The sequence below is a fragment of the Streptosporangium sp. NPDC002544 genome (assembly GCF_040295965.1).
GTDB lineage: Bacteria > Actinomycetota > Actinomycetes > Streptosporangiales > Streptosporangiaceae > Streptosporangium.
Genome location: NZ_JBEOWJ010000055.1, coordinates 1 through 46,563, shown reverse-complemented (window position 1 = coordinate 46,563; position 46,563 = coordinate 1). Strand labels below are relative to the sequence as shown.

General features: G+C 69.0%; 42 protein-coding genes, 2 pseudogenes and 2 riboswitches. Of the genes and pseudogenes, 27 read left to right on the top strand and 17 right to left on the bottom strand.

Annotated elements, in window-relative coordinates; translation table 11 throughout:
- Positions 1–143: 143 nt before the first annotated feature.
- From ABT061_RS45810 to ABT061_RS45800, 3 genes are all read right to left on the bottom strand, one after another.
- On the bottom strand, positions 144–2,039 hold the full coding sequence (locus ABT061_RS45810) for an ABC transporter ATP-binding protein (protein ID WP_350929986.1): 1,896 nt from the start codon (positions 2,037–2,039) through the stop codon (positions 144–146).
- Positions 2,036–3,748, bottom strand: a complete 1,713-nt coding sequence (locus tag ABT061_RS45805) for an ABC transporter ATP-binding protein (protein WP_350929985.1) — start codon at positions 3,746–3,748, stop codon at positions 2,036–2,038. Before ABT061_RS45805 ends, ABT061_RS45810 begins: the two co-directional genes overlap by 4 nt.
- A 445-nt stretch (positions 3,749–4,193) precedes the next feature.
- On the bottom strand, positions 4,194–5,156 hold the full coding sequence (locus ABT061_RS45800) for an endonuclease/exonuclease/phosphatase family protein (RefSeq protein ID WP_350929984.1): 963 nt from the start codon (positions 5,154–5,156) through the stop codon (positions 4,194–4,196).
- A gap of 159 nt (positions 5,157–5,315) precedes the next feature.
- On the opposite strand from ABT061_RS45800, the gene ABT061_RS45795 reads away from it, so the two are divergent.
- The 11 genes from ABT061_RS45795 to ABT061_RS45745 all read left to right on the top strand — a co-directional run bounded on the left by ABT061_RS45795 (position 5,316) and on the right by ABT061_RS45745 (position 17,133).
- Positions 5,316–6,566: an ATP-grasp domain-containing protein gene (locus ABT061_RS45795; RefSeq protein WP_350929983.1), complete on the top strand. Its 1,251-nt coding sequence runs from the start codon at positions 5,316–5,318 to the stop codon at positions 6,564–6,566.
- The gene (locus ABT061_RS45790) at positions 6,563–7,375 is read left to right on the top strand and encodes a Rossmann-like domain-containing protein (RefSeq protein ID WP_350929982.1); all 813 of its coding nucleotides are present in this window, start codon (positions 6,563–6,565) and stop codon (positions 7,373–7,375) included. The genes ABT061_RS45795 and ABT061_RS45790 overlap by 4 nt, the downstream gene beginning before the upstream one ends.
- On the top strand, positions 7,372–8,427 hold the full coding sequence (locus ABT061_RS45785; RefSeq protein ID WP_350929981.1) for a PLP-dependent cysteine synthase family protein: 1,056 nt from the start codon (positions 7,372–7,374) through the stop codon (positions 8,425–8,427). Before ABT061_RS45790 ends, ABT061_RS45785 begins: the two co-directional genes overlap by 4 nt.
- Entirely contained in the window at positions 8,424–9,431 is a 1,008-nt protein-coding gene (locus tag ABT061_RS45780; RefSeq protein ID WP_350929980.1) for an enolase C-terminal domain-like protein, read from the top strand. The genes ABT061_RS45785 and ABT061_RS45780 overlap by 4 nt, the downstream gene beginning before the upstream one ends.
- Entirely contained in the window at positions 9,428–10,594 is a 1,167-nt protein-coding gene (locus ABT061_RS45775) for an MFS transporter (RefSeq protein ID WP_350929979.1), read from the top strand. Before ABT061_RS45780 ends, ABT061_RS45775 begins: the two co-directional genes overlap by 4 nt.
- A complete protein-coding gene (locus ABT061_RS45770; protein WP_350929978.1) occupies positions 10,591–11,412 on the top strand; it encodes a class I SAM-dependent methyltransferase in 822 nt (273 codons plus the stop codon). Before ABT061_RS45775 ends, ABT061_RS45770 begins: the two co-directional genes overlap by 4 nt.
- The gene (locus ABT061_RS45765; RefSeq protein ID WP_350929977.1) at positions 11,400–12,938 is read left to right on the top strand and encodes an ABC transporter substrate-binding protein; all 1,539 of its coding nucleotides are present in this window, start codon (positions 11,400–11,402) and stop codon (positions 12,936–12,938) included. The genes ABT061_RS45770 and ABT061_RS45765 overlap by 13 nt, the downstream gene beginning before the upstream one ends.
- 174 nt (positions 12,939–13,112) lie before the next feature.
- Positions 13,113–14,063, top strand: a complete 951-nt coding sequence (locus ABT061_RS45760) for an ABC transporter permease (protein ID WP_350929976.1) — start codon at positions 13,113–13,115, stop codon at positions 14,061–14,063.
- Entirely contained in the window at positions 14,060–14,866 is an 807-nt protein-coding gene (locus ABT061_RS45755) for an ABC transporter permease (protein ID WP_350929975.1), read from the top strand. Before ABT061_RS45760 ends, ABT061_RS45755 begins: the two co-directional genes overlap by 4 nt.
- Positions 14,863–16,437, top strand: a complete 1,575-nt coding sequence (locus ABT061_RS45750) for an ABC transporter ATP-binding protein (protein ID WP_350929974.1) — start codon at positions 14,863–14,865, stop codon at positions 16,435–16,437. Before ABT061_RS45755 ends, ABT061_RS45750 begins: the two co-directional genes overlap by 4 nt.
- Positions 16,438–16,671: 234 nt before the next feature.
- A complete protein-coding gene (locus ABT061_RS45745) occupies positions 16,672–17,133 on the top strand; it encodes a cupin domain-containing protein (protein ID WP_350929973.1) in 462 nt (153 codons plus the stop codon).
- Positions 17,134–17,163: 30 nt separating this feature from the next.
- On the opposite strand, the gene ABT061_RS45740 is transcribed toward ABT061_RS45745, so the two are convergent.
- Positions 17,164–17,814, bottom strand: coding sequence for a class I SAM-dependent methyltransferase (locus ABT061_RS45740; RefSeq protein ID WP_350929972.1), 651 nt, complete (start codon positions 17,812–17,814; stop codon positions 17,164–17,166).
- Positions 17,815–18,008: 194 nt separating this feature from the next.
- Here ABT061_RS45740 and ABT061_RS45735 point away from each other — a divergent pair, with 194 nt between their 5' ends.
- The 4 genes from ABT061_RS45735 to ABT061_RS45720 all read left to right on the top strand — a co-directional run bounded on the left by ABT061_RS45735 (position 18,009) and on the right by ABT061_RS45720 (position 25,188).
- A complete protein-coding gene (locus tag ABT061_RS45735) occupies positions 18,009–18,401 on the top strand; it encodes an RNA-binding protein (protein ID WP_350929971.1) in 393 nt (130 codons plus the stop codon).
- A 257-nt stretch (positions 18,402–18,658) separates the two neighbouring features.
- A complete protein-coding gene (locus ABT061_RS45730; RefSeq protein ID WP_350929970.1) occupies positions 18,659–21,184 on the top strand; it encodes a glutamate--cysteine ligase in 2,526 nt (841 codons plus the stop codon).
- 54 nt (positions 21,185–21,238) lie between these two features.
- Complete coding sequence (locus ABT061_RS45725) at positions 21,239–23,026, top strand: N-acetylglutaminylglutamine amidotransferase (protein ID WP_350929969.1); 1,788 nt, start codon at positions 21,239–21,241, stop codon at positions 23,024–23,026.
- On the top strand, positions 23,026–25,188 hold the full coding sequence (locus ABT061_RS45720; RefSeq protein WP_350929968.1) for a S9 family peptidase: 2,163 nt from the start codon (positions 23,026–23,028) through the stop codon (positions 25,186–25,188). The genes ABT061_RS45725 and ABT061_RS45720 overlap by 1 nt, the downstream gene beginning before the upstream one ends.
- A 127-nt stretch (positions 25,189–25,315) precedes the next feature.
- Here ABT061_RS45720 and ABT061_RS45715 read toward each other — a convergent pair.
- Positions 25,316–25,537 (bottom strand): annotated as a pseudogene (locus tag ABT061_RS45715) (IS701 family transposase); the annotation flags it as partial.
- Positions 25,538–25,881: 344 nt separating this feature from the next.
- On the opposite strand from ABT061_RS45715, the gene ABT061_RS45710 reads away from it, so the two are divergent.
- From ABT061_RS45710 to ABT061_RS45700, 3 genes are all read left to right on the top strand, one after another.
- The gene (locus tag ABT061_RS45710) at positions 25,882–26,277 is read left to right on the top strand and encodes a hypothetical protein (protein ID WP_350929966.1); all 396 of its coding nucleotides are present in this window, start codon (positions 25,882–25,884) and stop codon (positions 26,275–26,277) included.
- A 71-nt stretch (positions 26,278–26,348) separates the two neighbouring features.
- The gene (locus ABT061_RS45705) at positions 26,349–27,905 is read left to right on the top strand and encodes a multicopper oxidase family protein (RefSeq protein WP_350929965.1); all 1,557 of its coding nucleotides are present in this window, start codon (positions 26,349–26,351) and stop codon (positions 27,903–27,905) included.
- A 557-nt stretch (positions 27,906–28,462) separates the two neighbouring features.
- On the top strand, positions 28,463–29,299 hold the full coding sequence (locus ABT061_RS45700; protein WP_350929964.1) for a D-alanyl-D-alanine carboxypeptidase family protein: 837 nt from the start codon (positions 28,463–28,465) through the stop codon (positions 29,297–29,299).
- A gap of 43 nt (positions 29,300–29,342) precedes the next feature.
- On the opposite strand, the gene ABT061_RS45695 is transcribed toward ABT061_RS45700, so the two are convergent.
- A complete protein-coding gene (locus ABT061_RS45695) occupies positions 29,343–30,083 on the bottom strand; it encodes an RNA-guided endonuclease InsQ/TnpB family protein (protein ID WP_350929988.1) in 741 nt (246 codons plus the stop codon).
- Between the two features lie 116 nt (positions 30,084–30,199).
- On the opposite strand from ABT061_RS45695, the gene ABT061_RS45690 reads away from it, so the two are divergent.
- The 3 genes from ABT061_RS45690 (at position 30,200) to ABT061_RS45680 (ending at position 32,550) form a co-directional block, all read left to right on the top strand.
- Positions 30,200–30,400 carry a hypothetical protein gene (locus ABT061_RS45690; RefSeq protein ID WP_350929963.1) on the top strand — a complete coding sequence of 67 codons (201 nt, stop codon included), beginning with the start codon at positions 30,200–30,202 and terminating at the stop codon, positions 30,398–30,400.
- 75 nt (positions 30,401–30,475) lie between these two features.
- The gene (locus tag ABT061_RS45685; RefSeq protein WP_350929987.1) at positions 30,476–31,072 is read left to right on the top strand and encodes a transposase; all 597 of its coding nucleotides are present in this window, start codon (positions 30,476–30,478) and stop codon (positions 31,070–31,072) included.
- Between the two features lie 650 nt (positions 31,073–31,722).
- Positions 31,723–31,872, top strand: a riboswitch (cyclic di-AMP (ydaO/yuaA leader).
- 12 nt (positions 31,873–31,884) lie between these two features.
- Positions 31,885–32,550, top strand: coding sequence for a CHAP domain-containing protein (locus ABT061_RS45680; RefSeq protein WP_350929962.1), 666 nt, complete (start codon positions 31,885–31,887; stop codon positions 32,548–32,550).
- Between the two features lie 254 nt (positions 32,551–32,804).
- On the opposite strand, the pseudogene ABT061_RS48510 reads toward ABT061_RS45680, so the two are convergent.
- A pseudogene (locus tag ABT061_RS48510) lies at positions 32,805–33,459 on the bottom strand (HAD-IC family P-type ATPase); the annotation flags it as partial.
- Here ABT061_RS48510 and ABT061_RS45665 point away from each other — a divergent pair.
- Complete coding sequence (locus tag ABT061_RS45665) at positions 33,374–33,568, top strand: four-helix bundle copper-binding protein (RefSeq protein WP_502991628.1); 195 nt, start codon at positions 33,374–33,376, stop codon at positions 33,566–33,568. The pseudogene ABT061_RS48510 and the gene ABT061_RS45665 sit on opposite strands and share 86 nt — an antisense overlap.
- Positions 33,569–33,619: 51 nt before the next feature.
- On the opposite strand, the gene ABT061_RS45660 is transcribed toward ABT061_RS45665, so the two are convergent.
- On the bottom strand, positions 33,620–34,573 hold the full coding sequence (locus ABT061_RS45660; protein ID WP_350929959.1) for a coiled-coil domain-containing protein: 954 nt from the start codon (positions 34,571–34,573) through the stop codon (positions 33,620–33,622).
- A 282-nt stretch (positions 34,574–34,855) separates the two neighbouring features.
- Positions 34,856–35,004, top strand: a riboswitch (cyclic di-AMP (ydaO/yuaA leader).
- A 12-nt stretch (positions 35,005–35,016) separates the two neighbouring features.
- Between ABT061_RS45660 and ABT061_RS45655 the strand changes: the two genes are divergently transcribed.
- The 4 genes from ABT061_RS45655 (at position 35,017) to ABT061_RS45640 (ending at position 38,699) form a co-directional block, all read left to right on the top strand.
- On the top strand, positions 35,017–35,538 hold the full coding sequence (locus ABT061_RS45655; protein WP_350929958.1) for a CHAP domain-containing protein: 522 nt from the start codon (positions 35,017–35,019) through the stop codon (positions 35,536–35,538).
- A gap of 714 nt (positions 35,539–36,252) precedes the next feature.
- Complete coding sequence (locus tag ABT061_RS45650; protein WP_350929957.1) at positions 36,253–36,699, top strand: hypothetical protein; 447 nt, start codon at positions 36,253–36,255, stop codon at positions 36,697–36,699.
- 85 nt (positions 36,700–36,784) lie between these two features.
- On the top strand, positions 36,785–37,411 hold the full coding sequence (locus ABT061_RS45645; protein WP_350929956.1) for a DUF305 domain-containing protein: 627 nt from the start codon (positions 36,785–36,787) through the stop codon (positions 37,409–37,411).
- A 439-nt stretch (positions 37,412–37,850) separates the two neighbouring features.
- Positions 37,851–38,699, top strand: coding sequence for an alpha/beta fold hydrolase (locus ABT061_RS45640; protein WP_350929955.1), 849 nt, complete (start codon positions 37,851–37,853; stop codon positions 38,697–38,699).
- Between the two features lie 350 nt (positions 38,700–39,049).
- On the opposite strand, the gene ABT061_RS45635 is transcribed toward ABT061_RS45640, so the two are convergent.
- From ABT061_RS45635 to ABT061_RS45615, 5 genes are all read right to left on the bottom strand, one after another.
- On the bottom strand, positions 39,050–39,547 hold the full coding sequence (locus ABT061_RS45635) for a hypothetical protein (protein WP_350929954.1): 498 nt from the start codon (positions 39,545–39,547) through the stop codon (positions 39,050–39,052).
- Between the two features lie 46 nt (positions 39,548–39,593).
- A complete protein-coding gene (locus tag ABT061_RS45630; RefSeq protein WP_350929953.1) occupies positions 39,594–40,544 on the bottom strand; it encodes a M56 family metallopeptidase in 951 nt (316 codons plus the stop codon).
- Positions 40,541–40,912: a BlaI/MecI/CopY family transcriptional regulator gene (locus ABT061_RS45625; protein ID WP_350929952.1), complete on the bottom strand. Its 372-nt coding sequence runs from the start codon at positions 40,910–40,912 to the stop codon at positions 40,541–40,543. Before ABT061_RS45625 ends, ABT061_RS45630 begins: the two co-directional genes overlap by 4 nt.
- A 230-nt stretch (positions 40,913–41,142) precedes the next feature.
- Positions 41,143–42,318 carry a DegT/DnrJ/EryC1/StrS family aminotransferase gene (locus ABT061_RS45620; RefSeq protein WP_350929951.1) on the bottom strand — a complete coding sequence of 392 codons (1,176 nt, stop codon included), beginning with the start codon at positions 42,316–42,318 and terminating at the stop codon, positions 41,143–41,145.
- A gap of 4 nt (positions 42,319–42,322) precedes the next feature.
- Positions 42,323–43,447 (bottom strand): GNAT family N-acetyltransferase, encoded by a 1,125-nt coding sequence (locus ABT061_RS45615; protein WP_350929950.1) that lies wholly within the window; start codon positions 43,445–43,447, stop codon positions 42,323–42,325.
- Positions 43,448–43,616: 169 nt separating this feature from the next.
- Here ABT061_RS45615 and ABT061_RS45610 point away from each other — a divergent pair, with 169 nt between their 5' ends.
- The gene (locus tag ABT061_RS45610; RefSeq protein ID WP_350929949.1) at positions 43,617–43,841 is read left to right on the top strand and encodes a hypothetical protein; all 225 of its coding nucleotides are present in this window, start codon (positions 43,617–43,619) and stop codon (positions 43,839–43,841) included.
- Here ABT061_RS45610 and ABT061_RS45605 read toward each other — a convergent pair.
- From ABT061_RS45605 to ABT061_RS45590, 4 genes are all read right to left on the bottom strand, one after another.
- The gene (locus ABT061_RS45605) at positions 43,811–44,416 is read right to left on the bottom strand and encodes a M56 family metallopeptidase (protein WP_350929948.1); all 606 of its coding nucleotides are present in this window, start codon (positions 44,414–44,416) and stop codon (positions 43,811–43,813) included. The genes ABT061_RS45610 and ABT061_RS45605 overlap by 31 nt on opposite strands.
- Before the next feature lie 110 nt (positions 44,417–44,526).
- On the bottom strand, positions 44,527–44,838 hold the full coding sequence (locus tag ABT061_RS45600; protein ID WP_502991627.1) for a lipid II flippase MurJ: 312 nt from the start codon (positions 44,836–44,838) through the stop codon (positions 44,527–44,529).
- A gap of 483 nt (positions 44,839–45,321) precedes the next feature.
- Positions 45,322–46,209, bottom strand: coding sequence for a F510_1955 family glycosylhydrolase (locus tag ABT061_RS45595; RefSeq protein ID WP_350929947.1), 888 nt, complete (start codon positions 46,207–46,209; stop codon positions 45,322–45,324).
- 49 nt (positions 46,210–46,258) lie between these two features.
- Positions 46,259–46,563 (bottom strand): M48 family metalloprotease (locus tag ABT061_RS45590; protein WP_350929946.1); only part of this gene is annotated, 305 nt, incomplete at its 5' end.

Here is a 46,563-nt window from a genome sequence, read left to right as displayed (position 1 = left end):
TCACTGCGGCGGGCAGGGTTCGGTTTCTTGGCGGTGGACATGCCGCTGAGGATAGCAGATGGACAAGACGAGACGGTCCGTCTTGACATGGCGGCCCGATATCGGGCCACCGCACCACCGGTCTCCCGGCATGGGCGGACGGGTCAGTCGGGAAGGTCCCGGCGGTCGGAGATGCTGTCGAGCCAGGCGCGGTGCAGGCCGGCGTAGCGGCCCGCCCGCCCGGCGAGCTCGCCCGGTGGGCCGTCCTCGACGATCCTGCCGCCGTCCATCACCAGCACCCGGTCGGCGATCTCGACGGTCGACAGGCGGTGCGCGATGATCAGGGCGGTCCGGTCCGCCAGAATCGTCTGCATCGCCCGCTGCACCAGCCGCTCGCCGGCGACGTCCAGGCTGGACGTCGCCTCGTCGAGGATCAGCACCGCGGGGTCGGCCAGAAACGCCCTGGCGAACGCCACCAACTGCCGCTGCCCGGCCGACAGCCGGCCCCCCTGCTTGCCGACCTGGGTGTCGTACCCCTCGGGAAGCGCCGAGACGAACGCGTCGGCGCCGACCGACCGGGCCGCGGCCACCACGTCGGTCATGCTCGCGCCCGGACGGCCGAACCTGATGTTGTCCGCCACCGAACCGCTGAACAGGAAGTTCTCCTGTGTCACCAGGACGATCGCGGCGTGCCGTGGCTCCTCGCCGAGGTCGCGCAGGTCGATCCCGTCCAGCAGCACCCGCCCCGCCACCGGGTCGTAGAACCTGGCGACCAGTTTCGCCAGCGTGGTCTTGCCCGCCCCGGTGGTGCCGACCAGCGCCACGGTCTGCCCGGCGGGGACCACCAGGTCCAGCCGGGGCAGTACCGGGGTGCCGTCCAGGTAGGAGAACTCCACGTGCTGGAACTCGATCCGGCCGCGCGGGCGCTCCAGGATCACCGGGTCGCCGGGCTCGGCCACCGAGGGGCGCTCCTGCAGTACGCCGGAGAGCTTCTCCAGCGCCGCCCCCGCCGACTGGAACGTGTTATAGAATTGCGAAATCTCCTGCATGGGCTCGTAGAACTGGCGCAGGTAGAGCAGGAACGCGGCCAGCACGCCCACCGTGACCCCGCCCTGGATCGCCAGCATGCCGCCGTAGAGCAGGACCGCCGCGACCGTCACGTTCCCGATCAGCTTGACGCCCGGCGAGAAGACCGCGATCAGCTGCGAGCCCCGCAGGTTGGCGGCCCGGTAGTCGGCGTTCAGCTGGGCGAAGATCGTCTGGTTGCGAGGCTCCCTGCGGAACGCCTGGACCGCGCGCATGCCGGCCATCGACTCCACGAAATGGACGATCACCAGGGCCACGGCCTCCCGGGTCCTGCGGTAGACGATGCTCGACTGCCGCCGGAACCAGTTGGTGAACAGTGCCAGGACCGGCAGCGGCAGCAGCGCGACCACGCCGAGGTGGACGTCCAGGACGAGCAGCAGGACCGCCGTGCCGACCAGCGTCAGCACGGCGGTGACGAGATCGTCGAAGCCCGACTGGAGCATCTCGGAGATGGCGTCGATGTCGGAGGTGAGGCGGGAGACGACCCGGCCCGAGGTGTAGTCGTCGTGAAACGACAGCGACAGCCTCTGGAAGTGGCGGAAGACCCGTCGCCGCAGCTCCAGCAGGATGCTCTGGCCGATGCGTCCGGCCATCCTGAGGAACACCTGCCGGGTCACCAGCTGGATGACCGCCGCGGCCAGGATCGCCGAGACGACGGTCACCAGCGTCCCCGGCCCCGCGCCCGCGACCATCGGCGGGATGCCCGCGTCGATGCCCACCTTGACCAGGTAGGGGATGGCGAGCGAGGCGACGTTGCAGGTCACGATGATCGCGACAAGCAGGGCGATCTTCCTGCGGTACGGGCGCAGCAGCTCACCCAGCAGCCGTCTGGACCTGCTGCGCAGCAGGAACGACACCCGTTCCGACAACTCGTCCTGGTTCTCGGCGGCGACCCCGCGCCACTCCCGGGAGCCGTTCCCGGTCTCTGCCGGGATCTTCGCGGAGGTCTCCGCCGGGGGAGTCGTGCCGCTCACAGCCGCGCCTCCTCCGCGTCGGGGTCGGCGGACAGCAGCGCGCGGTATTCGGGCACGCTCGCCATGAGCTCGTGGTGCCGGCCGACGTGCGCGATCGTGCCGTCCAGCAGCAGGGCCACCCGGTCGGCGAGCAGCACCGTGGAGGCCCGGTGGGCGACGACTATGCCGGTCGCCTCGCGCAGTACGTGCCGCAGCGCCTGCTCGACCAAGGCCTCGGTCTCGACGTCCAGGGCCGACAGGGTGTCGTCCAGCACGAGGATCCTGGGGCGGCTGAGAACCGCCCTGGCCAGTGCGAGCCGCTGGCGCTGGCCGCCGGACAGGGACATGCCCTGCTCGCCGATCCTGGTCTCCAGGCCCCACGGCAGCTCGTACGCGAATCCGGCCTGGGCGATCCGCAGCGCGGCCGCGATCTCCTCCTCGGTCGCGTCGTGCCGCCCCAGCGTGAGGTTCTCCCTGACGCTCATCGAGAACAGCGTCGGCTCCTCGAAGGCGGTGGCGACCAGCGAGCGCAGCTCGGGCAGCGGCAGGTCGCGGACGTCGACGCCGTCGATCGTGATCCGGCCCGTGCTCACGTCGTACAGTCGCGGTACCAGGGAGGTCAGGGTGGTCTTGCCCGACCCCGTCGCGCCCACGACCGCCACCGTCTCCCCCGGTCGCACCTCCAGCCAGACATCGTGAAGCACCGGCTCGGCGGCGCCGGGGAAGCGGAACCCCGTGCCCTCGAAACGCAGGTGTCCGCGGGGCCGCTCGATCACGCGGGTGCCCCCGACGATCTCCGGTTCGGTGTCGAGCACCTCCATCACCCGGTCCGCCGCGGTCATCGCCTCCTGGCCCGTGGTCAGAATGAAGCCGAGCGCCGAGATGGGCCAGACCAGTTGCAGCATCAGGGTGGCGAAGGCCACCAGCGTGCCCAGCGTCAGGGTGCCGGAGCCGACCGCCAGGGCGCCGAGCAGCAGCACGAGCGCGAGGGTGATGTTCGGGATCACCTCAAGAAAGGTGAAGAACCTCGCGGACAGGCGGACCTTCTCCATCGAGGTCCCGTAGATCTTCACCGCTCCCTCCTCGAAGATCCCCGAGACGTGCCGGCCGCGGCCGAACGCCTTGATCGTCCGGATGCCGGCCGCCGACTCCTCGACGACGGTGGCGAGGTCGCCCTGCTCGTCCTGGACCCGGCGGGAGATGAGGATGTACCTGCGCTCGAAGTGCAGCGAGGTGAGCACGATCGGCACCGCGGAGACGACGACCAGCAGCCCGAGCGGCCAGTACATACGGAGCAGCAGCCCGGTCACCGTCACGATCTGGACGGTGACCAGGACGAGGAAGAGCAGGCCGAAGCCGAGAAAACGCCGGATGGCCGACAGGTCGGTCGTCGCCCGGGACAGCAGCTGGCCCGACTGCCAGGAGGCGTGAAAACCCATCGGCAGCCGCTGCAGGTGGCTGTAGAAATCGTCGCGGATGCTGGTCTCCAGGCCCAGGACCGCGTCGGCCAGCAGCCACCGCCGCAGGAAGACGAGCAGCGCCTCGGCCATGCCCAGCCCCAGGGCGAGCAGTGCGAGGGGGAGCAGTGCCTCGCTGTCACCCCGGGCGACGGGGCCGTCGATGATCTCTCTGCCGATCAGCGGGATGGCGATGCCGATCCCGACCGCGGCGAAGGCCGGCACCCAGATGACGAGCAGGCGGGTGGCGTAGGGGCGCAGGTAGGACTTCAACCGCCACAGGGAGCGGGCCCCGCGGAGGCGGGGAAGGGGTGGGGACTGTTGGGTTCGGGACTCTGTGTCCGAAGTATCAGGGGGCATCAACAGGCGGCACGCTCCTCACGGTGCTCACGCCAGGTGATCGCCGCTCGAGGGCATGGCGAACCGGAGGCCCATCCCCGCTCAACCGTTCTCCCGCACCACCGTTCCAGGTGGACGCCCCGTCGGATCACCCTCACCCGCACGGCGCGGGCGACCATTCAGTTTCCGTGCCCGAGTACGGGGTCGGCAATTGATGCGACGGCTCCCATCCTGTAACCGCCAGGTCAGTGAGGCCGATGACCCTGGGCCCTTCCCCGGAGCGCGGCCCGGATCCTGCGGGAGGGCACGAACCGGTATTGACCCTGAACCAGAGGCCGGTCCGCCGCGCTGCCGCGGACCGTGATGGGCCCGGCCCGGCTCAGTGACCCGGGAACCGGGGCAGGCCGAGTTCGGCGAAGACCGGGCGGTGGTCGGTGTCCGGCAGGGGGTGGACGCCGAAGCTGTTGACCGCCATGCGCGAGTCGGCGAGCACATGGTCGATCGTCACACCGGGCAGAGGCTCCCAGCCCTGCTGCGGCCAAGTGGGGATCAGGCCGTTCCCGGTGACGTCGGCCGCGTCGCGGTAGCCGCTGCCGAGCAGGTCGCGTACCAGCCCGTGGTCGAGGGTGGCGTTGAAGTCGCCGGCCAGTACCCGCAGCTGCCCGCCCGCTCTGGGCAGTGCCCGCAGCCCCTCGTCCCAGCACCAGACCTTGTAGTCGTACCTGGGCGCGCAGGGGTGGACCGAGACGACCTCGATCTCGTGGCCGCTCGGATGCCTGATCACCCCCCGTGCCTGCCGGAACCTGCCCAGCGCGATCAGGGGTTTCTCGGTGATGGGATGCCTGGAGTAGATGCCGGAGCCGTGTACCCCGTCGACCGCGCGATCCACCACATGAGGCATGCGCTTGCGCAGGCCGGCCGCCTCCAGGCGCTCGCGTGCGGCGGGGGTGAGCTCCTGGAGGGCCAGCACGTCCGGATCGAGGGAGCGCACGAGATCCATCAGGGCGTCGGTGTCTCCCGCGCCGACGGCCAGGTTCGCGGCGAGCACCCGGAGCCGCTCGTCCGAGGCGGGCTGGTCGCCGTCGGCGAAGTAGCGGGGGAGCACGGCCGTCGCCAGCACCGCGCCGGTGACCAGGGCGAGGGCCGCGGCCGCCCAGCGGCGCAGCCCCAGGGCCAGGAGCAGCGGGATCACCGAGGCCACCGCCGCGTACGGGGTGAAGGCCACCAGGGGGACCCACTGCCACACCGGGGTCCACCCACCGGTCCTGAGCACCGCCCACACCGCGAACGGCAGCACCATCGGCCAGACCAGCAGCAGGCCCACCCATCTCGATCTGATCATGAACCGGGAGCGTAACGGTCTTCTGTGCAGATTCGGTGGAGATCGGAGGCTTTATCCGCGCAGATGCGAGAGGCCGGACCGGCGGTGCCCCATGAGGTTGCAAAGAAAATGAAAGTCATTATCATTCTCTTTTGTCCGGCCTATGGCTAAGGAGGCGTTTTGGGACATCTGCTGATGGTCGAGAGCTGGGTGGGGGCGATGAGCTCCCTTCTTCCCCGGGCGATCCGGGAGGCGGGCCACCGGTTCACCTTCCTCACCCGCGATCTGCACCACTACCTGCGCGCCCCGTCCGGGTTCTTCGCGCACCCCCTGCTCGCGGCCGACAACGTGGTGACCGCGGAGACCAACGACGTCCCGGCTCTGCTGAGTCACGTCGAGCGGCTGCACGAGGTCTTCGGCTTCGACGGAGTGATCTCCTCATGCGACTACTACCTTGCGACGGCCGCCCGGCTCGCCTCCCGCCTGGGGCTGCCCGGAGCCGGGCCGGAAGCCGTGGAACGCGCCTGCCGCAAGGACCTCACCCGGGAGGCGCTGAGGAAGGCCGGGCTGCCGGGACCGGCCTTCGCCGTCACGAGCGGATGGCCGGAGACGGCCTCGCGCGCCGGAGAGATGGGCTATCCGCTGGTGATCAAACCGGTCGACCTGTGCGCCGGGATGTACGTGCGCAGGGTGGACGATCGGGAGCAGCTCCGGGAGGCCTACCTGGCGCTGGAGGGCTTCCCCGTCAACGCGCGCCGGCAGCCGCGGCTGCCCGTCGTCCTGCTTGAGGAGGTCCTGACCGGCCCTGAGATCAGCGTCGAGTCGGTCGCCTTCGAAGGTGAGACCTCCATCGTCGGGATCACCGACAAGAGCCTCACCGGCGAGCCGTGGTTCGTGGAGAGCGGCCACATGTTCCCCGCCGCGCTCGACCCCGACACGGTGCGGTCCGCCGGGGAGGCGGCGCTCGCCGCGCTGGCCGCGGTCGGTCTGGGCCACGGCGTGGCCCACACCGAGCTGAAGCTGACCCCGGACGGCCCGCGGGTGGTCGAGATCAACCCCCGGCCCGCGGGAAACCAGATCACCGAGCTGGTCCGGAGGGTGACAGGTGTCGACATACCGACGGCCTACGCCCAGCTCGCACTGGGCGAGCGACCCCGGCTGGCCCCCGCCGACACCGGGGTACGCAGCGCGGCCATCGCCTTCCTGCTCCCTCCGGGGCCGGGGACGCTCTCCGCGGTTCACGGCATCCGGCGGCTGGCCGAGGCCGGTGACGTCGTCGAATGGCAGGTCAAGGCCCCTGGATTCCTCGCGGGCGAGCCGACGAGCAACAACGGCTACCTCGGCCATGTGATGGTCGCGGACACCGCGGGACTGGGCGCCCGCTCCCGGGCCGAGCGTCTCGTGGCCGGCCTGACCGTGGAATACGCGTGAAACCGGCGGCGGTGAGCGGTCTGGACGAGCTGGTGGCGGACGTGCTGGCGGGCGGCGCGGGCTCCGATCCCGCCCGGCGGCGGATCAGCGCCGGCCTCGTCACCAAGCAGGGGACGCACCACGCCACCCGGGACCGCGGCTACCGCAACCACGTGATCAGCCTCCGGCTGGGCGGGGCGGTGGGGTCCTGCGCGGTGGAGCCGGACGAGATACCCGACGACGCGGTGTACGACTGCGTGGGCCGCGACGTGGCCACGCTGCTGTCGCACCCGCTGGCCGCGGTGCGCGTGGCCGCCCTGGACGCCTACCTGACGCACGAGCACCCCCACGACCCCGCCGACGCCGTGACCGTGCCCGCGGGCTCCTCCCTGGACAAGTCGCTGGCCAGGGCGGCCGCGGTGGTGGACCTCCTCCCCACACCCCCCAGGCGGGTACTGGTGGTCGGCGTGGTCAACTCCCTCCTGCACCGCCTGCGGGAACGCGGCATCCGTTACGTGCCGTGCGACCTCAAGGGCGGCGAGACCGAATGGGGCGAGCCGCACGTGACCGAGGCCGAGGCGGCGCTGGACGGCTGCGACGCCGTGCTGGCCTCGGGCATGACGCTGGGCAACGGGACCTTCGACTCACTGCTGCGCCACGCGCGCGGCACCGGCAAGCCCCTGGTGCTTTTCGCACAGACCGGCAGCGCCGTGCTCCGGCGGTTCGTCGGTGCCGGGGTCACCGCCGTCTCGGCGGAGCCGTACCCGTTCTTCTGGCTGGACGGCGGTCCGACCGTCATCTACCGCTACCGGACGGAGGGGACGAGGTGAACTCCGCACCCGACCTGCTCGCCCTGCTGGGCAACACCCCCGTCACCCGGATCAGAACCCCGCTGCCCCACCCCCACCCAGGTTTCTGGGCGAAGCTCGAAGGGCTCGGCGCGGGCGGCATGAAGGCCAGGGCCGCGGTCTCCATGCTGCTCGGGGCGCGGGCCAGGAACGAGCTCGGGCCGGGGGCGCCGGTGGTGGAGTCCACCAGCGGAACCCTCGGCGTCGGGCTGGCCTTCGCGGGACAGGCCCTCGGCCATCCGGTGGTGCTCGTCGTCGACGCCGAGCTGGAGCCGAGCATGCGGGCCCTGTTGGTCGCGTACGGCGCCCGCCTGGAGACCGTCGACCGGCCACACCCGGTGGGCGGGTGGCAGCAGGCCCGGCTGGACCGGCTCGCTCGGGTCGTGGGCCGGATGCCCGGGGCGTACTGGCCGAACCAATATCACAATCTCGACAACCGCGCCGGATACGCCTCTCTGGCGCGAGAGCTGGTCGGCCAGCTGGGCGTGGCCGACGTACTCGTTTGCAGCGTCGGGACCGGCGGGCACAGCGCGGGCGTGATCTCCGAGCTCCGCCGCCACTGGCCCGGAGTACGGCTCATCGGGGTCGACGCGGTCGGCTCGACGATCTTCGGGCAGCCCGCGCGTCCCCGCCTCATGCGCGGGCTCGGCAGCAGCATCCACCCGCGCAACGTCGCCTACGAGGAGTTCGACGAGGTGCATTGGGTCGGGCCCGCGGAGGCCGCCGACGCCTGTCGCCGCCTCGCCAGGCACGCCTTCGTCACCGGGGGCTGGAGCACGGGGGCGGTCGCGCTCGTCGCGGCCTGGGCCGCGAGGGTGGAGGCGGGCGCCCGCGTGGTGACCGTGTTCCCCGACGGGCCGCACCGCTACCTCGACTCGATCTTCAACGACGACTACCGCCGCGCTCGCGGACTGGCCGGGCACCTGGCGACCCGCCCCCTGGAGATCGCCACCCCGGGGGCCGCCGAGGTGGCGGGCTGGGCGCGCTGCCGTCAGGTCGCCGACCCGCTGTGCGCGGTGGAGGTTCCGGGATGAGACTCGACTGGGAGATCGTCCCGTTGCGGTTGGGCGAGCCCTTCCGGATCGCCCGCTCGGTGATGTCCGCGCGCGACGCCGTCAGGATCGCACTCCACCACGACGGGACGACCGGGTACGGCGAGATCGTGACCAGCGCCTACCTGAGCCTGGACACGCCCCGCGTGGTGGCCGCACTGGAGGGACTGCACACCTGGCCGGACCCGGAGACGCTGCTCGCGGAGCTGCCGGGCCTGTCATGCCCGCCGGGGGTGCTCGCCGGCCTCGACGCCGCCGTGCTGGACCTGGTGGGCAAGCGCGACGGGCTGCCCGTCCACCGGCTCGCAGGGTGTCCCGGCTGGCGGCCGGTGCCCACGGCGTACACGATCGGGATCTGCGAACCGGAGCGGGCGGCCGCGGCCGCGCGCCGCCTGCACGCCCGTGGGTTCACCGTGCTGAAGATCAAGGCCGGGTCGCCCGACCCGGACGACGATGTCGCGCGGGTCGCCGCGGTCAGGGCCGCCGCCCCCGGCGCGCGCCTGCTACTCGACCCGAACGGCGCCTGGAGTGCCGAGCGTGCCGTCGGGCTGCTGGAGCGGATGCCCTACGTGAACGCCGTCGAGCAGCCCATTCCGCCGGGCCGTCCAGACCTGCTCGCCTGGGTTTCCAGGCGATCCCCGATGCCGGTCATCGCCGACGAGGACGCCGGGGGAGTGGCTGAGGTCGAGCGGCTGGCGGGAGCCGTCCAAGGGGTCAACGTCAAGCTCGCCAGGTGCGGCGGCGTGCTGGCCGCGCTCGGCGTCATCGACGCGGCGCGGCGCCACGGTATGGACGTCATGCTGGGCTGCCTGGTGTCCAGCTCGCTCGGCATCGCCCCGGCCGTGCACCTGGCAGGGCACGCCCGCTGGGTCGACCTCGACGGGCACCTGCTGCTGGCCCGAGACCCCTGGACCGGCATCGGCGGTGAGAACGGCGTGCTGAGGCTCTCCGGCCGCCGGGGCCTCGGCGTCAGGCCGGTGACATGAAGGCGTTCCGCTCCTTCCCGCTCTCCGTGCGACTCCTCCTGGTCAACCAGATGGGCGTCAACACTGGTTTCTACCTGCTGGTTCCCTATCTCGCCGGCTACCTCGGCGGAGGCCTCGGGCTGTCGGCCACGGTCGTGGGAGTGGTGCTCGGTGCGCGCAATCTCAGCCAGCAGGGCCTGTTCCTGATCGGCGGGACGGCCTCCGACAGGTTCGGCGCGCGGACGGTCATCATCGCGGGGTGCGCCCTGCGCGCCGCCGGCTTCGGCCTCTTCGCTATCGACGGCTCGCTACCCGTGCTGCTCGGAGCCTCGGTCCTGTCCGGCCTGGCCGGAGCGCTGTTCAACCCGGCCGTACGCTCCTACCTCGCCACCGAGGCGGGCGACCGCCGCGCGGAGGTGTTCTCCCTGTTCAACGTGTTCGCCAACACCGGGGCGCTGCTGGGCCCGTTGCTGGGCGGCGCGCTGCTGCTGGTCGACTTTCGGGTGGCGGCCGTCACCGCCGCGTTGATCTTCGCCGGGCTGACGGTGGCGCAGGCGCTGACTCTCCCGCCGCGAACCGTCCCGCCCGCCGAGGGGTCGGTTCTCGGCGACTGGCGGGAGTGCCTGGCCAACCGCCGGTTCATCGCCTTCACGCTGGCGCTGAGCGGGATGTTCGCGCTGCAGAACCAGCTCTACCTGATCCTGCCGATGCGCGCGGCGGACGTCACCGGCTCCGCCGCCTCCGTGGCGGGGCTGTTCCTGGTGTCCACCGTTGCCACCCTTCTGCTGCAGGTGCGCGTCACCCGGTGGCTGCAGGACCGCCTCAGCCGGAGCGCCGTCATCGCGCTCGGCATGGCGGTGATGGGCGTGGCCTTCCTGGCCCCGCTCCTGCCCGGCCTGATCCCGGTGCTGCTCGCCGCGTTCGGGCTGGCTCTGGGAGTGATGATCGCACAGCCGTTCGTGCTGGAGCTGATCCCCGCCTTTGGCAGGGAGGGCGTCACCGGCACCTACTTCGGGATGTTCTACCTCGCCTCAGGCCTGGTCGCCGCGGCGGGCAACGTCGTCGTCGGCTGGGCGGGCGACACGGCGGGGTGGCTCGCCTGGCCGTTTTGCGCGGCGCTCGGGCTGGGGTCCGCGATCGCGGTACGCCGCGTCGGCGTACCGGAGAGGACGGCGCGGCCGTGAACTTCCTGACCGACAATCCCGAGCTGTACGAGCTGCGGTTCCCTGACCCCGGCCACCTCGCCGCCCGTTTCGCCGACGACCTCGCCCGCCGCTTCGGCGGCGGGACCCGGCTGCTGGACATCGGCTGCGGTACCGGCCGCGACGCGGGCCACCTAGCCCGCAACGGCTACACCGTCACGGGCCTGGACGTCTCCGAGCCGATGCTGGCCCACGCGCGCGGCCGGCACCCGGGAGTGGAGTTCGTCAACGCCGACATGAGGTCGTTCGACCTCGGCCGCCGGTTCGACGTGATCGTCTGCCTGGACAGCGCGCTGCTCTACTGCCACGAGAACGCCGACCTGGCCGCGTTCCTGTCCTGCTGCCGCGCGCACCTGGTGCCGGGCGGGCTGCTCGTCGCCGAGATGCGCAACGGCGCCTTCTTCCTCGGCGACACCGAGTCGCTGGAGGGAAGCACAACCCGGTCGGTTCTCTGGGACGGCGTGCGGTACACCTCTCGGACCAGGTTGTGGATCGACCACGCCGCCCAGCTGCTCCGCCGCCATCGCACCTGGGAGTGGCCGGGACGCTCCGGGCCCCTGCACCAGCGCTCGGCCTGGCGGCTGCTCTTCCCGCGCGAGCTGGAGTACTTCCTCGACGTCGCCGGGTTCGAGGTGCAGGCCATGTTCGACGGGCCGGGGCCGCGCACGGAGCCCCCCTGGACGCCCGGCGCGAAACCCTCGGCCGCGCTGTCCGGCGACCGGCTCCACGTCGTGGCACGGCTGCGAGGCCCGTGCGACCACTCGACCGATGAAAGGACCTTTCCACCATGCACTCCCTGAACCGCCGCGGTTTCCTCGGCACCACCGCCGGGCTGTCCGCGGCCCTGCTCACCGGATGCGGCACCGGCCCCACGCCCGAGGCCGCCGCGGGCGAGCCACGCAAGGGAGGCCGGCTGCGTGTCGCGTTCGCCGGGGGCGGTGCCCAGGAGACTCTGGACCCGCACCTGTCCAACCTGTTCGTCGAGGCCTCGCGCTCCAAGGCGCTGTTCGACAAGCTCGCCGACTACGGCCCCGACCTGTCCATCCGGCCCCGCCTCGCCGAGCGCTGGGAGCCCTCCGCCGACCTCACCAGGTGGCGGGTCACCCTGCGTCAGGCGACCTTCCACAACGGCAGGCCGGTACGCGCCGCCGACGTCCTGTACAGCTACGCCAGGATCGCCGACCCCGCACGTGCCTTCCGCGCCAAGGCCACCCTGGCGGTGATCGACCTGGCCGCCAGCAGGGCCGTCGGCGACCGCACCGTCGAGTTCGCGCTAAGGCAGCCGTTCGCCGAGTTTCCCAACGTGCTGGCCGCCTTCGGCGTGTTCGTCGTCCCGGAGGACACCGAGGACTTCACCGAACCGATCGGATCCGGCCCGTTCACCTTCCGCTCCTTCGAACCGGGCCGCTCCCTGCTGCTGCGGCGCAACGCCGACTACTGGGAGGGCGCGCCGCACGTCGACGAGCTGCGGTACCTGATCGCCAACGAGGAGTCGGCCCGCGTCAACGCCCTGCTCGGCGGGCAGGCCGACTACGCCCACGACATCACCGCGACCACCGCGCGGACCTACCAGGGCGATGACCGCCTGGCCGTGACCCGGCTCGGCAACAGCGGCATGCAGGCCTTCGCCATGAAGCTGGACCGCCCGCCCTTCGACGACCGGGACCTGCGCGAGGCCATGTTCCTGCTGGCCGACAGGGAGCAGCTGGTCCAGACCGTGCTGGCCGGAGCGGGGCAGGTCGGCAACGACCTGTTCGGCAAGGGCTACCAGCACTACGCCGAGGAGATCCCGCAGCGCGCCCGAGACCTGGACAGGGCAAAGTGGCTGGTGGAGAAGGCCGGCGCGAAGGGACTGAAGGTGCGGCTCGACACCTCCGCGGCGGCCGGCGGATTCGTGGAGTCCTCAAGCGTCTTCGCCGACCAGATGCGCCAGGCCGGGCTCGACGTCGAGATCGCCATGGGCGACAAGGACACCTACTGGAGGGACGTCCTCGACGGGGGCACCCTGTGCTGCTTCCGCTCCGGCGCGATGCCCATCGAGTCCCATTTCGCGCAGCGCCTGCTCAGCACGTCCACGACCAACATCACCAAGTGGAGGCGCCCGGAGTTCGACGCGCTCTACGCCAAAGCCGTCTCGCTCGCCGACGAGAAGGCCCGCCGCGACGTCTACGCCGAGATGCAGCGCGCGCAGCACGCCGAGGGCGGCTACCTCGTCTGGGGCTTCGCCGACTGGCTGGTCGCGACCGCGCCGGGGGTGGGCGGTGTCGTCGACGCCCCGGCCAACACCCTCGACTGGGCGCGCTTCGACAAGGTCTGGCTGGCCTGACGTGTCATCCGACGATGCGAAGGCCGTCCGGGTCCGTCACTTCGAGGTTCCCGGACAGGGCGGCCTCGAAGCTCCCACACCTCGCCGCGCCGCCCGCGCGGAAAGCGGATCCCAGGTGCCCCGCCCGGCCGTTGAAAGGCGCCCCGGCGCTTTCCCGTTCCCAAAGGACGCCGGGTGAGCCTGTCGAGGTACGCCGTACGGCGTCTGCTGCTGGGCCTGGCGCAGGTGGTGGCGGTCACCGCGCTGGTGTTCGCCCTCACCGAGGCGCTGCCGGGGGACGCCGCCGTGGTGCTGGCCGGTGACGCGCCCGATCCGGCGCGGATCGAGTGGATCCGCAGGGAGCTGGGGCTCGACCGGCCCGCGCCGGTGCGCTACGCCGACTGGCTGCTCGCTCTTCTCCACGGCGATCTCGGGTCGTCGCTGACGGCCGGGCGTCCGGTCATCGGGTTCCTCGCCGACGCCGCCGGGCCGACCGTCCAGCTCGCGGCCGTCACCCTGCTGCTCCTGGTGCCGCTGGCGGTGGCCGCCGGCGTCGTCGCCGCGATCCGCGAGGGCCGCCCTCTCGACCGGATCCTGACCTCGGCCGGCATCGCCCTGTACTCGGTGCCGGAGTTCGCCCTCGCCGTGGTGTTGGTCGCGCTGTTCGGACTGCGGCTCGGCTGGTTCCCGCCCACCGCGGTGGGCGTCGGCCCGAACCTGTTCGCGCAGCCGGCCGTGCTGGTGCTGCCCCTCCTGATCTTGCTCGCCCGGCCGATCTGCTCGATCAGCAGGCTGGTCAGGGCCGGGATGATCGACGCCCTGCGCTCGGAATACGTCCGCCACGCCCGCAGGCTCGGGCTCTCCCCCCGGAGGGTGACACTGGCGCACGCCCTGCCCAACGCGGTGGCACCGGCCGTGCAGCAACTCGCCAGGACCACCGACTGGCTGTTCGGCGGCGTGATCACCGTCGAGGCCGTCTTCGTCATCCCCGGCCTCGGCACCTCGTTGGTGAGCGCGGTCTCCGCGCGCGACATCCCGGTGATCCAGGGGCTCGCCCTGGTCTTCGCGGTCACCACCGTGGCCGTGAACCTCGTCGCCGACCTCGTCGCGTTCCGCCTCGCACCGCGTGCCGCGAGTGCGACATGAGGCACGGACCCGGAACGAAGCCGGTGCTGAGGTGGGGACTGGGCGGGGTGTTGCTGGGTGTTCCACTGGTGATCGCCCTGGCCGGCCCGTGGCTCGCGGGCGAGCCGGGCCCGCGCGGTGTCCCGTTCGGCTCCGGTTCCCTCCTGGGCAGGGACTTCGTCGGGCGCGACGTGTGGGAGCAGGTGCTCGTCGGGGGCCGGACGGTCGTGGTGGTCGCGCTGGCCGCCACCGTCCTGGCCTACCTGGTGGGCACGCCGCTGGGCGTGCTGACCGCGATGACCCGGCGCCGGTGGCTCGACGAGCTGCTGATGCGGCCCTTGGACCTGATGCTGGCGATCCCCTCGCTGCTGCTGCTCATCCTGCTGGCCGCCGCCGCGCCGCCCGGACCGGTGACCCTGATCAGCATCGTCGCCGTGATCGGTTTGCCGGAGGTGGCCAGGATCTCCCGCGCGGCGGCCCTGGAGATCGCCGCCAGGCCCGCCATGGAGGCGATGCGGCTCCAAGGAGAGAGCTGGTGGCACCGCGCGATCGGGTACGTGGGCCGGTCGATGCTCCGCACGCTCCTGGCCGACCTCGGCGTCCGTGTCGTCGGCGCGCTCTACCTCGTCGCGACGGCGAGTTTCCTGGGCGTCGGCGTCCCCCCGGACGCCGGCGACTGGGCGGTGATGGTCGATCGCAACCGCACCGGCATGTTTCTCCAGCCCTGGGCGGTGGTCGCCCCGGCGCTGCTCGTCGTCAGCCTGTCCGTCGGGCTGAACCTGCTCTTCGACGGGGCGCAGGGGGACCGCGAGGAGGTCACGTGATCCGCGTCGTGGGGCTGCGCGCCGAGGCCGGCGGCCGCGCGCTGGTCGACGAGATCTCCTTCGAGCTCGCTCCGGGCCGGGTGCTCGCCCTGGTCGGGGCCTCGGGCAGCGGCAAGACCACGATCGGGCGGGCGCTGCTCGGCGAGCACGCGCCCGGTGTGCTCCTGTCGGGGACGATCGAGGTGGCCGGAAAGGTCGGCTACCTGCCGCAGCATCCCGCGTCGGTGCTCAATCCGGTCCGCCGCGTCGGCGCGGTGCTGCGCGAGATCGCCCGGCGGCACGCGCGGCAGGAGGCCGTGTACGGGCAGGGAGGGACCCCATGCCGGGTCGCCCGGCGGCGCGCTTCCGGGGAGAGCGAGGCGGACCGGATCTCGTCCGCGCTCCGCCGCGTCGAGCTGCCCGCCGGTGAGGACCTGTTGCGCCGCTACCCGCACCAGCTCTCCGGAGGCCAGCGGCAACGCCTGGTGATCGCCCAGACGCTCCTGACGGCCCCGTCGGTGATCGTGGCGGACGAGCCCACCACCGGACAGGACGCCATCACCAAGCGAGAGGTCGTCGGCGAGCTGAAGGACCTTGCGCGCCAGGGCATCGCCGTGGTCCTGCTCAGCCACGACCTGGACGTGGTAGGCGCGCTCGCCGATCACGTCGTCGTCCTGCGCGGCGGCCGGGTGATGGAGAGCGGCCGGGCCGAGGACGTGCTCACCCGGCCTCGGAACGGCTACACCCGGCGGCTGCTGGCCGCCCGGCTCCCGCCGAGCCCGCCTCCCGGCCTGGTGGGCACGCCTCCTCACGGGGAGGTCCCGCCGATGCCGGTCCGGCTCCGAGTCGACGGCCTGACGGTGAGGCACCGCTCGGTAACGGTGCTTCAGGACGTGTCGCTGGGGGTGGCCGCCGGGCGATGCCTGGCGCTGGTCGGGCGTTCGGGAAGCGGGAAGACCACCCTCGCGCGCTGTGTCGCGGGGCTGCACGAGCCCACGCGGGGAACCGTGCTGCTCGACGGGCGGCCACTGGCACGGTCGCTGTCGCGTCGGCCGCGCGAGGACGTGGCCCGAGTGCAGTACGTCTTCCAGGACGCGCACGCCTCCTTCGATCCGAACCGGGCGGTGGTCGACCAGGTGAGCCGTACCGCCGTACGGCTGCGGGGCATGAGCGCCGGCGAGGCCCGGGACGCGGCGCTGGACATGTTCGAACGCGTCGGGCTCGGCCCCGCCTCGGTGGCCCGCCGGGCCGCCGGGCTGTCCGGCGGGGAGCTCCAGCGCGCGGCACTCGCCCGCGCGCTGCTCGCCTCCCCTGAGGTTCTCGTCTGTGACGAGATCACCTCAGGCCTGGACATGATCACCCAGGCCGGCGTTCTCGACCTGCTCGACGAGCTCCGCCGCACGTTCGGGCTGACCCTCGTGCTGATCAGCCATGACATGGGTGTCGTCGCACGGCTGGCGGACCACGTCGTGATCCTCTCGCGGGGGAGGATCACGGAGCAGGGCTCCGTCGCCCGTGTTCTCGACCGGCCCAGGCACCCGTTGACCCGCGACCTGCTCGACGTGCACGTCCGCCGGGACAGCCGGGCATGAATCCGTACGCCGTCCTGTGCGACCGCTTCGCCGGGGCGATGATCACACCGGCCACCCTGATGGGCGGCCCCCACGACCGCGCGAGCTGTCAGCACGGTGACCGCGGACCCCGGCCGGATCCGCGGGCCGGTCCAGGCCGGGGCGGATCTGGGAGGTGAAATCCTCGCTGTCGTACCACGATGAGACTGCGGCGCGCCCGTGCCGCATCCCGCCGACTCGGACCAGGAGTGCCCGATGCCGATAGTTCTTCCCGAGGATCCGTTCCACCGCCGCCTGCACCACATCACCCCGGGCGGGCTCACCTCGGAGACCGCGCAGACCGGCGGCATGCACCGCCGGGCGGCCATCAGCGGAGCCACCACCGGCTCCAGCCGCCTGTGGATGGGCCAGACCCACGTGGCACCGGCCACTGTCTCGGCCAACCACCACCATGGCGACTCCGAGACCGCCATCTATGTGGTCAGCGGCACCCCCTCGTTCGTCTTCGTCGACATCGAGGGGGAGGAGCCCGTCGAGGTGCGCATCGACACCACACCGGGCGACTACATCTTCGTGCCGCCCTTCGTCCCGCACCGGGAGGAGAACCCCGACCCCGACCTGGAGGCGATCGTGGTCATCGCCCGCAGCACCCAGGATGCCATCGTGGTCAACCTGGACGATCTCGTCTGGACGGGACCCGTTCTGACCTCAAGGTGACGACGGGCACGGGAGCCGCCGGGTGGGCGGTCAGCCCTCGTCCGGCCCGCCGGAGACGTCTTCCGTCGGCCGCTCACCCGCCCGGACGCCGGTGTACACCAGGGCGGGTGGCACGTTGAGCCAGATCGGGCCCAGGGTTTCGACGGGGGTGAACATGTCCTCCATGAGGCCGCGGAAGTGCCGGAAACGCCGGAGTGGCAGCACGGTCAGCGTGCTGATGGTGCTGAAGGTGCCGCCGGGGACGAGCGAGGCCGAGATCTCCTCCAGGATGCGCCTCTGCCGCGCCTCCTCGAACAGCGTCCAGGGAAGGGAGGAGACGATCGCGTCGGCGTGGGACAGACCGGCCTGCCTCAGCAGCTTGCCCAGGTCCCCCGCGTCAGCGGCGATCACCTCAAGCCAGGGCCTGCTGCGTCGCAGATGGCTCACCATGCTCTCGTTGACCTCCACGGCGAGCTGTCGCCCTCCGGGCGGCAGACGGTCGCGGATCGCGTCGCTGATCACCCCACCGCCGGCGCCGAGTTCGACGACCACAGCTCCGGGAGTGGCCGGGACCACCGACGCGGCCAGGCGGGCGACGGCCTTCGAGCTGGGTGCGATCGCACCCAGCTGCTGGGGGTTACGCATGATCGCGCCGAGGAAGGTGAGCGTGTCCCCGCCGGCGGGACGAGTTTGAGAGAGCACCGACAGCTCATTCCCCCAGCTGAGGGGGTTATGCCAGTTTAGCGGGCTTTGATGATCGAGCTTCCGCCGCCGTACCGGGGATGGGATGGCCCGGGAGCCGTCCGCGAGGCTTCCGCGGCCGACCCGCCTCTGCCCGGTGGCGGCGGAGCGAGGTACCGTCGTCTTATCGGATCCCGGTCAGGAGGGGAGCCGCCATGCCAGACGATTCCGATCACGTGCTCGATTCCATCGACGGGGCTGTCGACGAATGGCTCGCCATGAGTGACGACTCGATGCGCTGGACGCCGCCGGAGAAGGCTCACTCCAAGTCCCAGCTGGGCCTGCCGGTGCCGCCGCTGCCGCAGGTGCTGGAAGATCTTCTCCAGGAGGTCGGCAGCCGCCTTGGCCCGCCCGCCCAGGCGGTGGTCGACGCGTTCCGCCCGCTGGGGGAGGGGGTGGTCGAGGCCGTCTCCACATTCCTCGACAGGCCGCCGGTGAGGCACCTCCTCGATCCGTCCGGCACACCGGACGATCCGGAGACGCTCGGAGACCGAGCCTTTCCCGACACCTTCGGCCCGTCGCCCGAGGACCCACCCGAGACTCGGTGAGGTTTTCCGGCCGTTCCCCCGGCCTTCGTCGAGGGGGCCTCGCCGGATGTCCCCGTGCTCCCCGCCGATGACCGGTGATGCCCGGCCCCGCGGGGCGGGGTGGGACCTCCTGGTCGTAGGAGAGAGGGCCTCGTCTGGTCACAGGGAGTGAGTTCACGGTTCCGTTTCCCTCAGGAGCGGCCCATGAAGTGCGGAACTGCTTTTTTCGGGCAAGGGACAAAAACCCCGGTGAGTCGGCGTACTTCAGGAGTGATGAAATGGCGGGTCTGGCGGGGCCGATCGCGGTCGGTGTCGAAGAGGAGTTCCACGTCGTCGACGTCGACACCCGGCACCTCGTCCCACGGGCAGGTGTTCTGCTGGAGCAGTTACCGGCGGAGCGGTTCACCCACGAGCTGCAGCGTTCGGTGGTGGAGGCCAACAGCAGGCCCTTCATGCATCTGGAGGACCTCGGGCACGACCTGACCGCGCTGCGCCGCACGGTGATCCAGGCGGCGGACTGTCTCGGGCTCGGGATCGTGGCGGCGGGGAGCGTGCCGCTGGTGGACCTGGCGGCGCTGAAGATCTCTCCGGACGCCCGCTACGAGCAGATGCTCGCCGACTATCAGCTGCTCACCCGCGAGCAGCTGATCTGCGGCACGCAGTTCCACGCCGACGTCGAGGATCGCGACCTGGCGGTGGCCGTCGCCCACCGCCTGGCCCCCTGGCTGCCCCCGCTGCTCGCCCTGAGCTCCAGCTCGCCGTACTGGCTGGGGGCCGATACCGGATACGCCAGTTACCGCCCGCTGCTCTGGCAGCGCTGGCCCACCGCGGGGCCCGTGGCCAGGTTCGAGTCGGCCGCCGAGTACGACCAGGTGGTGCGGGAGCTCGTGAGCTCCGGTGTGATCACCGACCCCGGCATGATCTATTTCGACATCCGGCCCTCGGCCCACCTGCCCACCATCGAGCTGAGGGTGTGCGACGCCTGCCCCAGGGTGGGCGACATCGTGCTGATCGCCGGCCTGTTCCGGGCGCTGGTGGCCAGGGAGCTGGACGCGGTGCAGCACGGCCCCGAGCGCTCGGTCCGGCTGGAGATGGTCCGCGCCGCGACGTGGCGGGCGGCGCGCTCAGGGCTGGAGGGCGAGCTCGTCGACCCGGTCGAGGGCACCCCGGGCCCGGCCGCCGAGGTGATCTGGAGGATGGTGGACGGCCTGCGGCCACAGCTGGAGGAGTCCGGCGACATCGAGCTCGTCACGTCCCTGGTCCGGGAGTCGCTGGCGCGGGGAAGCTCCTCGGCCCGCCAGCGCGAGGCGTTCGCCCGCGACGGCCGGCTGGCCGACGTGGTCGACCTCGTCATCGCCGAGACGCGGTCCGAGGAGTGGGAGACCGCCTTCGGCGGGCCGACGCCGAGGATGCACACCAGCCTCCTCGACGGCTACGACGCCCCCGGCGACGAGGCGATCATCGAGGGCACGGTACGCGAGTCCTACCAGCCGGTGCTGCGGGTCCTGGACCGCCTGGGCGCCCGCGGCCTGCGTGGCAGGGCGCGGCTCCGCGACGGCTACCAGCGTCGCAACGGCATGACCTTCCACGTGGCGGGCGGGAGCGAGAGCCGGATCTTCCCGTTCGACCTGGTCCCGAGGCCGGTCCCGCCCGGCGAGTGGGCCGAGATCCAGCGGGCACTGCCGCAGCGGGTGCGGGCGCTGGAGGCGTTCCTGCACGACGTGTACGGCGAGCGCGAGATCATCGGGGACGGCGTGCTCCCCGCCTGGGTGGTCGACGAGTCCCCCGGCTACCGCGAGCACGGGCGGAGGGTGCCGCCCGGCACCGTGCGCTGCGCCGTGGCCGGGCTGGACCTGGTCCGCGACCACGTCGGCCGCTGGGCGGTGCTCGAGGACAACCTGCGGGTGCCCTCCGGCCTCGGATACGCGGTGACCAACAGGCACCTGATGGCCGAGTTGCTGCCGGAACTCGTCCCCGGCGAGGGGATCGCCGATCCGCGGCAGAGCCTGCGGACGCTGCGGGAGGCACTGCTCGCGGCGGGCACGGTCGACTCGCCGGCCATCGCCGTGGTCTCGGCGGGACCGGACGACTCCGCCTACTACGAGCACCAGATGCTCGCCGAGGAGATGGGGGCGATCCTGGTGGTCCCGGCCGACCTGGAGATCAGGAACGGTCATCTGGAGGCCGCGGGGCGCAGGATCGACGTGCTCTACCGCCGGGTCGACGAGAACGAGCTGCTCGAAGGCCCCCTGGGGGCGGAGATCATGGACGCCGTCGAACGCTCCGCGCTCGTCCTGGCCAACGCGCCGGGCAACGGCGTCGCCGACGACAAGTGCCTGTACCGGTACGTGCCCCGCCTCATCGAGTACTACCTGGGCGAGGAGCCGCTCATCGACAACATCACCACCTACCTGTGCCGCGACGCCGCGGACCGCGAGCAGGTGCTCGACCGGCTGGCCGAGCTGGTCGTCAAGCCGGTGGACGGATTCGGCGGCCAGGGCGTGGTCGTCGGTCCCGAGGCGTCCGCCGAGGAGCTCGGCAGGATCAGGGAGAAGATCCTCGCCGCGCCCCAAGGGTGGGTCGCCCAGGAGACGGTCCGGCTGTCGACGCATCCGACCTTCGACGGGGAGCGGCTGAGCCCGCGCGTGGTCGACCTGCGGGCCTTTGTCTGCCTCGGGGAGACGGCGACGGTCCCGCCGGCGGCGCTGACCCGCGTCGCACCGGCCGGCAGCCTGATCGTCAACTCCTCCCAGGGCGGCGGTTCCAAGGACACCTGGCTGCCGGGAGGGGCCGCCGATGTGTGATCTCAGGGCTGAATCCGCCCGGCTTCGGGGTGGGCAGGTCATCGGGGGGTGCCGATGTGCGGTCTGAGCGGTGAGATCCGGTTCGACGGCCGTCCCGCGGACGTCGCCGCGGTGGCCCGGATGAGCGAGGTGATGAGCGACCGGGGCCCCGACGGGTCGGGCCTGTGGTCGCTGGGACCCGTCGCACTCGGTCACCGGCGCCTGAAGATCATCGACCTGTCGGACCGGGGTGCCCAGCCGATGACGGACAGTGACCTCGGCCTGACCGCGGTCTTCAACGGGTGCCTGTACAACTACCGTGAGCTGCGCGAGGAGCTGGAAGGCCAGGGGTACCGCTTCTTCTCCACCTCCGACACCGAGGTGCTGGTGAAGGCCTTCCACCGCTGGGGGATCGACTGCGTCGACCACTTCAAGGGCATGTTCGCCTTCGCGGTCGCCGAGCGGGACACCGGCCGGCTGACCCTCGGCCGCGACCGCCTCGGTATAAAACCCCTGTACCTCTCCCAGGACGCCGATCGCCTCCGTTTCGCCTCCTCGCTGCCCGCGCTGCTCGCCGGAACAGGAGTGGACACCGGCATCGACCGGGTGGCGCTGCACCACTACATGACCTTCCACTCGGTGGTGCCGGTCGAGCGCACCATCCTGACCGGTGTGCGGAAACTCCCCCCGGCCACCGTGCGCACCGTCGAGCCCGACGGCACCGTCACCGACCGCCGCTACTGGCAGCCGCCCTACACCCGCTCGGCCCTGCCCGACTGCGCCGGGCTGTCCTCCTCCGAGTGGCGCGAGGCGGTGCTCGACCGGCTGCGCGTGGCCGTGCGCAGGCGCATGGTCGCGGACGTGCCGGTGGGCGTGCTGCTCTCCGGGGGGCTGGACTCCAGCCTGATCGTCGCGCTGCTGGCCGGGGAGGGACAGGCGGGCCTGTCGACCTTCAGCATCGGGTTCTCCGCAGCGGGCGGGGAGCGGGGCGACGAGTTCGCCTACTCCGACCTGGTCGCCGGTGAGTTCGGCACCGACCACCACCGCATCCCCATCGACGACACCCGCCTGCTGCCCGCCCTGGAGCACGCGGTGCGGGCGATGAGCGAGCCGATGGTCAGCCACGACTGCGTCGCCTTTCACCTGCTGTCGCAGGAGGTCTCCAGGCACGTCAAGGTGGTCCAGTCCGGCCAGGGCGCCGACGAGGTGTTCGCCGGCTACAGCTGGTACCCGCCGCTGGCCGGCGTGTCGCGCGAGGACGCGGCCGTCACGTACGCCGAGGAGTTCTTCGACCGCTCGCACGGGACGCTGGCCGGAATCCTGTCGCCCGAGTACATGCTGGAGCGGGACGTCAGCGGCGAGTTCGTCCGGCGCCACCTCGCGGCGCCCGGCGCCGACACCGCGCTCGACGCGGTGCTGCGCCTGGACACGGAGGTCATGCTCGTCGACGACCCGGTCAAGCGGGTGGACAACATGACCATGGCCTTCGGGCTGGAGGCCAGGACCCCGTTCCTCGACCACGAGCTGGTCGAGCTGGCGGCGGCCTGCCCTCCCGAACTCAAGCTCGCCTCCGGCGGCAAGGGCGTCCTGAAGGACGCCGCGCGCAGGCTGCTGCCCGCCGAGATCGTCGACCGGCCCAAGGGCTACTTCCCGGTCCCCGCCATCAGGCACATCCACGGCCCGTTCCTGGAACTCGTCAGGGACGCGCTGACCGGGCAGGCCGCGCGGTCACGCGGCCTGTTCGACCAGCCGTACGTCGACAAGCTGCTCGCGGCACCGGACGAGCATCGCACCACCCTGGGAGCGAACGCACTGTGGCAGCTCGGACTCCTGGAGCTGTGGTTGCAGGCACAGGGTGTCTGATGGCCGACATGCCCGGAGCCGGTGCCCGCCCCGCGGCGGGCACCGGCCTGACCGCCTGGAGCTGCCGGGCGCCCGCGCTGGCACCCGACCTGAGCGCCGTCGCGTTCATCGCCGACAGGGACGGCTCTCCGCGCGTCTGGGTCCAGCTTCTCGGCGGCGATCTGGAGGCGTTGCTCCCGGGAGGAGCGTCGGCCGGAGGGCCGGCCGGGGGAGAGACGGAGGCGTGGTCTCTCGACACCGGTCCTGAGCCCGCCGCCGACGTGAGCTGGTCTCCCGACGCGCGGCGGCTGGCCGTCCTCGTCGTGCCGGGCGGCGGGGAGCACACCCAGGTCTGGACGGTCAGGCCCGACGGGAGCGATCTGCGCCCGCTGGCCGCGCCGGAAGGGGGGTCGGCGTCGTTCGTGCGCTGGACCGGGCAGGGGGAGGTCCTTCTCGTCGCCGAGGTCTCCGCGTCCGGCCGTACGGACGCGGTGCTCATCGACGCGGGCTCCGGCAGCCGGGAGGTCATCGCGGGCGGCGCGCTGATGCACCCGGCGGCGATCAGCCGTGACCACCGGCGGATGCTGCTGCGGCGCGGCCCGCGCGGCGTGCGCCGGATGTACGCGGCCGATCTTTCCGCCTTCCCCGGTGATCCCACCGGCCTTCCCGCCGCCCATCCCGGTGATCTCACCTCGGGCATGTCCGGTCCCGACGGCTCCGCCGGTCCCGGGGCCCTCGCGTCCGGCCTCTCCGCTCCGGGGGATCTCGCACCTGGTCCTCTCGAAACCGGGGACCTCGTCCCGGGACTCCCCGGCGGTCCTCATCCCGGCCTCTCCGTCGATCCTCCGGCCGGGCTCCGCTCCGACCTTCCCGAGGGCCATCTCGAGGACTTCCCGCCCGGCCTGCCCTCTGGCCTGCCCGACGAGGCCGCGGGCGATCTTCCAGGACCCGGGGAACAGCCGCTGCTGGTGGGGATGAACGGCTCCACCGACTACGGCATCCTCTCTCCGGACGGGACGGTCGCCTACCTGTTGTCCGATGTCGGCCGCGACCGGGCCGCGCTGCTCGCGGTGGGTGAGGACGGCGCGGAGGTCGTGCTGGCCGAGCGGGTGGACGCCGAACTCGACCAGTTCGCGCTGAGTGCCAACGGCCACCGCGCCGTCCTGGTGTGGAACGACAGCGGCCGGTCGGAACTGGAGGTGATCGAGCCGGCCACCGGTGCGGTGCGCCCGCTCCCGCCGCTGCCCGCCGAGGTGGTCTCCTCGATCAGGGTCTCGCTGGACGGCAGCCTGGCCGTCCTGGCGGTCGAGGGGCCCGGCGCCCCCTCCCACGTGGTGCTCTGCGATCTGGAGAACGGCGGCTACCGGCGGATCGCGGGGGACTCCCCGATTGCCGAGGCGGCCGAGGCGGAGTTGATGCGCTTCCAGGCGCGCGACGGCATGGAGCTGACCGGCTGGCTCTACCGGGTCCCCGGGGCCCGGGGACCGATGCCCTTCGTCGTCTACCTGCACGGCGGTCCGGAGAGCCAGGAACGGCCCACCTTCAACCCGCTGTTCCAGAACCTGCTGGCCGCCGGGATCGGGGTGCTCGCGGCGAACGTCCGCGGCTCGTCCGGGTTCGGCAGGGCCTTCCGCAACGCCGACAACCACGCGCTCCGCTTCGACGCGATCGACGACGTCGCCGACTGCGCCGTCGAACTGGTGCGGTCTGGTGTCGCCGAGGCGGCCAGGATCGCCTGCATGGGACGCTCCTACGGCGGTTACCTGACGCTGGCCGCCCTCGTCACCCACCCCCGCCTCTTCCGCGCCGGAGTCGACGTCTGCGGCATGGCCGACTTCGAGACCTTCTACGACCGGACCGAGCCGTGGATCGCCGCGGCGGCCGTCAGTGAGTACGGCCACCCGGTCGCCGACCGTGACCTGCTGCGGGTGTTGTCGCCCCTGCACTCCTTCGACCGGCTGGCCGCCCCGTTGCTGGTCGTGCACGGCGCCCGCGACACCAACGTCCCGGTGTACGAGGCCGAGCAGGTGCTGCGGGAGGCACGGGCCCGTGGCATTCCCTGCGAGTTGCTGCTGTTCGAGGACGAGGGGCACGAGATCCGGCAACTCGCCAACCGGGTGACCTTCATCAAGAACGTCGTCGAATGGCTCAGGTGGCACCTGACCGTCCCCGACCCGGCATGATGCTTTCCCGCCGGGGCAGGCTCGGTGACAATGACGACATGCCGCGTACGGAGACACCATGGGGAGCATGGGAACCGGCTCCGCCAGCCGAGGTCATCGAGCTGTTCGGCGGGCTGGAGACGCCCTAGAACTGCAGCCGCTGCACCGCCGCACTCTGGGCCCCGGCCACCGGCTCCGCACCGGCCAGGCAGGTCAGCGTCTTGTTCCGATCGCGCGGCAGCAACAGCCCGGCCAGATATTCACGGAACCCCCGGCGCTGCGCGAGCGAGCACCACAGATCATCGAACCGGGCCGCGTACTCCTCCAACGGACCCGGCGCCGGTGGACACGGACGCCGCGCGGTCGCCATCACGACCACCCCCGAACAGCACTATCTACCTCTATCTACCGGTTTATTGCGACATCAGCCCCACGTCAACAAACCACCGATTAGGCGCGTGGCCGTGAGGAGCTCCGCCCCGGCCGGCCGGTCGTTGAGTCCGCCGACCGGCCCCTCGGTTCGGCGCTCGCCCCGCCCGGCATCGTCTGTCACCACCCGGCCATCTTGGATGTGTGCGTTCACCTGGACCCCGCCGGACACGTCACCGACGTAGACACCAACCGACCTTGGAGAACCGACTGCCTCATCCTCGCCAGGCCTGAGCTACTATCACTCATAGGAGATTGCGCGCTAGGGGACGGGAGGAGACGGCGGTGACGGACCGGCGTACGGCCGTGGACGTGCTCCTGCGGCTGTCGCTGCTGTTCCTCGTCATCACCGGCGTGGTCACGATGCACACGCTGGGCCATCTCGAAGGGCATCACGGCACCACTACCGCGATCTCGGCGCCCTGTCACCATGCGACCGGCCCGAACGCCTTGCAAAAACAGCAGCCCGGCGACGACAGCGGAGCATCCGATCCGTTGTGGATCTGCCTGGCCGTCCTGTCCTTCATGGGCGTCCTTTTCCTGGTCGCCTTCCGCAGCGCGCACGCGAGCTCCCGCTCCGCCCGATTCCGTGCCGCACGGCGGAGCCCGTCCCTCGGCGGGCTCCGTGGTCCCCCCTCCCTTGCCCTCGCCATCACCCGCGTGGCCGTCCTGCGGATCTAGATGCCTCAGCCGGGCCTTCGGCGGCCCGGCTGCCGCAGTGACCTGATCACACGACACAGCGAGGCATCGACATGCAATCCATCGACCGACGTACGTTTCTTCGCGGTGGGCTCGGGATCGCCGCCGGCGCCGCCCTAGCGGGCTGCAGCACGCGCCGGCCCACCGCCGCCGGAACGCCCGCCGCACCCGCCTTCCTGAGCCCCACCGATGGCGCGGTGGCCGCGAAGGAGGCCGCAAGAAGGCCGGGCATGATCCGCGACTTCCGTCTGATCGCCACCGAGCAGGTTGTCGACCTGGGTGGGAAGTCCGTTACCACCTGGAGCTACAACGGCCGAATCCCCGGTAAGGAGATCCGGGTTCGGGCGGGCGAGGTCCTCCGCGCCCGCCTGGTCAACCGGCTCCCCAAGGACACGACCATCCACTGGCACGGGCTGGCCCTGCGCAACGACGCGGACGGTGTGCCCGGCGTCACCCAAGAGCCCGTCCAGGCGGGCACCGAGTTCGTCTACGAGTTCACCGCCCCTGACCCCGGCACCTACTGGTTCCATCCCCACTCGGGCACCCAGCTCGACCGCGGCCTCTACGCCCCGCTCATCGTCGAGGACCCTCGCGAGCCCCTGGGCTACGACGAGGAATGGGTCGTCGTGCTCGACGACTGGCTCGACGGGGTGACCGGCACCCCCGACGAAGTGCTCGCCGAGCTGTCCGGCGGCATGAGCATGGACATGGGCATGGACCACGGCGACATGTCCGGGATGCCTTCCAGCTCCGCACCGTCGTCGTCCGGCATGAGCAAGCACATGCTGATGGGCGCCATGAGCCCCCTCCTCGGCGGGGACGCCGGAGACGTCCGTTACCCGCATTTTCTGATCAACGGCCGCCTGCCGGGCGCACCCGAGACCTTCCGCACCAAGCCCGGCACCCGGCTGCGGATCCGGTTCGTCAACGCCGGCGGGGACACTGCGTTCCGGGTCGCCCTCGGCGACCACAGGATGACCGTCACCCACAGCGACGGATTCCCCGTCGAGCATGTCGAGACCGACGCCCTGCTCATCGGCATGGGCGAGCGCTACGACGTGCTGGTGACGCTCAAGGACGGCGTCTTCCCGCTGGTCGCCCTTGCCGAGGGCAAGAAGGAACTTGCCCGCGCCCTGATCAGGACCAGCGGCACGGGGCCGGCGCCCAGAGTCGGCGCCCGTCCCGCCGAGCTGGACGGGCTGATCGTCGGGTACGGCAGGCTCCGTCCCGCGCAAGCCGTACGGCTGGCCCCGAAGAACCCCGATCGCACCATCAAGCTGGAGCTCACCGGCAGCATGATGCGCTACGACTGGGCCATCAACGGCAGGAAGTACGACCCGAAGACCATCTACGGGATCCGCTCGGGGGAGCGCGTACGGCTGTCGTTCGTCAACCGCACCATGATGTGGCACCCGATGCATCTGCACGGCCACACCTTTGCCCTGGCTCGCGGGGGCATCCGCAAGGACACCGCCATCGTGCTCCCGAACACCACCCTCGACGTCGACTTCGACGCCGACAACCCCGGCCTGTGGATGATCCACTGCCACAACATCTATCACGCGGAGAGCGGGATGATGACTCTGCTCGGTTACCAGAAAGACCGATAGGCAGCCGGCCCGTGTTTCCCGGAGGAACACGCCACCTCACTACTACTAGGTATGGTCGTCACGAGGCGGCCTCGCGCAGCTGAACAAGGCAGTGGTCCCCGCCTGCGGACGCGGCGCCATCACTGCCTCCCTGGACGTGTCCGGCATTCGCCCCCGTGATGCCGGGCACGTTCGCCTCCGCCCCGGGATCGTATTCGGTCGAGTTCTCTGGTTACCGGCCAGACGCTGCGGCGGCGAGCCGTACTGCCCGACCATCTCCAGGTCAGGGCACTGCAGAACCTGGAGCGGTTCACTAGACGTGCGGGAGATCTTTAGAGCTACCAGAGTGAGATCTGCGATGGTGGCAAACTTCCCCGCCATTTTATTCCCCTCGAATCCGCAAGGAGGATAGAAGGGAATTTTTACCTGACGAATCTCCCTTACAGGGCGAGGAAGCCGTATTTTTTACCATTTAATGACTCCTGTATCGTCAAGGGCACCTCAAATTCCATGGCAACCTGATCGGCATGCATAGCAACGGGAAAATCCGCCTTACGGTCGGTGCCACCCTGTTGGCCATGGCAACAGGATTCGCGGTACCGGCCTATGCCCAGCCGGTGCGCCAGCAGGCAGTCCCCGCCCACACCAACCCCTCCGATGTCGCGCCGGCGGTGCTTGGGCGCGCGGCCTACCTGGTCGACGCCTCGACGGGCAAGGTTCACCTCAGCAAGCAGGCCGCCCAGCGCATGCCGGTGGCCAGCCTGACCAAGGTGATGACCGCCTACATCGTGCTCAAGAAAGCAGAGCCGACCGACACGGTCGAGATCACGTCGGACGACGTGCGCTACGCGCAGGACGGCGGCGGCACCAGCGCGTACCTGCGCGCCGGCGACCGGCTCACCGTCGAGGACCTGCTGTACGGTCTCATGCTTCCCTCGGGCGCGGATGCCGCCCACGCGCTGGCCCGCACCTACGGCCCCGGGGTCACCGGGTTCACAGCAAAGATGAACGCGACCGCGCGCGAGCTCGGGATGCGCGACACCATGTACCTCAACGCCGACGGGCTGCCCACACCGAACGGCGAAGGCTACTCCACCGCGCAGGACCAGGCGCGGCTTGCCAAGGCGGCACTGCGTAACCCGATGTTGAAGACCGTCACCTCCAGTCAGAGCCACGTCGTCGCCGAGACGGCGGACCACGGCGCCTACACCTGGAGCAACACCAACAAGCTGCTCGGCACGCCGGGCGTGCTCGGCATGAAGACCGGCTATACACGTGCCGCGGGCTACTCCCTGACCTTCGCCGCTGACCGCAACGGTCACCAGCTGGTCGGCGTGATCCTCGGCGAAACCGTCTCCAGCCGGAGGTTCGAGACCGCCGGGAAACTGCTGGACTGGGCAAGTGTGAACAATTGACGCGCTCCCCGGCCTGAAGGCCGGGGATTCAGCCCGTGCCGCATCACGCGGCACCTCTGAGGCTTCCTGCTTCGTCGGCGTCCGCCACCGCGAGCGGTGGTCTTACGTCACCTCCACAGGCGTTTAACGTCTCCGCTTCCTGTCGCGTCTCAGCGACGGGTTTCCGTCCAGCGGCGACGATTCGTCTTCCCTCGGCCAGCACGTTGATCGCCGCGTTGACGTCCCGGTCATGGGTGACGCCACAGGCGCACGTCCACGACCGGACGTTCAACGGCATCGAGGTGGCGAGAGTGCCGCATGCCGAGCACACCTTCGAACTGGGAAACCAGCGGTCGATCTTGGCGAAGTGGCGGCCGTAGCGTTTCGCCTTGTACTCCAGCATGCCCACGAACTGTGACCAGCCCGCGTCGTGCACCGGCCTGGCCAGCCGGGTGCGGGCCAGGCCGGACACGGCAAGATCCTCCACGTAGATCGCTTGGTTGTCGCGGATCAACGCGGTGGAGAGCTTGTGTGCCCAGTCGTGGCGGGTATCGGCCACCTTGGCGTGCGCCTGGGCTACCTTCAGCCTGGCTTTCCTGCGGTTCGCCGACCCCTTCTGTGTGCGGCTCAGCGCCTTCTGTGCCTTGCGGAGCTTCTTGGCCGCCCGCCGCAGGATACGCGGGTTGTCGATCTTTCGGCCGTCGGACAGAACCGCGAAGTGTGTGAGACCAAGGCCGATGCCGACCTCGCCCGGTGTCTCGGGCAACGGCTGGTCGCCGGTCTCGATGAGTCGGGTAGCCGGGATACGTGGCTCTTCGATCTTGAGGGGGAAGTGCCCGGGCGTGGCCTGACGGGCGAGAGCTCGTGACCCCGCGACACTGGCCGTTGATCAAAGACAGTTGGTGACGGGGGCCACAAGCTGTGAACGACAGTACTTCGATCCTGTTCGGCATGCCGGAAATCGCGGTGGTGAAAGTCGAACGCGTCGCCCATGACGACGGACAACCAGGGCGGCTGGTGCATATCGAACGCCCGGAAGACTGGGCGGCCTGCCCCGACTGCGGGGTCATCTCCACCACAGTGCGCCAGCGGCGCATGACCCGCCGCCGCGGGCGCGGGTGACGGGCCGGTTTGTGCCGGGCAGTGGCCCGTCAGGTCGCCTCGGGCCGCTCCGTGGCCGCGGTGGGCCGCGAGTACATGGTGGGCTGGCCGCTGGTGCATCGCCACTTCGCCGCCCACGCCGACGCGCTGCTCATCGAACCCGAACCGCCCCGCGTGCTGGGCATCGACGAGACCCGCCGAGGCAGACTAAAGTGGATCAAGAACGAGGCGACCGGCCGATGGGCGCGAACTGAGCTTTTTGCGACCAACTTCGTCGACCTGTCGGGGACGGGCGCTCTGCTCGGCCAGGCTGCCGGCCGGACCGGTAAGGCCGTGGTGGACTGGCTGATCCTGGCCGCGTGGATCGCCAAGGAAGAACTACGTGCTCTGCTGGCCTGCGCCCGTGAGCAGGCACCGTGGTCGGTGATCTCTCACCGGCTCCACCGGTTCCTCTCCTGGTGCGCCGACTCCGGCATCCCCGAACTCCTCACTCTGGCTGAGACGATCGACGCCTGGTGGCCCGAGACGCCGGCGTTCATCACCACCGGCATCACCAACGCCCGTACCGAGGGAACGAATCGGTTGATCAAGGACGCCGCCCGCGTGGCGTTCGGCTTCCGTAACCTCACCAACCAACGCCGCCGCGTACGGTTGCACTGCACACATCAAACGATCAACGTGCCGGCGGCATGAGGGTGAACATCTCCCTCAAAATCGAAGAGCCGACGAAACAGCGGTCAGGGAAAAGGAGAATACCGGGCTGGCATACGGGTTCGAGATTCTTGCGCAGGACTCGATCGAGGCCGCCTTCGATGAGGCGGGCCGGTGCCTGGATCATGACTTTCACAACGAATCAGGTCATGTTTTTCTCTATTATCCACCCTAGTAGGCATTCGCTTCCAGGGCAATCCGCCAACCCATCCAGAGCTCATGGGGACTCCGCGGCCGATCCTCCTTACCAGCAGATGGATCATTGGGTCGGACTGGTACTTCTCCGTAGAAATCTTAGGTTGCCCGGTCAGGGCAGCGGGAGTTACACACGCCATCCGGCCACCACTACGGCCGATCGATGGACTCGCAGAAGATACTAAAGATCATAGTTACAGGCCAGCTTACAATCCGTTGATCTCACCGGATGGTGGACGGAAAGGTAAAATTTCTCTCGACGAACCCCTATCACACAAGGGATTCCGTTACACGTTCGTGAATGGGGATTGCGTTGCTTTGCCTCAATCGCTTACCGTCGAGGAACTCAAGGCATAGATCGAACACGCGGTGCGTGCCAGGTAATGCCTTGTACTGCCGAGACCGTGTCTCGCTCAGCGGGAACCCCTCCCGCTGAGTGAACGCGGCCGCCGAGTCCGCGATCTTGCGGAGCCGGGGACCCAGTCTCTCTGGGGTGAATCGGCGCGCCCGCCCCCAAGCGGCGCTCCGTAGGGCACTTCCACGCCCGAACCCGTCAGCTAACCCGGTAGGCGGCATGGAAGCAAGGAGTAAACCCCCACATGTCCAACTACCGTTTCCCCCGTTCCCTCATGAACGCCGGCCTGCCGCGCCTCACCGTCGCCGCGACCGTCGCCCTGGGCACGCTCCTCGCCGGAGGCCCCGCCTTCGCGGCCGGGCACCACGAGACCCGGGCCGACTCACAATCCGGTACCTCCTCCCAGAAACTGCTCCCAGGGTCCGCGCAGATGCTGCTGCAGATCGCCGAAAAGCAGATTGGCGTGACCGAGAACGCCAGCGGCGGCGGCACCCCGTTCCACGACTGGTACATGTCCTCACCTCGGGCCAAGGAGACCGTGGCTCGCGACGGCGGGAACGTGCGTGCCTACGCCAATGCCCCATGGTGTGCCATGTTCGTCTCCTGGGTCGGCGAGAAGGCCGGCCTCCGATCCACGGTCGGATGGGATGCCTACACCGTGACCTGGGCCAACTGGTTCAAGGACAACGGCCGCTGGGGCACGGTGGCCAAACCTGGCTCCGTCGTCTACTTCGCCTGGGGCGCCAACAAGACCATCGGCGGAATCGACCACATGGGCGTGGTGAAGAAGGACAACGGGGACGGCACGATCACCACGATCGAGGGCAACACCGGCAACGGCAAGGTCGAGCAGCGAGTGCGGCCTAAGTCCGACGTCGTGGGTTACGGCTACCCCGAATACAAGGCCTGATCTCAGAACCGTCGAAGGGGACACGGCAGGCGCCGTGTCCCCTTCGACCATCGATAGGTCATCGTTGAGGTCCTCGCACACGCATGTCTCGTTCGTACGGCGCCTGCCCACACCGCTCACGGCCGACCTCGACCACCCGGACTATAACCCCGATCCGGGATTCCCACCACGACGAAGCCGCTACACGTGCCCGACCAGCTGCGGTCCTTCCACGCCCTGGCGCGTGTCGGAGGGTGAGGGCAGCCGCAACCGTTTGAGGGCGACGTCGGTGCCGGCGCCGATGGCGATGCCCAGGTCGGCCTGGGCCAGCGCGGGGGCGTCGTTGACGCCGTCACCGACCATGATCGCCGTGGAAGTGGCGAGACCGAGCGCGTCGTGGCAGGTGATGACCACGACGGTGATGGCGAACAGGATCGCGACGCCGAACGGCTCATCAGCGAGGAAGAACCAGGCGACGAAGGTGATCGCGCCGCCGACCACCCGCGTCAACAACCCTGCGGGTCAATACAGCTAGCCGCTGCCCGGGGGCCTTGGAGTTCTGGCCTGCTGGACGAGCTTGACGATCTGCGCCAGGGCGGTGTCCGCGCCCACCCTGGTGGCGCGCACCCGTAGCGTGCCGTTGCGGTTGATGGTCGCGCCGATGACCGTGGAGCCCTGCTGCTTGTGCACCGGCAGGCTCTCGCCGGTGACCATGGACTCGTCCACCTCGCTCTCACCGTCCTCGACCACCCCGTCGACCGGGATCTTCGCCCCGGGACGGACCAGCAGCAGGTCTCCTTCGAGAACCTCGGCGGTGGGCACCTCGACCGGTTCGCCGTCGCGGATGACCACCGCTCTGGGAGGGGCCAGGTCGAGCAGGGCGCGGACGGCGTCGTTGGCGCCGCCGCGGGCGTGCATCTCGAAGTCGTGTGCCGAGGAGTGTGAAAAGCACACCAAGCACAGCCACTGCGCCATCTGTGCTCAGGCATGCCGTGCGTGTGAGCAGGCCTGCCGCGAGCTGCTCGCCACGCTGGGCTGAGCGAACACACCGGAAACGCGTCATCGAGGACGCGCCTCATACCATCTCACTTCAGTAGACCGATATGTGGGGGTGGTCGTAGTGGTTGGCCGTGATGCCACCGCGATCGGACATCATCGCCCAGGCTCCGCTACGGACATGCCAGATCCGCTGGCGGAAGATGATGTACATGATGCCCAGGCGCCGGGCGTTCTTGATCGCCCACGTGGCGATCTCGTCGCCCCGCCTGGTCTCGGCCGCCGACGGCAGGGCTCCTCCACGGCTGAGCATGAAGTCGCAGGCGCGGCCCAGCGGGTGCTCACCGCCACCCTGGACGCCACCGTCGACCCGGTAGCACCCGATCCCGAACTGCGGGCCGAACCGTTGTGCGATCAGCTGCCGGACCAACCGCATCCGAGGCGTGATGTTGTCGGGCCCCGACGGCAACTGGGGAACCCACGTCCCGTCGGCGCTTCTGGCCCCCGGGGTCGGATAGAGCAGGTCGATTCGGTCCTTGATCCTGTCGATCAGCTTCTCGGCCCGGTCCTTTTGGACGTCGAGCTCCTTGAGCGACTCGCGTAGTTCCGTGGCACGTTTCTCCGCCGACGTCTGCGCTCGGCGGTGAGCGTCGCGAGCCTTCATGAACTTCTGCAGCTTGGCGTCCTGCTCGCTCATGAGCTGCTGGGTGAGCGCCAGGCCATTCAGCATGGCGGTGGGATCGACGTCGCTCACCAGTGCGGAGGCCGCCCCGATCCCGCCGGTGCGGTACTGCTCGGCGGCCAGAAGACGGATCTCTCCCGCGGCCCGCTCGAAGTCCTGCTGCGCCCGCCGCAGGTTGCCGCGGGCCACCTTCTCCACCTTCTCCACCTTCTGCAGCTCGACCCGTCCCGTGTAGTACTCGGAGATCATGGTCTCTGACCGCTTCTGCAGCTCCGCCAGCTCCTTACGGAGTTCCTTGGCGGTGGGCTTGGGCTCGGTATGGCCTGCCGAGGCCACGCCCACACACATGACCACAGCGACGAACATCGAGACCAGAGCTCGAAATATGCTAGGACGCCGAATCCCACGGGACGCAGCCGTCACGCTTCTCCTCTCCCCGAAGTAGGGGGCCGCCTGTCGTGTGACGCCCCGTACTGAACTCCCTCCGATGGAGGCTAGTAGGTGATCCTGCACCAGCAGGACCATCGCGCCAAATCCGGCATGCAGTGCCCTGTACGAGGGCTTTCTTCGGCAGGTTCCCCTCCTTTCGGGCATTTCTTCTACTATGCTCAATCGTTACCGGCCGGTGATCTGTCTTCGAGGAAGGTGACCGGCCGGACGCCGAATCCTCACGGCCTCAGGCTGCGGGAACCGGGAACCCAAGTTCCAGTGGGGTGAATCCGCGACGCGCACCGCGGTAGGGCGGCTCCTGGCCCGACCCCGTCAGCTAACCCGGTAGGCGGTCGAGGAGAGGGGCGAACCGCCAACCGATGGATCCAATCGCTGAAGATCTGCTCGACGTGGTACGACCGGAACTCGGCTACCGGGAGAAGGACGACCAGTACACCAAGTTCGGCGCGTGGTACGCGGCCAACATCGATCCGGCCCCCCAGTTCAAGACCGCCCCCTGGTGCGACATGTTCATCGCCTGGGCAGCCAACCGGGCGGGAGTCGAGAACTTCGTCGGCGAGTACGCGTACACCCCGGCCCACGCGGTCTGGTTCAAGAGGCAGGGGGCCTGGTCCGACAGGCCCGAACCGGGCGCCCTGGTGTTCTACGACTGGTCGGGTTCAAAGGACACAGACGGGATCGACCACGTCGGCCTCGTGGAGAAGGTCGAGGGCGGCAAGATCCACACGATCGAGGCCAACGTCGACAAGGTGTGGTTGAAGCGGAAGGTCCGCGACGAGAGCAAGGTCGTCGGGTACGGGCTTCCACGGAAGGTCAAATCGAGCACCGTCCCGGTGAGCAGGTTTCCAGCCGCGATGCCGACCCCGGACAAGGTGTTGTAGAACCCGTAGTAGATGCCGATCATGCGTTCCCCGCCGAGCGCGGCGATGGTCGCCATTTCGAACGGGTAGATCATCATGGTGGCCAGGCTGAGGAGGCAGGTCGTGATGAGCGCCGACGCCAATGCCACGGCATACGCGAGCCAGGAGGCAGCATTCAGATGCTGGGGAGCCAGTGAGGTGCTGAGCGCCGGCGGTACGAACGATGCGCCCATCAGCCACAGCCCCCGGGTCATCGCCTGCCCCGATGTCCATCGCGCCTTGGCCCACGCGGCGATGCGAACCTGTCCGATGGCCGAGCAGTGCGAAGAGGGCGAGGATCCACCGCCGTCCGGGCTCGGGCCCGGACGGCGGCGTCGGCGGTCAGCGGGGTGGGACCTGGCCGCCACTAATTACTATAGTTAGTAGTAGATGTTTGTGCAGTGATTCATCAGCCTTCGATCTGACGGCCGGGCGGCTGTTCTACCCTGCGAGCCTTGACCATGCGATTCCTTCGCAGTGTCCCTATCGTTCACTTCCTGGTCACGATGTCCAGACCACTGCGTCATGCCGGCCGCTTATGCCCAGGTCGGGCAGGATCGCGAGCTCACGTCGTGTGTCTCGTGGCTGTTCGCTCCCACGGGGAGCTTCCTGCCCCATGTTCGCGCCGACTGTTCTACGATTATAGGTCGTAGGAAGATTGGAAAGGTCGGACCGCAAGCGCGAGGGGGGCGGACGATGGACGGCTCAGCCCGCCGGTCCACGTTGCTGGTGCTGTGCCGCTTTCTTCTGATCGCTCTGATTCTGGGCGTCGCCGGGATGCACACCCTGGGGCACCTGGACCACCGGCGGGGGCATGACGGCACGCCTGCCGCCTTCGGACACGCCTTTACCGCTGATCATGGAGTGCCGAAAGCACGCACCGTGCTCCGTCCCACCCTGATGCCCCAGGCCGGGCAACTGGTCTCAGAGCGTGATGACACTCCTCCGGCCCTTGATCCGAGCTCCGTCTGCCTGGCCGTACTCACCTCGTTTCTCCTTCTCCTCATCGGTATGGCGCCCCTGTGGACGCGGCAGATCTCGCAGGCCCGATCGGCCGACGCCTCTCCGACGCTGCTCGTCGCCCGCCCGCCCCCGCGGAGGACGGCCCTACGCCTGGCGCGTCTCTCGGTTCTGCGCGTATAGGCCGATCGCCTCCGCGGACGGCATCAAAGATCCGCCCGCAGACGATCGGCACGCAGATACGACTGACCGGAAAGAGATAGTAGAGATGTTCACCAACCGATCCGCCTTTCGCAGGCTCGCACTGACCGCCACGGCGGGAGTCGGCGCTCTCGCGCTGCTCACCGCCTGCGGAGGCGGTGACGACGCGATGACCGGCCACACCGGCATGACCAGCAGTGCCCCCGCTCCCGCCACTACCGCAAGCCAGGAGCCGGAAGCCTCCTTCAACGAAGTCGACGTCACCTTCGCGCAGATGATGATCCCGCATCACGAGCAGGCCGTGGAGATGGCCAAACTGGCCGAGACCCGGGCCTCCGACCCGGAGGTGAAGGAACTGGCGGCGAAGATCAAGGCCGCGCAGGGGCCGGAGATCGCCACCATGACCGACTGGTTGTCCACCTGGAAGGCTCCCGCCCCGGAGGGCCACGGCGGGCATGTCATGCCCGGCATGATGACCGAGGAGGACATGGTCAAGCTCCAAAAGGCAAAGGGCGCCCAGTTCGACCGGATGTTCGCCGAGCTGATGATCGCCCATCACAAGGGGGCGATCATAATGGCCAAGACCGAGCAGAGCGACGGGGCCGATCCCAAGGCCAAAGAGCTCGCCAGGACCATCGAGACCGCCCAGCAGGCTGAGATCAAGCAGATGCAGGAGCTTCTCGACCGACTGTAGGCCATGAGTCGGTCGGCGGTGTCCAGATATGATCTACATCTGGACACCGCAGGCTTTCAGCATCGTGGTTCATTCGCCGCGTTTGCCAGAAGTAGTGCTCAAAGGGATTCCTTTGCCTGTCCCGCCGCGCTGTGGACAGGCACGGTCGAGCCGGAACCAGCCGGCCGGCTTTCACCTCTGCCTGACTTCTGTCGAGGAAATCAACTATGTCAAGTAGTGGTAGGGATCCCTTTATAGTGAACAATCGAGCTTAATGCGCTTTTGATCTACTATCATCTATAGTAACGAAGCTTAGTTGCGGCTAGTCGCTTCGGTCCGTGCTAAGCGGGTGGGAGTCGAGCCCTCGCCTGCGGACGACGTGCGTGGGGTCACCGGGCATATGTCGGCAACCGTGGGGGTGCCTGTGGAAACGGTGGGCATGCACGGCTCTCACCCAGACGTGTTCGACGAGGACGGGCTTGAAGTGAATGAGGCATGGGTCAATGGTGTACGTATCGCCTACGACTTGATTGGTGAAGGCGAGCCGGTGGTGTTGCTCGGAGGGACGGGCATGCCCATCTTCTGGTGGGACGCGGGGAATGTGCGATCCGCACTGGTCAGCGCCGGGTATCAGGTCCTGGCGTTCGCGGCTCGCGGCGTGGCTCCATCGGAGGCGCCGGCTCCGCCGTACAACGTCGACGACCTCGCCGCCGACGCAGGAGCGCTGTGTGAACACCTGGGACTCCGGGATTGCAGGTTCGTCGGGGTGTCTCTCGGCGGCTTCACAGTCGAAGTACTGGCCAGAGCGCGCCCCGACCTCGTGCGGGCCGGCGTCTTCATCGGGAGTGCGGGACCGACGACGGAATTCACGCGCATGCTCACCCGAGCGCAACGGGATCTGTTCGCCGCCGTCGGCACGTTGCCGGACAGCTCCCTCCTGGTGGAGACATTGCGCACAGCCGTTCCCTCGCATGTGCTGCAGGACGACGCCCCCCAGGTCACCGAATGGATCGAGTTGCTTGCACTTCCGACCTGGAGGCACAGGGACGGCCTGCACGGCCAACTCGCCGCAGTCTGGGATTGGTTCGATGAAGATCAGCGGATGGCTCTGCTGGCCAGGATCGCTGCGCCCTGCCTAGTGATCGCCTTCGAGCATGATCTCTACTTTCCGCCTCGCGGGGGACGACAAGCCACGGATGTCCTGCCAAACGGAGAATTCCTTGAGATCTTCCAGGCCGGTCATGCTGGGATCATCACTCATGCCGACATGTGCACAAAGGCCATGCTCGACTTCTTCGGACGCTTTTGATCTAGCGATCTGGTCGAAGGCCCTTGTAAAACCACCCCCTCCCGGTAGCTACGCGCGACTCACAGAAGCGCCGTGATCGGATGGGCGCCGATGGTTTCCTCGCTCTCGACCGGCTGAATGTGGGCGCACCGTCATCCGGCAGATAAAGCGCAAGTTCATCCGCTACACCGGTTGGGATCCCAAACGCCCCCACCCCGTCCAGCAGGCAAAGCCCCCAAAGCCACTGTGAAGATCGTATCTGCCTGCGCTCCCGGGGCCGACCCTTAAGTCAACGGCATTGCAAGAACCGGCGCCTGGGCGTGGATTACCCCCAGGCGCCCGCAGAAGTGGACCTCACGCTGTCGTGAGTGTCAGACGCTGTTCCGGAGCGACGAGGCCGGGCCGGAGGATCGAAGATCGGGCCGGCAGGAGCGCAGCGCCCGCATCCGGCGACGGAGAGCCTCGGCGAGCAGAATCACGGATCCAACGGCCAGGATGGGTTGCACGGGAGCGAAATAGGTGAACGCGCCGCTCACTCCGAGAGCCATCACGACAAGTTTGTTGCAGATAGGACAGCCGACTGCGAATGCCGACAGCAGTCCACCGATGAGGGTCCTCTTCTGCTGACTCGGTGGCGGCTGAACCGGGGCGACGTAGGTAGCGGTGATCAAGCCCGTGAGAATGGCCGTCAGTCCCCATACTGGATAGTTCCACCACAGCACCGGCGTCATCCTGGTGAAGAGCGACGTCTCGACGATTCCTGTGGGAACACCGACGGCCAAAGCGGTGACAACCGCCGCGATGAGTCCGACGAGCCATTGCCGAAAAGTCCACATGTGCAGCTCGATGTCCTTCCTGCCGATCAGCATCAAATTACTACTGTTCGTAGTAGTTTCGCCAGCCGTCGATGTCTGCTCAGGTGAGTGCGGGGCAGGTGGCCAGGAAGACGATCAGGGAGGGCAGGACGAGCACAACCGCAGGACCAGCCAGCAGCCCGCCGACGCCGAGAGCGCCGAGTATTTTCTCGCGCCTGCACAGCGCCGGTGACGCGGGTGACAGCAGCCGCCTGATACGGATCAGGGCGGTCTCGCCGCCCGCTCCCATGGCTGCGATCGGTGTCGACGCCCCGGCCACGGCGATCAGGGCCGCTGCGATGACGGTCCGCGGATGCTCGCGAGCGGCCACATCGTCGGCCAGTAACTCCACATGGCGGGGAACCTCCCTGCTGGCGCGAACAAAGAGAGGTATCCAGGGGAAGGCGCGAACCAGTGCTTGGGCGCAGGCCAGCAGCAGATGATGGCGACCGGCGAGGTGTGCCCGTTCGTGGGCGAGTACCGCTGCCACGTGCTGGCGTCCCAGCGTCGCCAGGGTGCCACTGGTGATCACGATCAGACCGCCACGACCGGGTACGCAGTAGGCGGCGGGTTCGTCGTGCCTGACGACAAGCGCACCCAGCTCGCGATCCTGGCGGCCGACGAGCCGGACGGCACTCCTATGCTGCGCACGGCCGCGCCGGCCGAGAAACAGCACGCTTGCTGTGCAGTACCCGACCCGGACGAAGATCAGACCCGCCGCGAGCAGACCTCCGAGAGCGATCAGGGGCCGTGGTGTCGCCGCCGCGGAATGGCCGGCGAGCAATTCGGAGCATGCTGTCAGTAGAGCCGCCAGCTCGTCTCCGATCGCATGCGAGGGGAAGGCGAGTTCCAGTCCCGTGAGCATGCCGGAGACGATCACCGATCCACAGCCGGCCAGCCAGACGGCGATGGACAGCCGAGGCGCGTGGCCCAGCCGCCGCACCCGGCCGATCAGGAGATGGAGTGTGCAGGCGGCGAGCGTAGTGTAGGCCCCGAGAACGAGGGCGATCATTTTTGGTGACCTGGCTGGTTGATCACCTTGAGGGCGGTTCCGAGCGCGGCCTGCTCGTTGGGGGTCAGGCGTTCGAGGAAGTGAACAAGTGTCACAGCCTGGTTCCCGCCGTGAGCGAACGCGTCCCGCATGATCTGGGCCGTATACGCTTCGTGGGTGAGAGCCGGCTCGTAGAGGTATGCCCGGCCTTCGGGATGGCGACAGAGGAGACCCTTCTTGTAGAGCTTGTCCATCACCGTCATCACTGTGGTGTACGCGATCGTCCGGTCACGTCGTAGGTCTTCAAAGACGTCACGCACCGAGGCGGGCCGCTGGCGCGACCACATGCGATCCATGATCGCAGTCTCCAGATCGCCGAGACCGTGCATGGTCAGGCCTCCCTTGCGAACCGGTTATTCCTATCAATGATAGTAGTAGCTGGCTTCGGCGAAAAGGGATCCATGCGCCGGCGTGGTGCGACGCCTTCGGTCACCGCCTATCACCGTTTGGCTCTACTGGTGACAGGTGCAACGCCACGGCGTCGGCCTTGAACCCGGGCGAGTACACCTTCATCGCCACTGAGAACTCCTCGATTTCCAGATCTCCATGATCCCGGGGCTCAAGGTGTCCATACCTCAGGGGGAATGCCCGACGATAGCGCTGCCACAACCGGCCAGGCGCGATCCACGTGCAAGGGGTCAACCGGCAACACATGCCGCGCCCACCAGCGGGCCTGCTCCGGAGCCGGAGACGGCTCAGTCAGGCCGGGCGCGTAGTCGTCGAACGGAGGGTCGTAGATGTAACCGGTGATGATTCCGTGCCGTCGCAACGCATCGAGGGCGCGGTCTCGGTCATCGACGAGCAGTGGCACCCGAAAGAGCGGTTGGTCGAGATGATTCCGTACGGCTTGCGCAACCGTCTTCAGTTCCGCGAGGCGGCGCACACCGTTCAGTCGCCGCTCCCGCTGGCGGTCCAGCGCCTTCAGCCGGCCCAGCGCGTAGCTCTCGACCAGTTTGCTCTGCCGCATTCGGAACTGATGGTTGTCCGCCCGAATCCAGGGATCCAGAGCGGTCAGCCCCAGGTGTGGCGAAAGCCACTTGGCCAGCCGCGGAGCCAACGCGTTGCGGCGTAAAGCGATTCGATGCCCCTCCCGCTGTTCTTGCAACCCCCATGCCTTCGCCAGCCACCATGCGGGCTGGGCCAGGGCGGTCCCCGAAATCGCGTTGCGAGCGATCATCTTCACCAGACTCGCGATCTCCGTGGCTCTGTACCGCGGTGTGAGCCATCGGTCACGCAGTTCCTTGAGTGCCGGGCGGTCATCCGAGGAGGCCAGGGCGACCATCCCACCTGGTGCCGCTCCCGCGTGCTTGGACAGGCTGAAAACCCCGGCCGTACCGTGGGTCCCCACGGGAATGTTCGCCACGGTCGTCTGCATGGCATGTGCGGCATCCTCGATCAGCGGGATGCCCTGCTCGGCGCAGATCTTCCCTAGCGCGACGACGTCGTCCGGCAAGCCGTACATGTTAGTGGTCAAGACGCCGTCGAAGCGCAAATTTGCGACCGACGCAGCGTCGATGTTGCCGCTGCGCGGACAGATCGGTGCGATGACCGGGCGGAGCCCCGCGGCCAGCACCAGGAAAAGGATTTCGTCGGCCGAGATCGGCGACATCAGCAGGCGCTGGCCGGGCTTCATCCAGTGGCACAGGGCGATGAACAGGCCGAAGCGGTTGGAGGGTACATAGAGGCACGGCCGACCGAGGCGGGCGCCCATTGCCCTTTCGAGACGCTCGAACACGTGATCATCCCATCGCGTCTCTTGCCGACCGGGCAGGGTCCGCACGGGAGGTCTGTCGCAGTGACGTCCGCAGCCTGCCGTAGATCTTGAGCGCGCGGTCGGCGGGGTGGCGCAGGAGCGGATGGGCGAGCACAGTATTGCGGGCTGCGCGAACAGGAGTGCGGATCAGCCAGTGCAGGCCGGCGGACGGAGCCGGACGGGCGAGGCGGCCCTCAGCGACCTGGAACTCCCCGTTCATTAGCTTGTCCTTGTATTCCTTTTCGCCCCGGCCCATGTCGATGACGGAGATCCCCCGCTTGGCCGCCTCCCTGGCCATGGCCAGGTGATGGACAAGCCCCGGCGAGTAACGGGCGAAGGATGTGTCGTAGGCGGGGAACCAGCCGGCGAGGACCGTGTCGCTGCGTAGCCCGAAATGGCCGGCGACCGGCCGGCCGTCGGCGTAGATCATGTCTAACACGCCTCCGAAAGACGGGGTGTCCACGTGGAGCAGTTCCTCCACCAGTTGGACGATCCACGGCTGGGCGAAGCGGTCATTGCGACCGGTCCGGCGATATTGGTCGCCCTTCCAGCGCAACAGCGTGTGCAGGGTGGCCAGGTCGGTGGTGGCGTAGTCATGGGACAGCTCGCCAACGTCGCGGCCGAGCTTGCGCTCTTTATAGAGCGTGCTCTTGTAGGTCTTTGCGGACTTATCACTGATCACCTCCAAGTAGGCCTCATAGCCGTTGCGCAGGTCCATGATCGGGGACGGGTGGCGGCTGGAGTGGTGTGTGGGGAACTGGTCGGCGGCAAGGTGATCAAATTCCCAGACGCTCAGCCCGCATGCCTTGAGCAGGCAGATCACGTCAAGCTCCAGGCCCTTGGCCAAGATCATTCCTTGAGCATCGGTGAGTCCGGCCCCGACCGGTTTACCGATGCCCAGCGCGTGCCGCTCGAAGGGGAAGAAGCCGACGATATCCCCCCCGTCCTCGACGACTGCCACCCGTGCGCAGGCACGCACCCTCCCGATGGCCAGGGTGAACTCCGGGCAGAGGAACGGATTGACGAAGTTGGAGCCTGAATGCAGGAGTGCACGCCATGCGCCCAGTTCGACCGCACCCAGGTCGCCGGGACGAACAACGGTGATTTTCATGGCCCCCTCAACATGTGAGCTATCTACTATCTATAATAGTAGATAGCTCACATGTTTCCAAGAGAAGCCTGGGAGAGCTGCAAACAAGCCTACGACTTTGGTTCGGAGATCAAGTGTTTGACCGTCGGGTTTAGCGCCACTGCGATCTGCTCAGGCGGTGTTCTAGACCATGCCGTTCACGATCGAGGGCCATCCAGCCGGCACGATCAGGGCCGAGCCGGCCGCGCACTGGATCGCCGTCAGCGCCCCCTCGCCCCCTCGCCCCCTCCAGGACGTGACCGATCGGGGCAGCACCGAACTGGTCCGCACTTCGGTGCGCCATTACAACATCGAGGAGGAGCTCGACCGGTTCTGCGACGTGCTTTACAAGAGGACCAGCAGAATACCGGCGTGATGGAGCTGCAGAGCGGAGGAGACGGCACCACCTGTGGCCATCCACGTGCCGCTCAGCAGAACCGGGCCCGTGAGGCGGTTGTGTGAGGGGGTCTTGCCGAGAAGTGCTTCGACACGCTGGACAACGTGCGAGTCGGCCAGCGCGGGATGCGGGCCGGCTGCTGACTGGGGATTGGCCAGCGCCACACGTCCGATGGTGCGCGCCGTCAGGATCCGGTCGCCAACTGCTGCTGCGGCTTCCTCGTCGGCCCAGCGCTCCAGGACGAAGCGGAGCGACCGGTGCGGATACGCCAACGGAGGGAAGATCTTGGAGGCGATAGCGCTGATCGCCAGGTAAATGTGATGCCGATGCTTGAGATGGGCGGATTCGTGACGGAAGACGACCTCCAGCTCTGGTCGGGACAGCAGGCGCAACAGCGCGGTGGAGACCACCAGTCCGCCGTCCCGGCCGGGAACGGTCATCGCGAACGGGCGATCGTCGGTGACCACGCCCGTGCCGAGCGCACGCGCCGCCCGGAGGTCAAGCAGCCATCTCAGGGCCATTCTGCCGATCGAAATCGGGGTCGTCGTCATCATGATGGCCGCCGCCACGGCCAAGGGGACAGGCGCTGGCCCATGCTCCAGTAGCGCCTTGCCGGCGGGCGTTCCTGACAGTGGTTCCCCAGGGAGCAGCCCGGCCAGCGAGACTAGGACGATGAGCGCGAGGGTGCCGAAGGCGGCCATGGCCGTGCTGGCGGAAAGGACGACCAGAAGGCGGCGAGCGTCAGCAGCCGCTGTTCGGTGGCACGTCCGCCATCGGTGTCCCGTTGGCGCCGTCTAACCAGAAGCGGCACGAGGACACCGGTCATCAGACCGCCGAGAAGAAGGTCGTAGAGCGCGAAGGGAATGATGTTGGCGGTGTTGTAGGCATCTCCGAGCAGTTGCGTTCCCACTGCCGCGGCCAGCACGAGCGTCCGGGCGAATCCGGTGACGCGGGAGGCCAAGGTGCCCACGGCCATGACCGATCCGGAACGCAGCAACCCTTGGCCGGCAGGGCGCGCTTCAACCGGAGGGCTGATCGATGCGGCGTGATCTCCAGACCCTGACGGCAATGCCACGCCCTTCCCGATCAGACGACTTGGTGGTCATGGGCCGCAGGCATTCGCATCCCACGGCAGAGGCGCAATACCCCTGGAGCAGGGCCCCACCGCCGGGAAGCTATCACATATGTAGTAGTTCAGTTCTGGTCCACTGAACGCGGCCGAGGAGACCCGGATAAGGCATCAGACCCTGTACGGCGCGGCGAGCTGGTCATGGTGTATGTCGGGTTCGCTGTGCAGTCGTTCGGCCAGCGAGACAACATCGGCCTCTGGATCCGGCATCCTGGCCGGTCCCATAGGGCGGAGGCGAGACACCGCCGTTCGTCCTCGCTCGACATTCGGACGAACCTACGAACATGCCACCCATCGCCGCTTGGGAGGTGGCAGGGATCGCATCCGAGGTCACCCCGTCGCCGCGGGGCGGAAGATCACGGTGAAGCCACGCCCTCCGTCTGTCGACTGCAGGACGGTCCCGTCCTCCATGGCGGCGAGCAGGCGCGTGCCGTCAACCGCGGTGAACGCCGTCGCTTGGCCGGGGACCTTGCCTAGCGCCTGCCAGGTCTTGCCGCCGTCGTCGCTGGCGTGGATCCGGCCGTCGCCGCCGACCCCGACCAGTTCGCCCTTAGCGGGGGAGTCCACGTGGGACAGCAACGGGGCTGCGCTGAGCGTGGTGAAGGCCATGCCGCCGTCATCGCTCACCTGCACGCCACGGGGTGTGGTGGCGTAGACCCGGTCCGGCTCCTCCGCATTGCCTGCCAGGTCTATCACCTCTTCTCTTGCCCCCAGCTTCCAGGTCCGGCCTTCGTCGCCACTACGCCGCACCTGCCCGGTCTGGCTGTCGAAGGCGTAGATGTTCGATCCCGCGGACTGGATCGCGTGGAAGTCGGCGGTGCCCGCCTCCGACACCGAGGTCCAGGTGGCGCCGGCGTCCGTCGTGCGGATCAGCCCCAGGTGCGGGGAAGCCCCGGACGAGGCGTCGGCCTCCCCGGGGTGCCCGCTGGCCAGAAAGGTCTTGGGCCCGACGACGGTGAAACCCATATGGTCCTGGATCCGGTCGGCCACCCGCCGAGCCGTGTCCGTGGACCGGATCTGGAACAGCCCGTAGTGCCCCGCGACGTAGACCGTGCCGTCCGCCGGATCAACACCGAGACCGTGAACGTGCCCGATTCCGGGATCAGCCGAATCGGCGACGCCCGGTGGGGACTCCTCGGTGCACGCCGTACCGGTAAGAATCAGGAGAACCAGGACGACGCCTGCGCGCAGGCGAAGGCACGGATTGATGGAGACCATGCCAATAGCCTACCCTCACCTACTACGTACCATCGTAGATTATTGGCAGCTAGAACAGTGAGATGCCGTGGCAGTGATGGGCCAGGAACGAGCCCACCCCGGGAATCACGGCCACGGCCGCGGGGCCGACGAGGAGGAAGGCGACCGCGGCGAGGCCCGCGACGCGTTCCCGGGCTCCGAGCGGGGCCGCCGGGCTGAGCATGCGCCGGACACGGGTGAGGGCGGTCTCGCCGCCCGCGCCCAGCGTGAACGCGGGTGTCCGTCCCGTGGCGATCCGGACCAGTGCGGCGGCGATGTGGATACGCGGGTGGCGGCGGGCCGCGACGTCGTCGGCGAGGAGCTCGATCAGCCGCG

Excerpts from the sequence above, each read along its gene's own strand:
- ABT061_RS45595 (WP_350929947.1), bottom strand. The coding sequence starts at position 46,209 with ATGGTCTCCATCAATCCGTGCCTTCGCCTGCGCGCAGGCGTCGTCCTG.
- ABT061_RS45735 (WP_350929971.1), top strand. The coding sequence starts at position 18,009 with ATGCCAGACGATTCCGATCACGTGCTCGATTCCATCGACGGGGCTGTC.
- ABT061_RS45660 (WP_350929959.1), bottom strand. The coding sequence starts at position 34,573 with ATGTTCGTCGCTGTGGTCATGTGTGTGGGCGTGGCCTCGGCAGGCCAT.
- ABT061_RS45800 (WP_350929984.1), bottom strand. The coding sequence starts at position 5,156 with ATGATCAGATCGAGATGGGTGGGCCTGCTGCTGGTCTGGCCGATGGTG.
- ABT061_RS45720 (WP_350929968.1), top strand. The coding sequence starts at position 23,026 with ATGGCCGACATGCCCGGAGCCGGTGCCCGCCCCGCGGCGGGCACCGGC.
- ABT061_RS45635 (WP_350929954.1), bottom strand. The coding sequence starts at position 39,547 with ATGCTGATCGGCAGGAAGGACATCGAGCTGCACATGTGGACTTTTCGG.
- ABT061_RS45765 (WP_350929977.1), top strand. The coding sequence starts at position 11,400 with ATGCACTCCCTGAACCGCCGCGGTTTCCTCGGCACCACCGCCGGGCTG.
- ABT061_RS45625 (WP_350929952.1), bottom strand. The coding sequence starts at position 40,912 with ATGCACGGTCTCGGCGATCTGGAGACTGCGATCATGGATCGCATGTGG.
- ABT061_RS45630 (WP_350929953.1), bottom strand. The coding sequence starts at position 40,544 with ATGATCGCCCTCGTTCTCGGGGCCTACACTACGCTCGCCGCCTGCACA.
- ABT061_RS45700 (WP_350929964.1), top strand. The coding sequence starts at position 28,463 with ATGGCAACAGGATTCGCGGTACCGGCCTATGCCCAGCCGGTGCGCCAG.
- ABT061_RS45705 (WP_350929965.1), top strand. The coding sequence starts at position 26,349 with ATGCAATCCATCGACCGACGTACGTTTCTTCGCGGTGGGCTCGGGATC.
- ABT061_RS45650 (WP_350929957.1), top strand. The coding sequence starts at position 36,253 with ATGGACGGCTCAGCCCGCCGGTCCACGTTGCTGGTGCTGTGCCGCTTT.
- ABT061_RS45655 (WP_350929958.1), top strand. The coding sequence starts at position 35,017 with ATGGATCCAATCGCTGAAGATCTGCTCGACGTGGTACGACCGGAACTC.
- ABT061_RS45605 (WP_350929948.1), bottom strand. The coding sequence starts at position 44,416 with ATGATGACGACGACCCCGATTTCGATCGGCAGAATGGCCCTGAGATGG.
- ABT061_RS45745 (WP_350929973.1), top strand. The coding sequence starts at position 16,672 with ATGCCGATAGTTCTTCCCGAGGATCCGTTCCACCGCCGCCTGCACCAC.
- ABT061_RS45775 (WP_350929979.1), top strand. The coding sequence starts at position 9,428 with ATGAAGGCGTTCCGCTCCTTCCCGCTCTCCGTGCGACTCCTCCTGGTC.
- ABT061_RS45780 (WP_350929980.1), top strand. The coding sequence starts at position 8,424 with ATGAGACTCGACTGGGAGATCGTCCCGTTGCGGTTGGGCGAGCCCTTC.
- ABT061_RS45685 (WP_350929987.1), top strand. The coding sequence starts at position 30,476 with ATGGTGGGCTGGCCGCTGGTGCATCGCCACTTCGCCGCCCACGCCGAC.
- ABT061_RS45615 (WP_350929950.1), bottom strand. The coding sequence starts at position 43,447 with ATGAAAATCACCGTTGTTCGTCCCGGCGACCTGGGTGCGGTCGAACTG.
- ABT061_RS45755 (WP_350929975.1), top strand. The coding sequence starts at position 14,060 with ATGAGGCACGGACCCGGAACGAAGCCGGTGCTGAGGTGGGGACTGGGC.
- ABT061_RS45665 (WP_502991628.1), top strand. The coding sequence starts at position 33,374 with ATGACCACCGCTCTGGGAGGGGCCAGGTCGAGCAGGGCGCGGACGGCG.
- ABT061_RS45680 (WP_350929962.1), top strand. The coding sequence starts at position 31,885 with ATGTCCAACTACCGTTTCCCCCGTTCCCTCATGAACGCCGGCCTGCCG.
- ABT061_RS45600 (WP_502991627.1), bottom strand. The coding sequence starts at position 44,838 with ATGGCCGTGGGCACCTTGGCCTCCCGCGTCACCGGATTCGCCCGGACG.
- ABT061_RS45725 (WP_350929969.1), top strand. The coding sequence starts at position 21,239 with ATGTGCGGTCTGAGCGGTGAGATCCGGTTCGACGGCCGTCCCGCGGAC.
- ABT061_RS45610 (WP_350929949.1), top strand. The coding sequence starts at position 43,617 with ATGCCGTTCACGATCGAGGGCCATCCAGCCGGCACGATCAGGGCCGAG.
- ABT061_RS45730 (WP_350929970.1), top strand. The coding sequence starts at position 18,659 with ATGGCGGGTCTGGCGGGGCCGATCGCGGTCGGTGTCGAAGAGGAGTTC.
- ABT061_RS45645 (WP_350929956.1), top strand. The coding sequence starts at position 36,785 with ATGTTCACCAACCGATCCGCCTTTCGCAGGCTCGCACTGACCGCCACG.